Origin of the sequence: Embleya sp. NPDC059213 (assembly GCF_042754445.1) — a bacterium.
In the GTDB taxonomy this organism is placed as follows: Bacteria; Actinomycetota; Actinomycetes; order Streptomycetales; family Streptomycetaceae; genus Embleya.
This window is the reverse complement of the sequence record NZ_JBHZAV010000062.1, coordinates 1-51,931: the sequence shown is the minus strand read 5'-3', so window position 1 is coordinate 51,931 and position 51,931 is coordinate 1. Positions and strand designations below refer to the sequence as shown.

The following is a 51,931-nucleotide window of genomic DNA, read 5'->3' as shown; positions in this document are numbered from 1 at the left end:
GTGGAGGAGCCCGCGACGGAAAAAAAAAGTGGCCCCTCGCGAGCCGGCGCCAAAGGCGCCCAACAAGAAGCAACGCTGCATCGCCGAAAGCCGCCCACTCCGCTCGCTCCGCCCGCGACCCCGGCCCGGGTGTCGGGTTCGGCTCCCGTCTGGGGTCCACTGGCTCGCTGCGCTCGCGATCTCGCCCGGGCGCCAGGCTCGGTTCGCGTCTCGGGCGCAGCCGCTCGCTCCGCCCCGGTCCGGGTCGCGACTCCGCTCCGTCGGCTCGCTCCCCTCACGACCTGGCCAGGCTCATCCGCCCGCCGCCCGCCGCCCGCCGCCCGCCGCCCGCCGCCCGCCGCCCGCCGCCCGCCGCCCGCCGCGACGCAGCTCGGCCTGCTCGCCTCACACAGCGCGTCGGACCCACCAGCTAGCCGCCCTCACAGCCCCCCGGCCTCCTGACCGGCGTGTCCCCGCCCATTCACCACACCCCAACCAACCCCACATCCGTCGTCTCAATCGCTACCCGCCGCTCCCACCCGCGCCAGCCTCACCTGCGCCGACCCCGCCCGCGCCGCTTTCACCCACACCACTCCCACCCGCCCCCAACAACACGCCCAACAGCGCAACCGCCGCCCGCTTGTCCAGTGGGTGGTTGCCGTTTCCGCATTTGGGTGATTGCACGCAACTCGGACAGCCGTGTTCGCATTCGCAGGAGGCGATCGCGTCGCGGGTCGCGGTCAGCCAGGCGGTGGCGGTGATGTAGGCGCGCTCGGCGAAGCCCGCGCCGCCGGGGTGGCCGTCGTAGACGAACACGGTCGGCAGGCCGGTGTCGGGGTGCAGCGACGTGGACACCCCGCCGATGTCCCAGCGGTCGCACGTCGCGAACAGCGGCAGCAGGCCGATCGAGGCGTGTTCGGCCGCGTGTGCCGCGCCCGGCAGGTCGGTCGGCTCGATGCCCGCCGCCGCGACCTGGTCGGGCGTCACCGTCCACCACACCGCGCGGGTGCGCAGGCTGCGCTCGGGCAGGTCGAGTTTGTGCTCGCCCAGCACCTCGCCGGTGACGATCCGTTTGCGTTGGAAGGAGACCACCCGGCTGGTGACCTCGACCGAGCCGAAGTGCAGCCGGGCCGCGCCCCACTCCTGGGTGCGCACCGTCTCCAGGACCCGGATCTCGGTGACCTCACGCGCACTGGTGGTCCAGTCCGGGGCCGCCGCGCGCACCAGCGCCACGCCCTCGCCGAGGTCGAGTTCGCGGACCAGGAAGGTGTCGCCCTGATGCAGGTGCACCGCGCCGGGATGGACCGCGGAGTGCGCCGCGGGCGCGTCGACCGTGCCCAGCAGGCGCCCGGTGTCCTGTTCGACGACCCGCACCGCCGGCCCGCCCGCGCCGCGGATGTCGGTCAGGTCGGTGGCCCGCTCCCGGCTGGTCCAGTACCAGCCGGTGGACCGCCGACGCAGCAACCCGCGCCGTTCCAGACCCGGCAGCAGTTCGGCGGCCACCGGCCCGAACAGCTCCAGGTCCTCCTCGGTGAGCGCGAACTCGGCCGCGGCCGCGCACAGGTGCGGGGCCAGTACGTACGGGTTGTCCGGATCCAGCACGGTCGCCTCGACCGGGCGGTCGAACAGGGCCTCGGGGTGGTGCACCAGGAAGGTGTCCAGCGGATCGTCCCGCGCGATCAGCACGGCCAGCGCCTCCTGCCCGGCCCGCCCCGCGCGGCCGGCCTGCTGCCACAACGACGCCCGGGTGCCGGGATAGCCCGCGATCAGCACCGCGTCCAGGCCGGAGATGTCCACTCCGAGTTCGAGCGCGGTGGTCGCGGCCACCCCGAGCAGGCTGCCGTCGTGCAGCGCGCGCTCGATCGCCCGCCGCTCCTGCGGCAGATAGCCCGCGCGATAGGTGGCCACCCGATCGGCCAACGACTCGTCCACCCGGGCCAGGTGATCGCGCGCGATCACCCGTACCACCTCGGCGCCGCGTCGCGAGCGCACGAAGGCGACCGTGCGTACGCCGTCGAGGACCAGATCGGTGAGCAGATCGGCGGTTTCCGAGGTCGCGGTACGCCGGACGGGCGCTCCGTGTTCACCCTCATGGCCGGTCAGTGGCGGCTCCCACAGGGCGAACACCAGTTCGCCGTGCGGCGAGCCGTCCTCGGTCACCTCGACCACGGGCGTGCCGATCAGCCGTTCGGCGGCAAGCGCCGGATCGGACACGGTGGCCGACGCCAGCACGAACACCGGATCGGATCCGTACCGGCGACACACCCGGCGCAGCCGGCGGATCAACTGGGCCACATGCGAGCCGAAAACGCCGCGATAGGTGTGGCATTCGTCGATCACCACGTAGCGCAGCGAGCGCAGGAACGCCGCCCACGAACGGTGTCCGGGCAGCAACGCGCGGTGCAACATGTCCGGATTCGTCAGGACGTAGGACGCGTGCGAGCGGACCCACTGCCGGACCTCGACGGGGGTGTCGCCGTCGTAGGTGGCGACCCGGACACACCCGAGCGCGGGGCTCGCCGACCGCAACTCCTCGACGGCGCGCGCCTGATCCGAGGCCAGCGCTTTCGTCGGAGAGAGGTAGAGTGCGGTCGCACCGCGCCCGCTGGGCGCGGACGCGCCCTCGACCAGGGTCGTGAGGACCGGCAACAGATAGGCGAGGGACTTGCCCGAGGCGGTGCCGGTGGCGATCACGACCGAGCGGCCCCGTGCCGCAACAGAGGCGGCGCGGGCCTGATGCTCCCACGGCAGTTCGATACCCGCGGTGCGAAACGCGTCGCCGACTTCCGGCCGAACCCAATCGGGCCAGGCCGCGGTAACACCTTCGCGAGCGGGTATGCGCCGGACGTGCGTCACTCGATCGGGTCGATCCCGACCCGCCATAAGGCGGCCGAGAAGACCTTCCGGGGGGCGTGTTCTGGGCTGCATCGGGCACCAGTGTTACATCCAATGTCGCGGGATTCATCGTCCCCTAGTGCCCATAAGTGGTTGAATGCCTTGGCGGCTGCCGATCCATGGGGGGCGACCGCTCAAGAGCAAGGTGCTGGAGGATCCGTGGACTTGTCCCTGTCGACCCGAACCGAGGGCGGTCGTACGATCGTCGAGGTGGGCGGCGAGATCGATGTATACACCGCACCCAAGCTGCGCGAGCAACTGGTGGAACTCGTCAACGAAGGCCAGTTCCACCTGATCGTCGACATGGAAGCCGTCGACTTCCTGGACTCGACCGGGCTCGGCGTGCTGGTGGGTGGCCTGAAGCGGGTGCGTGCCCACGAAGGGTCGCTGCAGTTGGTGTGCACTCAGGAGCGCATCCTGAAGATCTTCCGCATCACCGGCCTGACCAAGGTCTTTCCGATTCATCCGTCGGTGGCCGTGGCCATCGCCTCGTCCGACTGACCGACGTACGTCCTGACCGGACGCACACCGCACCCGCGCCGGCCCGGGCGGGTGCTCGCACGGCTGGGGGAACCATGGCCATCGTCGAGCTGCGCTTCAGCGCGCTGCCCGAACACGTCCGCACGGCGCGGCTCGTCGCCGCCGCCGTGGCGCGGCGAGCGGGGGTTGCTGAGACGGTGCTCGACGAGGTGCGCCTCGCCGTCGGCGAGGCGTGTTCCCGCGCCGTCGGGATGCACCAGGACCGGGTGGACGACGACCGCCCGGTCACGGTCACCCTGGACGACGGCAACGGCCGCTTCAGTATCGAGGTCAACGACGGCGTGCCGCAGCCGACGCTGACCGAGGAGGGCCTCGCGGAGGGCGCCGGGCTGGTGCCGGACCTGTCCGCGAACGGCTCCGGCCTGGACCTGATCGAGAACGAGATGGGCCTCGCCGTGATCCTGGGCCTGGTCGACGATCTCGACGTGCGGGCCGGCGCCGAGGGCGGCGTGATCCGCATGTCGTGGCCCTCCGGCGCGAAGTCCGCCGAGACCGTGGGCTGACCGGCCCCACCCGTACGACCCTCATCGCCCCCGGGATGCCCGGGGGCGATTTCGGCGTTCCCGTGTATCCCATTTTCCGGGTCGTAAAACCTGATTCCGGGTCGATGCGCCGATTTTGGGAATCACGCCCGGATTTCATCGGTAATTTGATCTGATCATGGCGATTCCCATGGTCTGATCTTGATCATTTGCATACACTCCTTTCGCATTGAGAAGTCCCGATCTGAAAGTGCTCCTAGCCAAGGAGGACGAATGTCCGGGATCCACCCCTCCGAACTCACCACCGCCGCGGACGTCTCCGTCTCCGGCGGCAACCTCACCTATGTAGTCATCGTCGCGGTGATCGCCCTCGGTGCCCTGGGCGTCGCCGCCGGACTCGTGCGTCAAGTGCTCGCCGCCGACGAGGGCACCGATTCCATGCGCCGGATCGCCGGTGCGATCCAAGAGGGCGCGGCGGCCTACCTCGCCCGTCAGTTCCGCACCCTCGCGGTGTTCGCGGTGGGCGTCTTCTTCCTGCTCATGTTGTTGCCCGCGGACGACTGGAACGAGCGGATCGGCCGCTCGATCTTCTTCCTGGTGGGCGCGGTCTTCTCGGCCGTCACCGGATACGTGGGCATGTGGCTCGCGGTGCGCAGCAACGTGCGCGTCGCGGCCGCCGCCCGATCCGGCAACGCCGGCCGGGACGCGGCGATGCGGATCGCCTTCCGCACCGGCGGCGTCGCGGGCATGTTCACCGTCGGCCTGGGCCTGTTCGGCGCCGCGCTCGTGGTGATCCTCTACCGCGAGGACGCTCCCAAGGTGCTCGAGGGCTTCGGCTTCGGCGCCGCGCTGCTCGCGATGTTCATGCGCGTGGGCGGCGGCATCTTCACCAAGGCCGCCGACGTCGGCGCCGACCTGGTCGGCAAGGTCGAACAGGGCATCCCCGAGGACGACCCGCGCAACGCCGCGACGATCGCCGACAACGTCGGCGACAACGTGGGCGACTGCGCGGGCATGGCCGCGGACCTGTTCGAGTCGTACGCGGTCACCCTGGTCGCCGCGCTGATCCTGGGCAAGGCCGCCTTCGGTGACGCGGGCCTGGTCTTCCCGCTGATCGTGCCCGCGATCGGCGTGCTGACCGCGATCGTGGGCATCTACACGGTCGCCCCCCGAGCGGGCGACCGCAGCGGCATGACCGCGATCAACCGGGGCTTCTTCGTCTCGGCGGTCATCTCGCTCGTCCTGGTCGCGGGCGCCGCGTTCCTGTACCTGCCGAGCAAGTTCTCGGAGCTGGACGGGCTGGCCGACCAGGAGATCCTCAAGCACGACGCCGACCCGCGGGTGTTCGCGTTGCTGGCGGTGCTGATCGGCATCGTGCTCGCGGCGGTCATCCAACAGTTGACCGGCTACTTCACCGAGACCAGCCGGCGACCGGTGCGCGATGTCACCAAGACCTCGCTGACCGGCCCGGCCACGGTGATCCTGTCCGGCATCGCGCTCGGCCTGGAGTCCGCGGTCTACGCCGCGGTGCTGATCTCGGTGGCGGTGCTGGGCGCGTACCTGCTCGGCGCGGGGATCATCATGCTCGCGCTGTTCGCGGTCGCGCTCGCGGGCACCGGCCTGTTGACCACGGTCGGTGTGATCGTGGCCATGGACACCTTCGGGCCGGTCTCCGACAACGCGCAGGGCATCGCCGAGATGTCCGGCGACGTCGAGGGCGAGGGCGCCCAGGTGCTCACCGAGCTGGACGCGGTGGGCAACACCACCAAGGCGATCACCAAGGGCATCGCCATCGCGACCGCCGTGCTCGCGGCGACCGCGCTGTACGGGTCCTATCGCGACGCGGTGCGTACGGCGGTGGACGAGGCCGGCGGGCTCGCGGACGCCTCCAAGCTCACCTCGTTCGCGTTCGCCACCGACGTCACCCAGCCGAACAACCTGGTCGGGCTGATCCTGGGCGCGGCCGTGGTGTTCCTGTTCAGCGGCCTGGCGATCAACGCGGTCTCCCGGGCGGCGGGCGCGGTGGTGTTCGAGGTGCGCAACCAGTTCCGGACCCGTCCCGGGATCATGGACGGCACCGAACTGCCCGAGTACGGCCGGGTGGTGGACATCTGCACCCGCGACTCGCTGCGTGAGCTGGCCACTCCCGGACTGCTCGCGGTGATGGCCCCGATCGCGGTCGGGTTCACCCTGGGCATCGGCCCGCTCGCGGCGTTCCTCGCCGGTGCGATCGGCACCGGCACGCTGATGGCGGTGTTCCTGGCCAACTCCGGCGGCGCCTGGGACAACGCCAAGAAGATGGTCGAGGACGGCAGCTACGGCGGCAAGGGCTCCGCCGCGCACGAGGCGACCATCATCGGCGACACGGTCGGCGACCCGTTCAAGGACACCGCCGGACCGGCGATCAACCCGCTGCTCAAGGTGATGAACCTGGTGTCGCTGCTGATCGCGCCGGCCGTGGTCAAGCTCAGCATCGGCGCGGACGAGAACGGTGCGCTGCGCGCCCTGGCGGCGGCCTTCTCGGTCGTGGTGATCGTGGGCGCGGTCTGGTACAGCAAGCGCAAGTCGGTGGTCGTCGGCGAGGACGACGGCGACGGCGACCACAAGGAACAGGTGACCAAGGCGGCCGCCTGATTCGATCCGAGGTACGTACGGGCGCGGAACCGGAGAAATCGGTACCGCGCCCGTGCCACGCCCGGGGAGCGTGTTTGGCCGAACACCTTTGCGCTGTGCGAGTCTGCGTCCGGCTCCGAGCAAAGGTGGAAAGCGTGTCGAGGAAGTTCCTGGTGGTCTCCGCGCTGGTCCTGGCATCGGCCTTGACCGCGTGTGGCGGCGGCGACGACAAGAACGACGAGAACAAGAAGAAGCAGGCCGAACTGCGGGCCTGGGCCGCGAAGGTCTGCGCCGTGGAGGTGACGGCGCGGATCGACGAGGCCCGGGCGGCGCTGGCCGACGTGGCCACGGTGATCCCCAACGAGCAGCCCGCGACCCTGCGCACCCGGCTGGCCGCCGACATCTCCCGGCTCGCCGACGCGGACAACGCGCTCGCCGACGCGCTCGACAAGGCGGGCATACCCGCGGTCTCGGACGGCGCCGCGCTGCACACGTCGGTGGTCGCGGAACTGCGCAACACGGCCAAGGGCTGGGCCGGGATCCAGACCAAGGTGGCGGGCCTGGCCACCGAGCAACAGAACGTGTTCGCCGACGGGCTGCGCTCGCTGAACCCGGAGATCGACGGGCTGCGCGCCTCCTCGCACACCGCCCTGGACAAGCTGCACCGCGGCGACGCGGGCAAGGCGCTCGCGGCGGTGCCCGGCTGTGCGGCGGGCAAGCCGGACGCGGTCCCGACCGCGCCGGTCCCCTCGGCGCCGGCGACGGGCGCCACGCCCACCACCGGCGCGTCGGGTGCCACGCCGCGTACGTCCGCCTCGGCGAGTGCCTCCTCGACCGCCTCCTCGACCGCCTCCACCGGGTCGAGCAGCCCGCCGCCGAGCGGCGGCGCGGAGTCCTCCTCGGCGTCGCCGACCGGCACGGCGTCGGCCGGCTGACCGCCGGGTCGGCGCGCACCAGGCAGGATGGTGCGCGTGACCATGAACGACACCTCCCAGGTGGCCCGACTGCGCGAGGCCCTGATCGCGGCCGGCTACACCGTCGACGGCTGCCTCGACGCCCTCGGCCCACAGGCGTACGCGGCGCTGTCGCGCGGCGAGACCGTGCCGGCGCTGCGTGCCCTGCGGGCGGACGCGGCGAGCCCGCTCGCGGTGCTGATCCGACTGTTCCTGCTGCAGACGTCGGCGCCCGAGGCACACGTACGGCGGGCCCTGCCGCTGGCCGAGGCGCTCGCGGGCGGGCTGCTGGTCCGCGACGGCGACCACGTCCGGCCGCTCGTGGACATCCGGCCCTACGGCGAGGCGGACACCGACTGGTGGGTGGTGTCCGACCTCGGCGCGGGCATCGGCGGGGTCAACGGCCCGGTCCGGGCGGACCACGTGCTGGGCATCGGCGGGGCGTCCACCACGCTCGCCGGGATCACCGTGCGCGAGCCGGTGGGTCGGGTGCTGGACCTGGGCACCGGGTGCGGTGTGCAGGCGCTGCACGCGTCGCGACACGCCGACTCGGTGCTGGCCACCGATGTCAACAAGCGGGCGCTCGACCTGACCCGGCTGACCATGGCGCTGTCCGGGGTGGGCAATGTCGGCCTGGCCGAGGGCAGCCTGTTCGAGCCGGTCGAGGGCGAGCGGTTCGACCTGATCGTGTCCAATCCGCCGTTCGTGATCACTCCGGTGGGCGAGCGGTACACCTACCGCGACGCGGGGCTGCCCGGCGACGAGGTGTGTCGGCTGCTGGTGGCGCAGGCGCCGACGTTCCTGGCCGACGGCGGCTACTGCCAACTGCTGGCCAACTGGCAGCACCTGCGCGGCCAGGACTGGCAGGACCGGCTGGCGGCCTGGCTGGCGCCCACCGGCTGTGACGCGTGGGTGGTCCAGCGCGACGTACAGGACCCGGCGCAGTACGCCGAGCTGTGGTTGCGCGATTCGGGTGACCATCACGGCACCGACTACGCCGAACGCTACGACGCGTGGTTGGCGGCGTTCGAGCGGGACGGCGTGGAGGGGATCGGATTCGGCTGGATCACGCTGCGGGCGTCCGGCTCCGACACGCCGAACGTGCGGATCGAGGACTGGCCGCATGCGATCGAACAACCGCTCGGTGCGGAGGTGCACGCCTGGTTCGGTCGGCAGGACCGGTTGGCCGGGACGGACGACGACGGCCTGCTCGACGTCGCCTTCCGGCTCGCCGACCACGTGGTCCAGGAGCAGACCGGCGCACCGGGCGCCGAGGATCCCGAGACGGTCGTGTTGCGCCAGCGCCGCGGCATGTGCCGGGCGGACCGGGTGGACACCGTCGGCGCGGCGCTGGCCGGCGCCAGCGACGGGCAGCTTCCGGCCGGCGTCATCGTGGACGCCATCGCCCAACTGCTCGACGAGGACCCGGCCCGGTTGCGCGATGCCGTACCGGGCGAACTGCGCGGTTTGGTGGCCGACGGATTCCTGCTGTTCCCCGAGGTCGGGGAGCCCGCCGAGGAGCGGTCCGCCGGTACCGACTGAGCGCGGCTTGGGCCGGTGCACCGTGATCCGGGGCGGCACGCCTGTACAGTCGCAGGTGTTGTCCCCACGGAATGCTCCTTGCCGTTGCCAAGAAAATGTGTTGTATGGAGGCGGCGGCTTCCCGCTCGACCGCGAACCAATGGGGTCGGGAGGCGGGAACCGCGATGCGCGCGTTACCGTTCGAGGGGCGTGGGACCCGGCCGTCGGAGCGAATCGCCGGATCCGCGGGCGGTCCGATCGGACGGCGGCCTCGGGACGAGTCCGTGACGCAAGCCGAGCAGAACCGGTTTGACACACGGGGCCGACTTCCGGTCACGCTCCGCCACCCGGCAACCGCAATGTGAATACGAACCCCGGAGTACGGCCTTGCCCAACCGGGCACGGCCGCTGCCGACGACGATGGAGAGAGAAGCGAAGGTGTCCCCGAGCAGCGAGACCGCGCGCGACGGCCTGAGACTCGTCATTGTCGAGTCCCCGGCCAAGGCGAAAACGATCAAGGGCTATCTCGGCCCCGGTTACGTGGTCGAGGCGAGCGTGGGACACATCCGCGACCTGCCCAACGGCGCCGCCGAGGTACCGGCGGAGTACGCCGGCAAGCCGTGGGCCCGACTCGGTGTCGACGTCGACGCCGACTTCGAGCCGATCTACGTGGTCAACGCGGACAAGAAGTCCCAGGTCGCGAAGCTGAAGAAGCTCCTCAAGGACGCCGACGAACTCTTCCTCGCGACCGACGAGGACCGCGAGGGCGAGGCCATCGCGTGGCACCTCCTCGAAGTGCTCAAGCCCAAGGTGCCGGTGCACCGCATGGTGTTCCACGAGATCACCAAGGACGCGATCCGCACCGCGGTGAACAACCCGCGTGAGCTGAACCAGCGACTGGTCGACGCGCAGGAGACCCGCCGCATCCTCGACCGCCTCTACGGCTACGAGGTCTCGCCGGTCCTGTGGAAGAAGGTCGGTCCGCGCCTGTCGGCCGGCCGGGTGCAGTCGGTGGCCACCCGCCTGGTGGTCGAGCGCGAGCGGGAGCGCCGCGCGTTCACCTCCGCCTCGTACTGGGACCTGCTGGGCGTGTTCGGCACCGGCCGGGCGGGCGACCCCACCGACCCGAGCACGATGAACGCGCGCCTGGTCTCGCTGGACGGCAAGCGGGTCGCCTCCGGCCGCGACTTCGGCCCGGACGGCAAGCTCAAGAACGCCGGTGTGCTCCAGTTGGAGGAGGCCGGCGCCCGGGCGCTGAGCGCCGCGCTGGAATCCGCGTCGTTCACCGTGCGCGCCGTCGAGCGCAAGCCCTACCGCCGCTCCCCGTACGCCCCCTTCCGCACGACCACCCTCCAGCAGGAGGCCTCGCGCAAGCTCGGCTACGGCGCCAAGCGCACCATGCAGATCGCCCAGAAGCTGTACGAGAACGGCTTCATCACCTACATGCGTACCGACTCCACCACGCTGTCCGAGACGGCCGTCACGGCCGCCCGGGCGCAGGTGCGGGAGCTGTACGGCGCCGAGTACGTGCCGGACGCGCCACGTGTCTACGCGGGCAAGGTCAAGAACGCCCAGGAGGCGCACGAGGCGATCCGACCCTCGGGCGAGAGCTTCCGCACGCCGGCCGAGACCGGGCTCTCCGGCGACGAGTTCCGGCTGTACGAGCTGATCTGGATGCGCACCGTCGCGTCGCAGATGAAGGACGCGGTCGGCCAGTCGGTGACCGTGCGCATCGGCGGCCTCGCCCAGGGCGCGGACCTGCCCGGGCGCGACGCGGAGTTCACCGCGAGCGGCAAGATCATCACCTTCCACGGCTTCCTCAAGGCCTACGTGGAGGGCTCGGACGACCCGGACGCGGAGCTGGACGACCGCGAGCGGCGGCTGCCGATGGTCACCGAGGGCGACGCCCTCAGCGCCGACGAGCTCACCCCGGAGGGCCACGCGACCAAGCCGCCGGCCCGCTACACCGAGGCGTCGCTGATCAAGGAGCTGGAGGACCGGGAGATCGGTCGCCCGTCGACGTTCGCGTCGATCGTCGGCACCATCCTGGACCGCGGCTACACCTTCAAGAAGGGCACCGCGCTGGTGCCCTCCTTCCTCGCCTTCGCCGTGGTCGGCCTGCTGGAGGGCCACTTCGCCACGCTGGTCGACTACGACTTCACCGCGAAGATGGAGGACGACCTCGACCGGATCGCGCGCGGCGAGACCGAGGCCGTGCCGTGGCTGCGCAGGTTCTACTTCGGCGACGAGAGCCGGCCGGACGAGGACCACCTCGGCGGCCTCAAGGCCCTGGTCACCGACCTCAGCTCGATCGACGCCCGCGAGGTCAACTCGTTCCCGGTCGGCGAGGGCATCGTGTTGCGGGTGGGCCGGTACGGCCCCTACGTCGAGCGCGGCGAGCGGCGCGCGGACGTGCCGGACGACCTGCCGCCGGACGAGCTGACCGTGGCCAAGGCCGAGGAACTGCTCGACAAGCCCAGCGGCGACCACGAGCTGGGCATCGACCCGGTCAGCGGCCACATGATCGTGGCCAAGGACGGGCGCTACGGCCCGTACGTGACCGAGGTGCTGCCCGAGCCCGAGGCGCCCGCCGCGCCGGCGGACGGCGCCAAGCCGGCCAAGAAGACCGCGAAGAAGGCCGCCGCGAAGAACGGCCCCAAGCCGCGCACGGCGTCGCTGTTCAAGTCGATGGCGCTGGACACGGTCACCCTGGAGGACGCGCTCAAGCTGTTCACGCTGCCGCGTGTGGTGGGCAAGCACCCGGAGACGGGCACCGAGATCACCGCGCAGAACGGTCGCTACGGCCCGTACCTCAAGATGGACACCGACTCGCGCTCGCTGGAGACCGAGGACCAGTTGTTCACGGTGACCCTGGACGAGGCGCTGGCCATCTACGCCCAGCCCAAGGCGCGCGGTCGGGCCGCGGCCAAGCCGCCGCTGAAGGAACTGGGCACCGACCCGGTCAGCGGCAAGGCGGTCACGGTCAAGGACGGCCGGTTCGGCCCGTACGTGACCGACGGCGAGACCAACGCGACGCTGCGGGCGGACGACTCGGTGGACACGATCACCCCCGAGCGCGGCTACGAACTGCTGGCGGACAAGCGGGCCAAGGGCCCGGCGAAGAAGACGACCAAGAAGGCGGCGGCCAAGAAGGCCCCGGCGAAGAAGGCGACGGCGACGAAGACCGCCGCGAAGAAGACGGCGGCCAAGAAGACGGCCGCCGACGGCAAGACCACGAAGTCGGCCGCCGCGAAGGCGACGGCGAGTGCCGGCGCGAAGAACGCGGCCGACAAGGCGTGAGGCGACAAGACTGAGGTAGGGATATCTCGGTACGTATCGATCAGGCGGCGCCGGCGGGATCCGGCGCCGCCTCGGTCGGTTCCGGCGACGACATCGGGCCCTGTGCTACGGTCCGCCGCCGGGGGCACGGGGGATCCGGTCGAGGTTGCCGTTTCCCGTCAGGTGACGACGTTAGGGTTCTCCGTATGACGCACGCGGAGCAGCAAGCGCCGGATTCGGCGATACCGCCCCGTCAGGTCGAACCGACAGAGGGCATCGGGGGCGTGCTGAGCATCCGCCCCTTCCGCCGCTTCTGGTTCGCGGTCGCGGCCTCCGCGCTGGGCGATTGGCTCGCGTTGCTGGCGCTGACCTCGGCCGCGCTGTGGACCGTCGAGGGCGACTACCGCAAGCACGCCACCGCCGTCGCGGTGGTGTTCGCGCTGCGGTTGTTGCCGGCGGCCGCGGTCGCCTCGGTGGCGGGCGCGATCGTGGACCACCTCGACCGGCGCTGGACGCTGGTGACGTGCGACGTGATCCGGGCCCTGGTGCTCGTGTCCGTGCCGTTCGTGGACAAGATGTGGTGGGTCTGGGGCGCGACGGCGGCGATCGGTGTGTTCGGCGCACTCGCCGGACCCGCCCGGGACGCCACCGTGCCCAACCTGGTGCCGCGCCAACGGCTGGGCACCGCAAACCAGTTCAACCTGGTCACCTCCTACGGCGCGGCCCCGGCGGCGGCGCTGCTGTTCATCCTCGGCGCGCTGATCGGCACCGCGTTCTCGCACGACGTGTCGATGTTCGTCGAGCACCCCTCGAACCTGGCCTGCTACACCGCGGGCGCGGTGTTCCTGCTCGCCGCGGTGTTCGCCTTCCTGATCCGGATGCCCACGCGTGGGCGCTCGGTCAGCACCCGGCGGCCCAACCCGTTCAAGGTGCTCGCCGACGGGCGCAAGGTGTTCGGGCACGGTCGGACCGCGCGCGGCCTGATCGTCGGGATGATCGCGCTGTTCCTGGCGGGCGGCGCGCTGGTGGCCACCGCGCCGCTCCTGGTGGTCGGCCTGCACGCGGGCAACGCGGCTTACGGCACGGTGTTCCTGATGCTCATCGCGGGCGTCAGCGCGGGCATGTTGTGGGGCCCGCGGGTGGTGCCGGCGTTCAGCCGGCGGCGGCTGTACGGCATGGCGGTGATGTTCGCCGGACTGACCCTGCTGATCCTGGCCGCGGTCGCCAACGTGGTGGTGGCCGCGGTACTGGCCGCCGTGCTCGGGATGTTCGCGGGCGTCGCGTGGGTCACCGGATACACCATGTACGGCCTGGACTTCGGCGAGGACCTGCGGGCCCGGGCGTTCGCGTTCGCCCAACTGATCGTGCGGATCGTGCTGTTCGTGGCGCTGGTCGCCGGGCCGATCGCCGCGGGCTACGTGGGCACGCACTCGTGGGTGATCGCGGACCGGTTCACCTTCGACTACAGCGGGGCCGCGCTGGTGCTGGCCGGCGCCGGCGCGCTCGTGGTGATCCTGGGCTGGGTCGCGCTGTTGAGCGTGGACGACCGGCGCGGGGTGCCGATCCTGCGCGACCTTGCCGCGGCGACCCGCAACGAGGACCACATCACCGGCCGACCGGCCGGGGCCACCGGCTTCTTCATCGCCCTGGAGGGCGGCGAGGGCGCGGGCAAGTCGACCCAGGCCAACGCGATCGCGGCCTGGATCCGGGCCAAGGGGCACGAGGTCGTGGTCACCCGCGAGCCCGGCGCGACCGAGGTCGGCAAGCGGCTGCGCGCGATGTTGCTCGACCTGGACGGCGATCCGGTCGACCCGCGCACCGAGGCGCTGCTGTACGCGGCGGACCGGGCCGAGCACGTGCAGACCGTGATCCTGCCCGCGCTGCGGCGCGGCGCGATCGTGATCAGCGACCGCTACATCGACTCCTCGATCGCCTACCAGGGCGCCGGCCGCGGCCTGGGCGCGCGGGAGATCGGCCGGGTCTCGCGCTGGGCCACCGACGGGCTGCTGCCCGACCTGACCATCCTGCTCGACCTGGACCCGGCGGTGGGCCACAGCCGGTTCACCGAGGCGCCCGACCGGCTGGAGTCCGAGCCGCGCGACTTCCACCTGTTGGTGCGGCACGCGTTCCTGGACCTGGCCGCGCACGACCCCGACCGCTACCTGGTGGTGGACGCCGACCAGGAGCCGGACGCGGTCACCACCCCGATCCGGCACCGGCTCGACCGCGAACTGCCGCTGTCCGAGCAGGAGAAGCGCCAGGCGCTCGAACTGGCCAAGCGCATGCGCGAGGAGGACGCCCGGCGCAAGGCCGAGCAGGCCGCCCGGGACGCGGAGAAGGCCGCGCTGATCGCCCGACTGCGGGCGGAGAGCGAGGAGCGCCAGCGCCAGGCCGAACAGGCCCGGCTGGAGGAGGAGTCCGCGCGGCTGGCCGAGGAGGAGCAGCGGTACGCCGAGGAGCAGGCCCGGCGCACCGCCGCCGAGGCGGACGAGCGGGCCCGGGCCGCGGCCGAGGCGGCCGAGGAGGCCCGGCTGCACGCCGAGGCGGAGCGCCGCCGGCTCGCGCAGGAGGCCGAGCGTCGGGCCGAGGAGCAGCAGCGGGTCGCCGAGGACGCCAAGACCCGGGCCGAGGAGGCCCGGGTGCGCGCCGAGGAGGAGGCCGAGCGTCGCGACGAACAGCGCCGCCGGTTGGAGGAGGCGTCCGCGCTTCAGGCCGAGCAGGCCCGGGCCAGTGCCGAGGAGGAGCGCGAGGCCGAGCTGGAGCGGCAGCGGTTGGCCGAGGAGGAGCGCGACCGGGTGCAGGCCGCGGCGGCGCGCGACGTCGAGCGCATGCGCGCCGAGGAGGCGATCCGGGTCGCCGACGAGCGCCGGGCCGCCGAGGAGCGCCGCCGGGCGGAGGACGCGCTGCGCCGTGCGGAGTCGGACCGTCGCCGGGCCGAGCGGGAGGCGTCGCGGGCGGCCGAGGCCGCGGCGTCGGCCCAGGCCCGCGCCGCGCAGGAGGCCGCCGCGCTGGCCGCGGAGGCGGGCCCGGGCCGGGGCGGCGACCTGACCGAGACGCCGGTGCACGGCGTTCGGCGGCCGGACCCGTCCATGGCGGACACGCCCGTACACGGCATCGCCAAGCCGGCCGCGGACGACGCCGACACCACCGAGTTGCAGCAGATCCGACTGCGCGAGGCGGCCGAGGACACCCGGGAGATCCCGAGGTTGAGCCTGGACGAGACGCACGCGTTGCCCACGCTGGTGCCGCCGCCGGCCGCGCCGAGCGATCACACGCTGGCCGACGATCTGCTCGGGCCGTGGACGGGTGGTCCGGAGGCGTCCGAGGCGGACGAGGCACAGGCGGGTGCGTCCGAGGACGAGCCGGCCGAGCCGGGGCGCAAGCGGCGCTGGCGGCGCAACAAGGACTGACGCCGGCAGGGGACTCCGCCGGTTCGCCCGTCCGCCGGGCGGCCGGGTCCGTCCGGGGGTGACGTGGCCTCGATTGTCACGTCACCCCGGTACGGTCGTACCGGGCACACCGGAACGAGGAGACAAGAGCGCGTGACCGTCTGGGACGACCTCGTCGGGCAGGATCGCGTCGCCGAGCAACTGCGCACCGCGGCGGGCGCCGCGCGTGCGGTGCTCGCGGGCGAGGGCGTCGGCGGGATGACCCACGCGTGGTTGTTCACCGGACCGCCGGGGGTCGGCACGGCGACCGCCGCGCGTGCGTTCGCGGCGGCGTTGCAGTGCGTCAGCCCGGACCTGGCCCTGGGCGCCGAGCCCGGCTGCGGGCACTGCGACGGTTGCCACACCACGCTCACCGGGACCCACGCGGACGTCGACGTGATCGCCACCGAACTGTTGTCGATCGGCGTCAAGGAGACCCGCGACCTGGTCCGGCGCGCGGTCATGACGCCGGCGGGCGGACGCTGGCAGGTGATCATCCTGGAGGACGCGGGCCGGCTCACCGAGGGCGCGGGCAACGTACTGCTCAAGGCGATCGAGGAACCCGCCGACCGCACCGTGTGGTTGTTGTGCGCACCGTCCCTGGAGGACGCGCTGCCGACGATCCGCTCGCGCTGTCGCAATGTGGCCCTGCGCACGCCGCCCGCAGGCGCGGTGGCCGATCTGCTGATGCGGCGGGACGGTATCGACCCGGCGATGGCCGCGTTCGCCGCGGCCGCGTCCGGCGGCGACATCAAGAGCGCACGCCGGTTGGCCCTGGACGAACAGGCCCGCGGGCGCCGCGCCGACGTGTTGCGGATCCCGATGGTGGTCGGTGACATCGGCCTGGCGATGGCCGCCGCACAACGACTGGTGGACGCGGCCGCCGAGGACGCGAAGCAGGTCGCGGCGGACCTGGACGGCCGGGAAACCGAGGACCTGCGGGCCGCGCTGGGCGCGGTCGGCGGCGGCCGGATGCCCAGCGGCACGGCCGGCGTGATGAAGGAACTGGAGAACAAGCAGAAGAAGCGGGCCACCCGCACCCAGCGGGACTGCCTGGACCGGGCGCTGGTGGACCTGACCGCCTTCTACCGGGACGTACTGGCGCTGCAACTGCGCGCCGCCGTGCCCTTGGCCAACGACGTGTTGCGCGCCGACCTGGACACGATCGCCCGCGGCTCCACGCCGGAGGCGACGCTGCGTCGGATCGAGGCGATCCTGGCCTGCCGTCGGGCGATCGACGCGAACGTGGCCCCGCTGCTCGCGGTCGAGGCGATGGTGTTGACCCTGCGCACGGGGTGAGGCCCGGCGGCCCGTTCGCCCGGCCGGGCGCCCGCTCGGTGGGTGGGTCGACGGCATCGTTCGGTTGTTTGTACGTGTGTTCGGTTCGGTCCTTCACTCCTTGGAGCGGAGGTGTCCTTCGGACGGAACCCGGAACCCCCACTCGGACGTCATCGTGGGAGAGTTCGCGGGAACATTGTGGCTGGTGAGGTTCGGAAGGACGGTGCGGGGTTGCGTTCCGTGACCAGGACGCTCAAAGGTCTGCTGATCGCGGTGACCCTCGGGGCGGTTGTCGTTCTCGTGCTGAGGGCGCGCAAGTCGCGTGCGGCGGCCGATCCGGTCGAGAGCCTTTCGCCGGGTGATGCGACGGCCGACGCAAAGGCCGATTCGAAGGCTTACCTGAAGGCCCAACAGCGGCCCCGGGCCGTCGCGTTGCCGCCGGCCGACGGGCGGGGCGGCGAGTCCGGGCAACCGGTGCCGACCGCGCCGACCACCCGGGCAGTGCCGACCGCACGGGTCCGGTCGGCGGAGCCGACGGGCGGGTCCGAGCCGACGAGCGCCGCGGCGCCGGGCCCGGGTCGGGTCGAGGCGCCGCTGCCGTTCGCGCCGGTGGAGCTCACCTCCTCGGCGCCTGCGGCGCTGACTCGACACGAGCCGATGCGGGTCCCCGAGCCCCGGCCGATCGGGGCCGACCCGGCGTCCGTTCGGCGCAGGCGTGGGGTGCGTTCGCCGCTGGGCATCGGACTGCTCGCGCTGGTCGTGGTCGGGGCGGGCGTCGGCGGCACCTTCGCGTACAAGGGGATCGCCGACGACGACAAGCAGAACGTCGCGTCCTCCACCAAGGCCGATCCGTCGGCCGAACCGTCCGGCACCACGTCGGGACGACCCAAGGCCGCGCCGCAGAACTTCACCAAGGTGGGCACCAAGTCCGGTGGCACGCTGAACAGGATGAGTCTGGCGGGCGGCCGGTCCGGGGTCACCGCCGATGTGTGGGTCTGGCTGCCGCCGGGCTACGACACGCCCGCCAACCAGGGCCGCAGCTACCCCGTCCTGGTGGCCCAGTCGGCCCTGCCGGGCATCGAGTCGAACAGCTTCGTGGACGACTCGGTGGCGTTCCTGCCCAAGCTCGTCGCGGGCATCGAGACCGGCACCGTTCCGCCGTACATCGTGGTCGCGCCCGAGCTGATGCCGTACCCGAAGTCGGACGCGGACGCCGGTCGGACGGCGGCCAAGGACACCGAGTGCAGCGACGTGCCGAACCGGCCCAGGATGGCCACCTTCCACAACGAGGACGTGCGCGAGGCGGTGCTGGCGACCTTCCGCGCGAGCGCCGACCGCGCCTCGTGGGCGCTGATCGGCGACGGCTCGGGCGGCCTGTGCGCGGTCAAGTACGCGTTGCAGTACCCGCAGTACTACGCGGCGGCGGTCAGCCTGTCCGGCCGGACCACGCTCAAGTCCCCGCTGTGGGACCTCGATGCGGCGACGAAGGCGGCCAAGGCGGCGAACGAGCCGGTCAAGCTGCTCGACGCGCGGCCCGACGTACAGATCCTGCTCTCCGGTCAGACCGGCGGCAGCGAATTCGCCGCGAAGGCCAAGGCGCCGACCGCGGTCAAGGCGATCACGGGCTCGGGCGGGGCCTCCGGCGACATAGTGCGTCAGCTCCCGGAAGCGCTCACCTTCCTCGGCCGCAACACGCGGACCCCGGCGGCGTGACGCGGCGCGGGACCGGGCCGGGAACCCTGCGGTGCGGGATCGCGGCCCGGGTCCGGCGCGTACCGCTCGTGCGTGACTTTTCGTTCGATGGTAGGCAGTACGCGTGATACGAATATCCCGGGTGGGACTCCTCGGCCGCGCGGTTCCGATCGCGCTCGCCGTCGCGACAGTCGCGAGTTGTACGGTCGCGTCCGATCTCGGTGATGCCGCGGGGGGTGCTCGGCCCAATGCGGTCGGGCCCACCGCGGCCGGCGCCAAGGGGCCGGCCACGCCCGGGGACCCCGATCCCCGACTGGCGCGGTTCTACACCCAGCAGCCGACCTGGAAGGCGTGCGAGAGCGACGACGCCGACCAGCGCAGCCAGGCCAAGGCGTTTCGTTGCACGACGTTCACCGTGCCGCTCGACTACTCCCGGCCGACCGGCAAGACCATCGACATCGCGGTCACCCGCAAGACCGCCGCCAAGCCCGGACAGCGGATCGGTTCGTTGTTGCTCAACCCCGGCGGTCCGGGCGGCTCCGGCGTCGAGGCGGCGTGGTGGATGGCCGACGACACCATCGGCAAGCCGGTCCAGGACGCCTACGACCTGATCGGCTTCGACCCGCGCGGGGTCGACCGCAGCGCGCCGGTGAAGTGCATGACCGACGCCGAGCGGGACGCGTACGTGGCCGAGGACCTGCCCGAGGACCCGGCTCGGGCCGAGGCGCGCTCCAAGGAACGGGACCGGACCTACGCGGCGGAGTGCCAGAGCCGCTCCGGCGAACTGCTGCCCTTCGTCGGCACCGACAACGCCGCCCGCGACATGGACGTGCTGCGCGCGGCCCTGGGCGACGAGAAGCTCAACTACCTCGGCTTCTCCTACGGCACCTACCTGGGCGCCACCTACGCGGAACGTTTCCCGACCCACACCGGTCGACTGGTCCTGGACGGCGCGGTGGACCCGGCCGCGGACAACCTGAGCGCGTCGGTCGAGCAGCAGGTGGGCTTCGACCGGTCGTTGCGTCGATTCGCCGAGGACTGCGCCGGGCGTTCCGGCTGTGCGCTGGGCGGCGATCCCAAGACCGCGCCGACCAGGGCCGCCGACTTCCTCGACGGTCTCCAGGAGAACCCGCTCACCGGCCGGGGCGGCCGCAAGCTCACCTCCAGCATGGGTTGGACCGGGGTGATCAGCCTGCTCTACGGCGACAAGGACACCGCGTGGAAGTACCTGCGCGACGCGCTCGCGGACGCGATCGTGCGCAAGTCGCCGGACGCCCTGCTCTTCTACGCCGACAACTACAACGGGCGGGACGAGGAAGGGCACTACGACAACAGCTCGGACGCGTTCATCGCGATCGGCTGTGCGGACGGGTCCGGGGACGCTCCGACGCCGGCGCAGGTGCAGGCCGCGCTGACCCGACTCAAGGCCGAGGCGCCGCTGCTGTCGCGCGATGTCACCGCCGAGGATCTGACCGGACAGAGCTGCGAGGACTGGCCGTTCAAGTCGCCGACGAAGCCGCACGCGATCCGCGCGCAGGGCAGCGCGCCGATCCTGGTGGTCGGTACGACGGGTGACCCGGCCACGCCGTACGCCTCGGCGGAGAAGCTGGCGGGCCAGCTCGCCGACGCGACGCTGCTGACCTTCGAGGGCGAGGGGCACACCGCGTACGGCGGCAACAGCGCGTGTGTGGACGGGGCGGTGGAGGGGTTCCTGCTGCGGGGGACGATGCCGGCCAAGGGGAAGCGGTGTAGTTGATCGGCGGTCGGGCGTGGCGTGGGTGCTTCGTCGGGGGGGCGAGGCGTCGGGTCGTCGCGTCGTTGGGGTGTATCGCGGGGTTGCGTGGTTACCCTCCCCAGGGGGTGCACGCCGCGCGGTGCGTGGTGCACGGGTTCCACCGGGCTAGTCGAGGAGCGGGTCGCATGATGCGGGGTTCGTGCGCGAGGGTCGTGGCGGCGGCGATCGGCCTGTTCCTGGTGGCGGGATGCGGCTCGGGATCGTCGGCGAAGTCGCCGGACCGGGTCGCGGACACGGCGAAGGCGCCCGCGACCGGCGACCCGGACGGCAAGGCGATCGACCAGGCACCGCCGACCGCGGCGGTCGAGCCGATCGGGTGGACCGCGTGTACCGGCGGCTTCCAGTGCGGCACGCTCCAGGTGCCGCTGGACCACGCCAAGCCGGACGGGCCGAAGATCAAGCTCGCGGTGATCAGGAAGCCCGCCGTCGGCGCGAATCGCATCGGCTCGCTGGTACTCAACCCGGGCGGCCCCGGTGGCTCCGGCCTGGACTTCGCGCAGTACGCGGCCACCAGGTATCCGGCCGAACTGCGCAAGCGGTTCGACATCGTCGGCTTCGACCCGCGCGGCGTCGGTCGCAGTACCGCGATCGGCTGCCTGAGCGACAACGCGATGGACACCTTCACCCAGCTCGACGCGACGCCGGACACTCCCGACGAGGAACAGGCGTGGCTGGACGGCACCGGCGCGTACGGGCGGGCCTGCGAGGCCGCCTCGGGCGACCTCCTGGGCCACGTCAGCACCGTGGACGCGGCACGCGACATGGACCTGCTGCGGGCGGCCCTCGGCGACGCGAAGCTCTACTACCTGGGCGCGTCGTACGGGACCTTCCTCGGGGCGACGTACGCCGAGCTGTACCCCAAGCGGGTCGGCCGGCTGGTCCTGGACGGCGCGATGGATCCGAGCCAGCCGGCGGTGGCCGCCAACAAGGTGCAGGGCGGTGGCTTCGAGACCGCGCTGGCGGCGTTCCTGGACAACTGCGTCGGCGGCGGCTCGTGCTCCCTCGGCGCGACCCGCGAGGCCGGACTGGCCAGGATCCGCGGCCTGCTCCAACAGCTCGACGCCCGCCCGCTGTCCGGCGACGGGACCCGCAGGGTCACCGAGTCGATCGCGACCACGGGCATCCTGTCGCCGCTGTACTCCAAGGACCAGTGGCCGGATCTGCGACAGGCGCTGGAGGCCGCGCTGCGCGGCGACGGGCAGCCGCTGCTCGAACTCAACGACCAGTACTACGAGCGTGGTCCGGACGGAAAGTACAAGAACCTGATGGCCGCCAACGCGGCGGTGAACTGCCTGGACGCGCCGCCGGCCGCGACGTCCCGCGAGGACGTCGAGCGGGAGCTGCCCGGCTACCTGGCCGACTCGCCGACCTTCGGCCGCAACCTCGCCTGGGCGGGCCTGACCTGCGCCTCCTGGCCGACCCCGCCGACCGGCCGGCCGCACCCGATCAGGGCCGAGGGCGCCGCCCCGATCCTGGTCGTCGGCACCACCCGCGACCCGGCCACGCCGTACTCCTGGGCCCAGTCCCTGGCCGGCCAACTGGCCTCCGGCAGCCTCCTGACCTACGACGGCGACGGCCACACCGCCTTCGGCCGAGGCAGCGACTGCGTCGACCGCACGGTGGTCGACTACCTCACCCAGGGCACCGTCCCCACCAAGGGCAAGACCTGCCGCTGACCCCCACCAAAGCCGCGTGTGGACCACCCCGACGGGTGTGTACACTCATTCCCTGTCGCCACCTTCAAGGTGGACCGACAAGCCGCCTTAGCTCAGTCGGCTAGAGCGACGCACTCGTAATGCGTAGGTCAAGGGTTCGACTCCCTTAGGCGGCTCCTCGAAGGCCCAGGTCAGTTGGTTTCTGATCTGGGCCTTTTGCATTTTCGGGGTCGGTCCGGGCGTGATGTGTCGACGAATCGGTGCCCGGACGGGCCGGGGTATGCAAAACCCCGGCCGGGTTTCCGGCCGGGGGCGTCGTGTGTGCGGGGGTTGTTCAGCTGGGGCGAATGGCCGCGTAGAAGGGCATCGAGTCGAGCGGGGCCTTGGTTACGTTCTTGCCCGGTCGCGGGGCGTGCACGATCTGGCCGTTGCCGATGTACATGCCCACGTGCGAGTTGTCCGAGAAGTAGAACACCAGGTCGCCCGGCTGGAGGGCGCTCTTGGCGATCCTGGGACCGTCGTTGACCTGGGTCCAGGTGGTGCGGCTGAGCGAGACGTTCGCCGCCCTCCAGGACGCCTGGGTCAGCCCCGAGCAGTCGTACGAGCCGGGACCCACGCCCCGGGGCGCGTACGGCTTGCCGATCTGCGCCAGCGCGAAGTTGATCGCGGCCTGGGCCCGGCCGGAGGCCGGGATGTTGGTCGCCGGCGGCGGCGAGTCCGGCTTGTCCCGCGAGCTGCGGTCGGCGTCGCTTCGCGCACCGGTGTCGTTCTTGTGCTCGTTCGAGTTGAGGATCTCGTCCTGCTGCTTCTTGTCCAGCGTGTTCAGCAGCCGCTGGGCCTCGGCGAGCTTGGTCTGGATCTCGTTCTTGTGCGTGTTCAGCTCGGTGCGCAGCTTTTCCAGCGCGGAGAGCTGGGCGGTGGCCTCGGTGCGGTCCTGCTGGAGGACGCGGGCCTGCGCCGCGATCTGCTTCAGCTTGGCGGCCTGCTGGCCGTCGAGCTGGGACATCATCTGCGACTTCTGCAGGTAGCCCTCGGGGTCGCCGCTGAGCGCGAGCGAGAGCGACGGGGGCAGGCCGCCGGTGCGGTACTGGTTGGCCGCCAGGACACCGATCTGGTCGCGCAGGGTGTTGAGCGCGGCCTGTTCCTCGGTGATCCGGGCCTGGGTCCGGCTCGCCGTGCCCTGCTGCTTGGTGATCTGCTCGTCGACGCCGTTGGCGGCTTCGGTGGCCTTGATCACTTCGCTGTGCAGTTGGTTGACGCGATCCTTGGTCTGCTGGAACGACTGCGCGGGGTCGGCGCTCGCGGTGCCGGCGAAGGTCATCACGCCGGTCATCGTCGCCGCGGCCGTGACGACGGTCGCTGCGGTACGCACGGCGGTGCGCGGCTTGGGCTTGCGGTGCTGCCCGGATCGACGTTGGGTCGCCACTGGTGGCGGGTCTCCTTCCTCGGCCGCCTACCGGGTTAGCTGACGGGTTCGGGCGGAAGAAGACGCCCTACGGTGCCGAGGCACCGATTCACCCCAGGGACTGCGAGGGTCCCCGGTTCCGGCTTCGCGTCGCAACGACGGCGATCACTCACCGTCACCAAAACTCGTCCCCGAATTCGGCGGAGGCGATCGTGTCGACCGGGATGGCCGACGTCGAACCGATCGCCTTATCGCAGAACGATAGTCACAGGGGTGTCACGGTCGGCACCGGGAGCCTCTGCATTGCCAAAACTTTACCAAGACTTCCGTTTCATTCTCCGCTTATTACGGGAAAAGCGCGTGGATGCCCGAAAATCGATCTTGGACCGATTTGGCAATGATTGGCGGCGTGGATCAGCCGCCGGCCCAACTCCATCGATGTCACCGAACGTGAGAAATTGGTCGTCCGCAGAGCTGTGGGCCGCAGGGGTTGTCGCGTCGGCTTCGGGGCCGCGGCGGTGCGCGATAAAGCCGAAGCCACGCGCCGCGAACGCGGTTCACGGTGTGGGTGTTTCGGAGTCGTCGATCGTCCGATGGGCCTTATGGGGACGGCTGTTCGGGTGACTGGTGCGTCGGACTGCCGGCACTGAATACTTACTGCGGCCGGGGGGCCGAGGTGGGGTGCCTCCTGTGCGTATCCGCTTCGGAGGTACGTCTGCATGCAGAGTTCGCGAACGGCCGGAGTTGCGCAGCCTGGCAGTGGGGACGACGCGGCGCTCGCGCGATTGAGGGGCGTCCTGGGCGGTTGGCGGGACTCGCTGCTCGACCTGGGCGGGCGGAACCGGCTGTTGAACTTCCGGCACACCCGCATCGCCACTCTGGAGGTCGTCGCGCCGGACGCCGCCGCCGTGTTGGCCGGATTCGCTCGCGGCTGGCCGTTCGCTCCCGTCGAGTCCGACGGACGGGTCGAGGCAGGCACGGAGGCGGAGGAGGCCGAACCGGGCACCGAGACCTTCCTCGCGTACGACCTGGGTTCGGAGGCGGGCCGCACCGGTCGTGCCGACGGCCTGGTGACCCGGAAGAACACGCAGGCGGGGCTGGACGCGTCGCTCTACCAACTGCGGCAGAAGTCGGGTCAGATGTACATCGACTACGGCTTGTGGGTGCTCTGGCTGGGCGTCGGCATGTTGGAGTGGCGGGAGGCGGGCGCCGCGGAGACGTGCTTTGCTCCGCTGCTGCTCGTACCTGTGGAGCTTCGTCGGGACGCACGGAGGCAGACGCGACTGCACCTGGCGGAGGACCAGGACCGGATCCACAATCCCGCGCTCGCGGTCAAGTTGGAGCAGTTGGGTGTCGACTGGAGCACGGTGGCCGACTGCGACGTGCTCGATTCCGACGCGGTCCTGTCGGCAGCCCGGGAGGTCGCGGGCACGCAGCAGGGTTGGTCGGTCGAGGACCGCGTGGTGCTCGGCCTCTTCTCGTCGCACAAGGAGGCCATGTACCAGGACCTCCAGCAGAACGAGGAGCGCATCCTGGCCCATCCGCTGGTGCGAGCCGTCGGCCTCGGCCCCGACGCGGGACTGCCCGACGACCTGATCGACTTCGAGCCGCCCGAGATCGACCGCATCGACGAGATCCAACTGCCCGAGCGGACCCCGCTCGTGCTGAACGCGGACTCCTCGCAGCGGCAGTGCATCGCGGCCGCGCTGGACGGGCGTTCCTTCGTGATGAGCGGTCCGCCCGGTACCGGCAAGAGCCAGACGATCACCAACATGATCGCCGCACTCATGCATGCCGGCCGGTCCGTTCTGTTCGTCAGCGAGAAGGCCGCGGCGCTCGACGTCGTCCGTAATCGGCTCCGAGGTGTCGGCCTCGGGGACTTCGTAATGGCCCTGCACAGCGGTGACACCGGCAAGAAGGCGGTGGCGACCGAGCTGGAGCGGGTGCTGACCACCGAGGTACGGATCACCGGGGCGGCCGAGCACGAACTCGATCGGGCCCGTCGCCTGCGCGAGGAGCTGTCCGCCTATGCGGCGGCGATGAACCACACTCGTGAACCGCTCGGCCGTTCCCTGCACGACGTCCTGGGCCGCCTGGTGCTGCTGGAGCAGGCGGACACGCCGCAACTCACCCTCGGCGCGCGGAGCACCGACACGATCCGCCGACTCGAAGCCGGACACCTGGGGTCGATCGTGGCGGCGGCGGGCGCCGTCGGACGGGCCTGGCGGCCGGCGGCGGAACGTGAGGCGTTCGTCTGGCGCGGGTTGAAGAGGGACTCCGCTCCCACCGCTGTGCTCGCCGAGGCCGCCGAGGCACTCGCCGACCTGGGTACGGCTGCCGAGCGTCGTCCGTTCGGGGCCACCATTCCCCAACCGTGCGCCGTGCCCGACCTACGCAGGGTCGTGACCACGTTGGAGGCGGGCCTGCCCGGACGAGACCCGGCCGCGGTCGGCACCGCCGGTGCCGGGCTCTCGGACGATCCCTCCGCCGGGTTTGCGCGGTTGGCCGAGCTGTTCGCACTGCCCGAGCCGCAGAGCATGCAGGCCGCCTTCGGCCTGCTGCAACTCGTCGATCTGACCTCCGCGGCCCGACGGCCGCCCGCACGATGGTTCGACGAGGACGGGCTGCGCGCGGCACATCGAGCGGCCGGGGAGTTGCAGGTCGCGTTTGCCGCCTGCGCGGTCGCGCGTGCGGCAGCGGAGGACGTCTTCGGTGAACAGGTCCTGCAAGCAGAGGAGTTGCCTGCCCTGATCGGGAGGTTCGCCGAGCAGCACCGGGGTGTGTTCGGGCGGCTGTCCTCCCGGTATCGCGAGGATCGCGCGGCGGCGGTCGCGCTCACCCGCGCCGGTTGGCACAAGACCGTGCCCCAACGCCTGACCGACGCCCTGGCCTGGCACGACGCCGCGGCCGAGGTCACTCGGCTGATGACTCTGCATCAGGAGGCGCTGGGCCCCTGCCTTCCGCGCGGCGCGGACGACCTGCCGTCCCTGCGGGCGGTGCTGGACATCGCGGACCGAATCGCCGAACTCACCCGAGGCATCGGTCGGCGGGACATTCTGGTGTCCCGTCTGGCCGACGGCGTCGAGTTCGACCCGGTGCCGGGACTGGTGGCTCGGGACGTCCGTGGCGCGTTGGGACACTGGTGCGACGTCGCGACGCTGCGTATCGCGCGCTGGGCGCAGTCCTCGACAGCGCTGCTCGACCTCTTCGAGGAACCTCGTCGGGTCGGGTTGTCCGCCGCCCTGCTGGGCACCTTCGATCAGGCCCGGCAGGCCGTCGACGAGCTCCGGGACGACCCGCGCGGCCCGGAGGAATGGCAGGCCCACCGCGCCGGACTGGACGTGCTGGCCCGGCACGGTGTCGAGGAACTCGTTCCTCGTGCCGTCGAACGAGGCGTTCTTCCCGAGCAGTTGCCCGACGTCGTCGAACAGGCGGTGCTGAAGTGCTGGGCGGACGATCTGCTCGGTACGGATCCCCGCCTCACCACCACTCGTTCGGCGGACCTGGACGCCCGGGTGGCCGACTTCCGGGAGGCGGATCGTCGGCTCGTCGCCGCCGCGAGCGGAGCCGTGATCGAGGCATGCAACGCGCGCCGCCCACGCCGTTTCAGTGGCGGGCCGGCCCTGGTGATCAAGCAACAGGCGGAGCTGAAGCGTCGTCACATGCCGGTGCGGGAACTGCTCGGTCGCACCCGCGAAGTCGTTCGGCTGATCAAGCCGTGCTTCATGATGAGTCCGTTGACGGTGAGCCAATTCCTGCCCCCGGACTATCACTTCGACGTGGTGATCTTCGACGAGGCGTCACAGGTGCGCCCGGCCGACGCGATCAATTGCGTGTACCGGGCGGGCTCGCTGATCGTGGCGGGCGACGAGAAGCAGTTGCCGCCGACATCCTTCTTCGACTCGTCGGTGGAGGACGATTCCGACCAATACGACGAGGAGGCTCCGCACAGCTTCGAGTCCCTGCTGCACGCCTGCAAGGCGGGTGCACTGCGCGAGTTGTCGCTGCGCTGGCACTACCGAAGCCGGCACGAGGACCTGATCACGTTCAGCAACAGGTCGTTCTACGGCAACTCCATGGTGACGTTTCCCGGGGCGCTGGACCACGGCAACGACATCGGTGTCGAGTACTTCCACGCGCACGGTGTCTACGACCGCGGCGGACGGCGGGACAACCGCCTGGAAGCGGAGATGGTCGCCCGGCGGGTCATCCACCACTTCGACACCCGACCCGGCCGCACGCTGGGCGTCGTCGCCCTGTCCCAGGCTCAGGCCGCGGCCATCGATCAGTCCGTTCAACAGGCCCGGTTGCTGCGTCCCGACCTGGACCACTGCTTCACCGAGGATCGGCTCGACGGGTTCTTCGTCAAGAACCTCGAATCGGTCCAAGGCGACGAGCGGGACGTGATGATCATGTCGATCGGGTACGGCCCTGACGAGAACGCCAAGTTCGGCACGAACTTCGGGCCGATCAACAAGGGTGGTGGTTGGCGCCGCCTCAACGTCGCCGTCACCCGGGCGCGCTTGCGCATGGAGGTCGTCGCCTCCTTCCGCGCCGGCAGCCTGGCCGATGGCACGAACGAGAGTGTTCAGCACCTCAAGCGGTATCTGGACTACGCGGAGAACGGCCCGGCCGTCCTCGCGCAGGATGTGATCCAGGCCGACGCCGAACCGGACAGCCCCTTCGAGGAGTCGGTGCTGCAGGTGCTGCGCGACTGGGGCCATTGCGTGCAGCCGCAGGTCGGGGTCGCCGGATACCGCATCGACATGGGGGTACGGCATCCGGAGTTCCCCGGTTCCTACGCCCTGGGCATCGAGTGCGACGGTGCGATGTACCACTCGTCGAGGACGGCTCGGGATCGCGATCGGCTGCGGGAGGAGGTGCTTGCCGGGTTGGGCTGGCGGCTCCACCGCATCTGGGGCACCGACTGGTATCGCGGGCGGGCCGCCGCCGAGGCGAGATTGCGCGCCGCGGTCGAGGCGGCGATCGAACGGGGACCGATGTCGACGACCACCGCGGCCAGGCCGGCGACGTCCGCTGCCGGGGACGAGCCGGACCGTGTCCCGGACGTGGGGCCGCCGGTCCGGCTCCCCGACACCTCGACCTCCTCCGATGTTCCCGGCCCGCGGAACGGCATGTCGCCGACCGTCCCGGCACCCGTGGAGCATGAGCGGGTCCCGGTCGACACCGAGCCCGACCGGCCGTGGAGTTCCCGGTACGAGGTGTGCGTGTCGATCGCCGGCTCGCCGTACGAACTGCACACCCCGGAGGCCCGCCCCGCGCTGCGCGACATCCTGACCCGGGTCGTCGGGGTCGAGGGGCCCATCCACGAGGAGTTGTTGGTGCAGCGCGCGCGGGAGGCCTGGGGGGTGGCCCGGGCGGGCGCCCGGATCCGTGAAAACGTGCAGGAAGTGGTGCGTGGTCTCGTCCGCACCGGGCGGGTCGGGGTCGACGGCGAGTTCCTGGATGTGACCGACCGGGAGCGGCCGGCCGCCCGGGTACCGGCGGAGGGCGAGGCACCGCGCAAAGCCGCGCACATCGCGCCGGCGGAAAGGCAACTGGCGCTGTACGAACTGGCCGCCGAGTGCCCGGGCATGTCTCGGGAGGAACTGGTCCGGCACGCCTGCGAGTTCTTCGGCTGGCGACGGATGGGTCGGGACATCCGCGGTTTCCTGGACTCCGACATCGACGAATTGCACCGTCGCGGTCGCCTGAAGGAGGCGGACGGATACCTCACCGCGATCGCATGACGCGAGCCGGCGGGCCCGAGGCGTCGATCGGCGCCCGGGCCCGTCGGCCGACCGGGCGACGCGCTCACCGTGGTGTCGGCGGCGAAGCGGGAACGGCCGACCTGCCCGGCGGGGTGGGCCCGTGGTGTCGGCGGATGGTGGTGAGCAGGCGGTACAGGTCGGTACCCGGGAGGGCGCCGAGGGATGGGGCCAGGAGGTAGGGCCACAGGCTGGTGGTGTGGCCGGAGAGTAGCGCCGGGCCGAGTCGGCGAGGTGGGTCAGGCCGCCCGGCGGGCGGCTTCCAGCCAGTTGCGGAATTCGCAGGCGAAGTGCCACTGGTGGCCGACGAAGACGTGCTCGGGGGCGCTCGTCGGGAACTGGATGGTCAGCCGGATCCGCAGGCCGTTCGCGCCGTCGCCGAACTCGTGCATGACGCGGGCGATTTCGGTGCCGTCGGCGAGTCGGCCGGTGCCGCCGATGCGTACCGGGTAGGTCTCGTGGCCCGGGTCGGCGATCGCGACGCCGTCGTGGAAGGTGAGGAAGAAGCGCAGCGGCCCGGAGCCGATCGTCTCGATGATCTCGACCACGCCGTCGGCGGAGTTCGCGAGGTAGTGCTCGGGGTTGGCCGCGAGCAGCGCGACCCGGTCGGCGCTGCCGAGCCGGCCCTGCCACCAGGTCAGGAAGGTGTGCGCGTCGATGCCCTCGACCTCCATCTCGGTGACCGCGGACCGCCACTCGCCGTGCGCGGTACCGGGCAACGGGGCCATTGCCTCGTCCGCGGCGAGCAGGTCGGGGGCGAGCAGTTCGCGCGTGCGCTCGTCGCCGATTCGTGCCTTGAGCAGGGCGAGCGCGGTCCGGGCGCGGTTCAGTTCCCAGTCGAGGACGTCCTGCTCCGGGTGCTCGATGCCGTCGATCACGGTGCGGATGGTGAGGGGTTCGGTGCGGGTGCCGGGGGTGCCCATAATCTGCTCCTTCCAAATCAAGCGGAGAACTTCTCTCCGGTTTGAGAACGGTAGCATAGGCGGAGAGAAACTCTCCGATTAACTCTCGGGTGTGGTCGACCCTTCCCGTACACCCCGACCAGCGAAGGACGGTGCACCATGCGCGCGGACGCGGCACGCAGCAGACGGCGGATCCTCGACGCGGCCCGGGACGTCTTCCTCGAACGCGGTCTGGAGGCGCCTTTGGACCTGATCGTGCGCCGGGCCGGCATCGGGCCCGCCACGCTGTACCGGCGCTATCCCGACCGGGAGTCGCTGGTCCGCGACCTCACCGGGGATCTGCTGGGCCGATTGGAGCTGGCCGCCGAGGAGGCGGCGACGGTGGACGACGACGCGTTCGCGGCGGTTCGGCGTTTCGTGCATGCCGCGGCCGATCTGCGGATGGGGGCGGTCATCCTGGTACTCCTCGAAGGACTGGTCGTGGACGCCGAGTTGGTTCGGATCCGGACCGCGACCGCGAGTACCGTCGAGGCGCTGATCGAGGCCGCGCACGCGGCGGGCACGCTGCGCCCCGACGTCGGCATGGGCGACCTGGTCCTGCTCTCGATCCGGCTGTCCCGCCCGCTCCCCGGCGGCCTGGACCGGCTCGACCCGGACGGCGCGGTGCTGCACCACCATCTCGATCTGGCCCTGGACGGCCTGACCACGCGCGCGGCCGGGGACGCCGCCCCGACGCCCCGCACCCCGCTGTCCTTCGAGGACCTGATCACCGCCGCCGACCGCCCGACGGTCCCCGACCGCTGAGCGGCCCGGCCACGCCTCAGCCCTGCGCCATCGCCACCGGCCCGGTCCGCAACGCCCGCCACGTGGGCAGCAACGTCGCCGCGAAGGTGAGCGCCGCCGCCGTACCGACCACCGCCGCGTAGATGCCGATCGGCCCCGTCGGCAACCACGAGTCGGTGAGCGACAGGCTGAACGGGACCACCGCCGCGGCCGCCGCGACGGTGCCCAGGATCACGCCGATCAACGTGGTGAGCGCCGCCTCGACCGCGGACATGTGCATGATCTGGGCCCGGGTCGCGCCGTTGAGGCGTTGCAGGGCGAACTCGCGGCGCCGGTTGTGCGTGGCCAGGATCAGCGAGTTGACCAGGGACAGCGCGCTGTACAGGGTCAACATGCCGATGATCAGGTAGTTGGCCCACGCCTGGGTCTTGGATTCCTCGGCGTGCGTCTCCAGCAGCGCGTCCCGGGAGGCGGCACGAACTCCCGGATGTTCCTTGGCCCATGCCCCCAGCGAGGCGACCAGACGGTCGGCGTCGGTGCCCTGTGCCGCGCGGATCAGGATCTGCGCGGGCAGCCCATCGGTGGTGTGCGGCGCGAGCAGCGACACCGGCAGCAGCAACGAGTCGTAGCCCGGCCGGCTCCCGAACAGCGCGACCACCCGAACGTCGGCCGAACTCCCGTCGCCCAGCCGCAGCCGGATCGTGTCGCCGAGCCCGCGGTGGATCGAGCGGGCCAGGCTCTCGGGCAGCGCCACGGTATTGCCGCGCAGCTCGGTCAGCGACCCGGAGGTGGCGCTCACCCCGGTGGTGGCGAGACCGAACTCGGCGTCGATGCCCTGGAGTCGCAGGCCGTGTCGACCGTCCGGCGCGGTCCGCGGCTGCTCGATGAAGCCGGCACTCGCGGTGTACGCACTCGCACTCGCGACGCCGGGAATCGTGCGCACCCGGTCGACCAGGGCCGGGTCGAGGCCGCCGCCCGCACCGGTCAACACCGCGTCGGCCCGCAGGGTTTCCGTGTACACGCGTTCGGCGTGCGTGGTCGTGGTGGTCTGCAGGTACAACTCGCCGGTGCTGATCGCCACCGCGAGCATGATCGGCGTCACCACGGCGGCCGTCCGTACCGAGGTGACCCGCGAGCCGAGCATCGCGATCCGGCCGGACTCGCCGGTCAGCGCGCCCAGCGGGCCGGACAACATCCGGGTCAGCAGCTTGGTCAGGCCGGGGGCGAGCAGGGCCAGGCCGATCGCGGCGCAGATCACCGCCGGGCCCGCGGTGCTCGCGGCCACCGGACCCTCCAGGACGTACACCGTGACCAGACTCAGAGCGGTGGCGCCGGCCAGCGCGAGCAGCGCGAACGCGAGCCGGAACCAGTTGAACCAGCGCGGCTGGAAGGCGGATTCGGCGAGTGCCTCGGTCGGCTTGGCGGTCACCGCGCGCCGCGCGCCGACGAAGCCGCCGACCAGCGCGGTCAGCAGCACCGCGCCCGCCGCGGCCACCGCCGGGATCCAGCCCTGCTCGAACTCCACGGTCTCGGCGACCATGTCCGAGGCGACCAGCCGGTCGAAGAGCACCCGGCCGGCCGCCGGCCCGGTGAACCAGGCCACGCCCGCCGCCAGGACGGTCACCAGGAACGTCTCGCCGAGCAACATCCGGCGCAACTGGCGGGGCGTGGCGCCGATCGCGCGCATCAGCGCGAACTCGCGCCGGCGCTGCTGCACGGACAGCCCGATGGTGCCGGCCACCACGAACACCGCGACCGAGACCGCCAGGCCGCCGAAGACGCCGGCGAGGGAGATCAGGTCCGACTTGTTCGCCAGGATCTCGGGGTGCTCGACCGCGCCGCGATCGTCACCGGCCAGGATCCGGACGTGATGGTCGTGCAGTGCCCCGGCGACCCGCTTGCGCAGCGCGCCGAGATCGCTACCCGGGGCGGCCACGATCGCGATGTCGGCGACGGTGCCGGCGGGCGTCGCGAGCCGGTCCGCCTGCGCCGCCGCGAAGAACACGCCGGCCTGCGAGACGGTACGCGCGGCCCGGGCGATGCCGCTGACCCGGTACGCGCTCGCGCCGCCGTGCGCGGCGATCTCGACCCGATCGCCCACGGCCACCCCGGCGCGGCGCGCGAGCGTACTGTCCAGCACCACCTCGTCGGCCCCGACCGGCGCGGCGCCCTGCGCGAGCAGGTACGGCGTCAGGGCTGCGGAATCCCACGCGTGGCCCTGCGCCCCGTGGTTGCCGGCGGGGCCGATCAGCGCGGTCTCGAAGGTCTGTTCGCCGACCGCCGCCCGCACCCCCTCCAACGCCCGCACCCGAGCCACGAGCCCCACGGGCAACGGGGTGCGCTCGGCCAGTGCGAAGTCCCGCTCGCGGTCGCCGGAACCGTCGCGCGGACCGGTGAAGGTGGGATCGCCGATCACCAACAGCGAAGCCTGCGCCAGGCGTTGCGGCGGCGCGTTGTTGCGGACCCCGGTTTCGAGCAGCCCGCCACAGGCCATCACCACGGTCGCGCCGAAGCACAGCGCGATGAAGGTGGCCACGAAGCCACCGGCCCGAAAGCGCAGCGTGCGCAGGGCGAGCCCCCACATCAGCGGACCCTGCCGATCGGCCCGGGTCGGCCCGGCCCCGGCACGTCCGCGAACGCGCCCAGGTGGGTCATCCGCTCGGCGATGGTGTCCGCCGTCGGCGCGCTCACCCGGTCCGCGATCCGGCCGTCGGCCAGGAAGACCACGTGGTCGGCATAGGAGGCGGCGACCGGGTCGTGCGTGACCATCACGACGGTTTGGCCGTCGATCCGTACGGATTCCCGGAGCAGGCCGAGCACCTCGGCCGCGGTCCGGGTGTCCAGCGCACCGGTCGGCTCGTCCGCGAACAGCACGGCGGGCCTCACGACGAGCGCGCGAGCGATCGCGACCCGCTGCTGCTGGCCGCCGGACAACTCGTGCGGTCGGTGTCGGGCCCGGTCGGTAAGGCCCACGTGCGCGATCACCTCGGCGACACGCCGGCGGTCGGCGCGTTTGCCCGCGAACCGCATCGGCAGCGTGATGTTCTGTTCCACGGTGAGCGTGGGCAGCAGGTTGAACGCCTGGAAGACGAAGCCGATGCGTTCCCGGCGGAGCTTGGTCAGCGCGTTCTCGTTCAACTCGGCGAGGTCCTGGCCGGCCACCGTGACCGTGCCCGACGTGGGTCGGTCCAGACCGGCCGCGCAGTGCAGGAAGGTGCTCTTGCCGGAGCCGGACGGGCCCATCACGGCGGTGAACGAGCCCTGCCCGAACGTGATGTCGACCCCGTCGAGGGCGGCCACCGACGCGGAGCCCCGGCCGTGGACCTTGCGCACCGCGTCGAGCCGGACGGCTGGCGGGCCGGCGCCCTCCCACTCGGCCGGCGCCGTGTACCACTCGTGTGTCGGTTGCCCGCCCACGTCGATTCTCCCGCCGATCCGGCCGCCACCCCGTGTACGGCACCGGGTCCAACGCTAGGAGCGCGAATCGCCCCTGCCCATGGGGTCGGCCACCGTCCGAGGGTGGGGCCGGCCCCACCTGTGCCCTCGGCGGGCCGGGTCCGCCGAAGCCGCTCGCGGGCCGGAAATCGGGCCCCGCCTGGGCCGAAGTGTGTACGCCGGGTCGTCCTCGCGGAGGGCGTGCCGCCCCCGGCCCCGGACCTAGCCTCGTGGGCATGTCCGCAGGTCGAGTGGAGGAGGGAAGAACATGACGAAGGCACGCGGTTCGTTGACGGCCGGCCTGGCGAGCGCGCTGGTGGGCGCGGCCCTGAAGCTGTTCGCGGACGACGTCGACACACCCGTGATCGCGCTCGGGAAGATCGGCGTCGTGCTGCTGATCGTCGGCATCGCCGAAGTGCTGTACGGGCTCTACCGGTTGACCCGCGAGGCCGGGGAGGCCCGGGAGGCCCGAAAGCCCTGACCGGGTGCGCCGAGCGCGGCGAACGGCCCGGTGATCGCGTCCCGACTGCTTTCCGGTCGCTTCCCGATCGCTTCGGTGATCGGTTCGGTGACCGGCCCGGCGATCGGCCCGCCGATCACCCCGTTCAGCGCACCTGCCGCCGCCCCGGCCGACGGTGCGCCACCCAACCCAGGATGCCCGCGCCGAGCAACGCCGAGCCCAGGAAGGCCGACAGCAACAGCCCGCCGCCCGAATCGTGCCCGCCCTGCCGCGTCACGGCCGCCGGCGCCCGCAGTTCGTCGACGCCGCGAGGCACGCCGAGCCGGCCCGTCCTCGGCTCGACCGCCCGTTCCGCCGCTCCCGGATCGGCCGCCACGTCGATCCGCACGGTCGCGGTGGCCTGGCGGCCGAGCCGGTCGACGATCGTGTAATGGAAGCCGTCGCGCCCGGCGAAGCCCGGCCCCGGCGTGTAGCGCAACACGGCCTCCGTCGTGCCCTCGTCCGGAGCGCCCTCGACGTCGAGGACCAGACCGTGCTCGGGATTGGTGTGCGACACCAGGGCCAGCCCCTCACCGGTGTCGCCGGCCAGCACCGGGACGTCCACCGACTGCCCGGCGCGAGTGCCGACCCGATCCGTGACGGCCCGCGGCGCGGCCGGCATCGGCGCTGCGAACCCGCCGTTCGGCCGTACCCGGTCGACACGCGAGCCCGGAGCGGAGTCGCCGGCCGGGCCGGCGACCACGGGCGGCAGCGACGGGATGGGCACCACGGCAACGGCGGGGCACCCGGCGCCCACACCGAACAACACCGCGCACCACACGAGCACCACACCGACTCGACGCATCCGGACGGCCGGTTCGGGTGTTCCGGAAACCGTGGCCACACAATCCTCCGGCACTCTGGTCCGGACACGGCCGGATCTGGGATGGGTCGGCCGGCGCCCGCCGGATCCGATGCCGGCCGAGGGAGCCGCTCTCGAACCCCGATCCTGTGCGCAGTGCCCACCGGTTCGCGACGCGGCACGCGGAGCGGCGGCGAGCTTCACCCACAAGCGTGGACCGACCGGGCCCGACAGTGGACCCGGCCCGGCGCGCGTGTCATGGTGGGAGGCGCTATGCGACGGCGGTACGAGGAAGTCGGTGTGAATCCGACGCGGTCCCGCCACTGTGATCGGGGAGCGACTCCCACACCGGCCACGACCCCGCGACGGGGTGGGAAGGCCGGGAGGAGCGAAGAGCCGAGAGCCAGGAGACTCACGTCGTCGCCACCTCACCAACCGGGGCGGATTTCCCCGAGAGAGGCCGGTGCTGCGCCATGTCCTTGGTACTGAGCCGGATCTACACCCGTACCGGCGATGCCGGTACCACCGCGCTGGGCGACAACTCCCGGACGCGCAAGACCGATCCGAGGTTGGCGGCCTACGCCGACACGGACGAGACCAACGCGGCGATCGGGGTCGTGCTCGCGCTCGGCGACCCGGAGCCGCAGACCCGTGCGGTGTTGGCCCAACTGCAACACGACCTGTTCGACGTCGGCGCGGACCTGTGCGCGCCGATCGCCGAAGGCGACACCCGGCTGCGGATCACCGAGGCCGACGTGGCCCGGCTGGAGGAGCACTGCGACGCGTTCAACGCGGAACTCCCCACGCTGCGCTCGTTCGTCCTGCCCGGCGGCAGCCCCGCCGCGGCCCTGCTGCACGTGGCCCGCACCGCGGCCCGGCGCGCCGAACGTTCGACCTGGGCGCTGATCGAGGCGGACGAACCGGCGGCGGGTGGGTCCGCGACGGTGAACCCGCTCACCGCGCGCTACCTCAACCGGCTGTCCGACCTGCTGTTCGTGCTCGCCCGACGGGCCGACGCGGGTGGCGCGGGTGATCTGCTGTGGCGTCCGGGCGACAACCGCTGAGCGGTTCGGCGGCACGGCCCGAGGTCGGCGACGCGATGGCCCGAGTCGCCGAGGTGGGGCCCTACTTCGTGCTGCGGACCGGAGCGATCGCCGACGGCGCGGGCTTTCGGCCGTTGGTCGAGTTGTACGACCGCGCCGCGCCCGACGCGTGGGCGGCCCGGGTGGAGTACGTGCGGGGCCGGTTGCGCACCGACGAGCCGCGGGTCGCCGCGTCGATCCTGTACCTGGGCGTGGCCTCGCGGTTGTGGTCGGTGGCGCTCGGCGCGGCGGTGCTCGGTCGGGTCGTGCCGGACCTGGACCCGGTCCGGACGCACTGGCGCTTCCCGGCGAGCGGTGCGATCGAACTGTGGGCGCCGGATCCGATCCCGACGCCGGTGCTCGCGGACCGGGCCGGGATCGACCGGGTGTACGCCGCGGTGATGACCGCGCACCTGGTGCCGCTGGCCCGGGCCACTCGGGCGGTGGTGCCGATCGCGGAGCGCCTGCTGGCCGGCAACGCCGCGTCGGCGCTGGTGGGTGCGGCCCGGGTGCTGCACCGGCACCCGGCGCCGGACGAGCCGGAACTCGTGACGACGACCCGGTCGTTCGCCGACGGTCTGTTGGCCACGGGCCTGCTGCGAGGGAGTGGGCTGCACGGCGCCCTGGGCGCGTTCCGGCGCACCACGTGCTGCCTGTACTACCGGATTCCCGGCGGCGGTACGTGCGGCGACTGCGTCTTCCACGACAAGCCGCCGCAACCGACCCGGGTCCGGATCGGGTCGTCGGCGCGCGGGCGTGACGGCGCACACTGACCGCGTACGATCGCCCGCTCGGCCCCCGGGGCGCGCTCCGGATCCGGCCGAGCGGGTGATCCATCGGACACGCCGCCGCGCATCCGGGTGACATTCCCGGATCTGCGGCGCGGACTTTCCTAGCCTCGTCCCGGAGACACCGATTCCGGCATCGACGCACCGAACGCCGGGACCGTGTCCTCGGTCCTGCCGGGTCTGCGCCCCCGGCAGGATCGGGGAGACGGCCCCGGCCGTCGAAGGGCCGCCGAGGACGAATGACCGGCCGCTCGCCGGGCAGACGCAGGGCGCGCGGTCCTCGGCGATGACGCGAGGACATCGAGACCGTGAAGAGGAGTACGCACCGATGAGTACCCCAGGCCGAGAGCCCGGCGGCAGGTCCGCGTCGCGCGAGCCCGACGAGATCGCCGTCGACCCGACCGTGCCACCGCCCGCCGATTCCGTCGTCGAACCCCGCGTGCCGTCCGAGCTTCCCCGGCAGGAGCGCACACCCGGCCACAAACAGGAGCAAGTGGACCACGCCGTGGAGGAGTTGACCCAGGCCGAGCCGCCCGAGGCGATCCACCGCAAGGTCGGCGAGGCGGCCGAGCGGATCGACCGCGCCGCGCCGCGCACCCGGCGCCGGGCGCAACGGATCGCGGCCGCCGTGGCCGACCGGGCCGAGTCGGCCGAGGACGCGGTCCGCGACCGGGCCGACCAGGCCAAGGAGACCACCCGACACAGGACCGCGCAGGCCAAGGAGGCCGCCGTGCACCGCGCCGAACAGGCCAAGGAGACCGCCGGACATCGCGCCGAACAGGCCAAGGAGACCGCCGGACATCGCGCCGAACAGGCCAAGGAGGCCGTCGAGCGCCGGGCCGAGCAGGTCAAGGAGGCCGCCGGTCACCGGGCCGAACAGGCCAAGGAAGCCGCCGGCCACCGCGCCGAGCAGGTCAAGGAAGCCGCCGGCCACGGCGCCGCCCGGGCCCGCGAGGTGGCGGGAAACCGGGTCGGCCACGCCAAGGACCGCACCGTCGAGGTCGGCCACGCGGCCGGCAACCAGCTCTTCGACCACACCCCCGACCCGCTCCGGCACGCGAGCCTGGCCGGCGCGGCGGAGGTCCGCAGCCGTCCGATCCCCGCTGCCATCGCTGCTGCGACGACCGTCCTGGTCCTGATCTGGGCGCTCCGCAGGTCGCGCCGATAGGGACGAGGGCGCGACGACCCGCCGGCACCCGGCTCCCGGGCGCTCAGCCGGCCGACGCCTCCCGCGTCCACATCCGCAACACCCGTCGGGTCGCCTCGTCCGCGCCGGGCCCGTACCTCGCGGGCGCCGTCGCGGCGATCGCGACCCGTACGTCCGCCTCCGACCGCCCCGCGCCCCGCGCGTACTCGGCCGGCAACGCGGCATTGAGCTCCGAGGCCGACTCCGGCTCGGCCGCGTGGGCCAGGATCAACCCGGTCAGGTCCTCGCCCGGCAGCCCGTAGCCCACATGCGACCAGTCCAACAGCACGAAGTCCTCCTCCCGCGCGATCAGATTCACCGGACGCAGATCCAGGTGGCACGGTACGTACGGCAGTTCGGCGGCGCGTTCCGCCAGCGGTCCGGCCGGGGACGGGGGTTCGAACAACCAGAGCGGCGCGTCCGGGCGCGGCGCGGCCTGCGCGGCGCCGAGTCGGCGGGCGAAATCGATCCATCGGGGCAGGTCCCACGTGGTCCCGGACCGCCCTCGCACGTAGTCGAGCCACAGCGCCACCGACCCGTCCGGTCGCCGGTCGGCCCGCAACGCCCGGGGCGCGGTCAGCCCGAAGGCGGCGTACACGGTGGGCGCGAAGCCGCTCTCGTACGCCTCGACCTCACGGGCCCAGTAGCGCGGATTGGCGGACGCCGTACCGTCCGGCGTCGCGAGTTTGAGCACCGCGTCGGCGCCACTGCCGCGCACATGCCAGACGTCGGAGTGCGCGGACAGCGGCGCGGCGCCCAGCGGGGAGCCCAGTTCGGGCGGTACGGATTCGATACGCACCGGCGGCGGCGCGGGGGGCTCGCTCAGGGTCGCCTCCGGGACGGTGCGCCTGTGGTCAACGAAGGACCGGGGCTCGGGGCGGGCGTCGGCGACCGATGTGGTGCCGGTAGGCGATCGGCGAATCGGGGCGGCGGGCGTGCCGGGCCCGTCCCGATCGCGCGGTGTGTCCGGTCGGCCGAGGCACGGCGGGCAGCGCGGCTGCGGCCGGCGCGGCGGTCGCGGTGGCGGGTTCGACCGCCGGTCGTGTGGTCGGCGGTACGGGTGTCGGATTCGGCAGGGCCTGGGGCCCCAACATGTGGTCCTCCAGCCAGGCCAGCCCGGGTATCAGCAGGAACATCACAATCAGTGCAAGCAGGGCGAGAACCAAGTACATGACGTCCGCCTGGGGGTGAGCGTGTCCGGGCCGTAGTGAGCCCCTAGCCGGTTGGGGTTGGCGCAAACGTGACGGTTAGGCAACGGGCCCGTCGTCCCAGGTCCGGAGATGATCGCTTCTGATAAACGGCTGAGCCGTGTGGGTGACGCCTCAAGGCGCCCTTCAGGGTGTCGTTCCAGGTGTCGTTCCAAGTGTCGTTCCAGGCGCGGTGATCACCCGACCGAAGTCCTCGACGCCGCCCCGCCGCTCCTGACAGCCTGGCCGCATGGCGAACGACGGCACCACGCTCGACTGCGACGCGATCCTGTTCGATCTCGACGGCGTGCTGGTGGACTCCCATCCCCTGATCGAACGCATCCTGCGCGCCTGGGCGCGCGACCGCGGCGTCGACCCGGACGTGGCCGTCGCGGCCTCCTACGGGCGGCGGGACATCGACCTGGTCCGCGTGGTCGCCCCCACGCTGGACGCCGAGGTCGAGGCGGCCTGGATCGTCGAGCGCGAGGAGCGGGACTTCACCGGCATCCGCCCGATGCCCGGCGCGGTCGGTCTGCTCGCCGCGCTGCCCGCGGCGCGCTGGGCCATCGTCACGTCCGGCACCCGCCGGGTGGCCCGCGGCCGACTGCGTGCGGCGGAACTGCCCGAACCGGTGTACATGGTCACCGCGGAGGACGTCCGCGAGGGCAAGCCGGCACCCGAGGGCTACCTGCGCGCGGCCGAACTGCTGGGCGTGCGGCCGGATCGTTGCCTGGTCGTGGAGGACGCGGAGAGCGGTGTGCGGGCCGCGGAGGCGGCCGGCATGCGGTGTCTGGGCATCGGCGCGGCCCTGGCCGAGGGCGAGATCGGCGCCGCGCTGGACGCGTGGGCTTCGGATCTGCGTCCGGTCGATCCCGAACTGGTCACGGCGGGACATGTCCGGCTGAACATTCACACGAATGGGTCAAACTAGGAACGCAACCTCTCGGGTCCCATTGGCGTCTACAAGGGTGCACGACTCGGGGAACATCCACATTTGGGTTTGGGTCGGAGAGGCACCACTCGATGAAGAAGACGCGTATATCCCTCGCGGTCACCGTGACCGCGATCCTGGCCTTGTCGGCCTGCAACTCCGGTTCGTCGAGTGACTCGAGCGCCAAAGCCGGAGCGCAGTCGCCGCTGCCCGCCACCTCCTCGTCCGCACCGGTGACGCCGGCGCCCGAGAGCACCGCGCCGCCGACCTCCGCCGCGCCCACGACCGGCGCGCCCACCAGCGCCGCGCCCAGCTCCGCCAAGCCCGGCACGAGCAAGCCGGCCACCACCGCGACGAGCAAGCCGCCGACGAGCAAGCCGCCGACCACCAAGCCCGCCTCGCCCAAGCCGCCGGCCGCACAGGCCGGGCTGGACGAGCGGTGCCTGACCGGCCGGGCGATCTGCATCGACAAGCGCACCGACCGGCTCACCTGGGTGATCGACGGCCAGACCCAGTACTCCACGGCCGTGCGCTTCGGCTCGGCCGAGACGCCCACCCGTGAGGGCGCGTTCAGCATCAACTTCAAGAGCCGCGACCACGTGTCGACGCTCTACCACACGCCGATGCCGTTCGCGATGTTCTTCTCCGGCGGCCAAGCCGTGCACTACTCGGCCGACTTCGCCGCCAACGGCTACAACGGTGCCTCGCACGGATGTGTCAACGTCCGGGACAAGGGCCTGGTGCAGCGGCTCTTCAACGAGACCCGGGTCGGCGACAAGGTGATCGTCTACCGCTCGGTCAAGAAGTAACCGCGACGACTCGACGATCGGCCACCGCCCGGCTCCGACGACCGAGCGGTGGCGACCCGATCAGCGCTCGCGCGGCGAGCGCACCGTCTTGAACTCCGCCGGTCCGGCGCCCATCTCGAACGTGCCGTCCGGGTGCAGCATCGGGCGGCGCTCCTGCATCAGCTTCGAGTACTTCTCCACGTGCTGGATCGAGACGCCGTCGGGGTCGGTGAAGTCGACCAGGGCGATGGCCACCCAGAACACCGCGCGCTTGTTGTTGAACAGCGGCACGTTCACGGTGGAGCCCTGGCCGTCGGTGACCTCGGCGTGCGCGCCGTAGGACTTGAAGCTGCCGAAGCCGTTCTCGACCGCGCTGTAGGCGCAGATCAGCACGTAACCCTGCTCGTCGGGCCGGGTGATTCGGACCGTCTCCCGGCCGGGGACCCGCGAGTCGCCGTCCAGTTGGATGTAGGGCGCGGCGGTGAGGCTGCCGAGTTCGCGGTAGTAGATCACCCCGTCCTTGTCGCCCTTCTTCGCGCCCACCTTGGACCTGGGCACGAACAGCGCGTAGAGGTCCAGGTCGGCGCCGGTCTTGCGGCGCGCGTCGTCGCCGCCGTCCCAGACCAGGGACGCGGTGACGGTGATCGAGCGATCGCCCTTGTCCATGTTGATCGTCGCTCGGCCGCCCTTGGCCAGGTCGACCCGGCCGAGCGGCTCCTTGGCCATCGAGATCGGCGCGGGCGCGGCCGGCGCGGGGGGCGCGGCGGGCTCCTTGACCATCACGTGCGCGGGCGCGACGGGCGCGGGGGTCGGCTCCGGTTCCGGCTCGTCCTCGACCGAGATGCCGAAGTCGGTGGCCAGCCCGGCCAGCCCGCTCGCGTAACCCTGACCGACCGCGCGCACCTTCCACGCGTCGCCGCGGCGGTACAGCTCGACCAGGACCGCGACCGTCTCGCCGCCCGCGAACGCGTCCGGCGTGTAGCCGATCCGCGCGTCGCCGGACACGGTGACCGCACCCAGGCCCGGCACCTGGCCCAGGGTCATCTCCGGGCGATCCGCGTCCGAGCTCACCACGACCACCACGCGGGCGATGTCGGCGGGCAGCTTGGCCAGTTCGACACTGACGTGGGTGGTTCCCGAGGGGCCGGCCGCCGTGCGCACCGCGCCGTCGCCGCCGACGGGATTGTTGAAGAAGACCAGATCCTCGTCGGTGCGCACCTTGTGCGCGTCGGTCAGCAGCACGGCGGACACGTCCACGACGTCGGTCGAGCCCCACCCGATGGAGACCTCGGCGCGGTCGCCGGTCAGGGGCGCGTTGGCGCCGGTGGGCAGCGTGACGTCGGACATGGAGGGCCCTCCCGCGTTGGACAAAGGCGCCGTTTCGCGCCCTGATCAGGGGAACGACCCTCCCGCCGACGACGTTCCGCAAACCGGGAACTTTCCCCAAGCAGAGGTAAAGCCCCAGCCGGCGGCGTCCCTCGGGGGCGACTCAGCCCCCGGACACCACCCGGTCGAACAACTTCCTGGCTTCGGCGAAGAACGCGGGCGCCTGCTCCGGGCCGGTACAGAACACCTGGATCGGCAGGTGCACGGCGGTCGCACCGGCGGCGATCACCTCGGGCGCGCCGGCCATCGTGGCGGCCAGGTCGAACCGCCCGGCGTCGTCCTTGACCATCGGCAGCGGGCCCTGCACACGCAGCGCCTTCGGGTCGCGACCGGCCGCGGCGAGCGCCTCGCGGATGCGGAGCACGTCCCGGGCCATGTCGGCGGTGGACAGGCCCATGATCGGAATCCAGCCGTCGCCGCTGTGCACGATCCGGTCCAGATTGCGCTTGTTGAGGGTGCCGCCGATCCACAGCGGCACGCCGCCCGCCTGTACCGGCTGCGGCGCGCAGTAGACGTCGGTGAAGTTCACCGTCTCGGAGGCGAAGGACGCGGGCAGGTCGGTCCACAGCGCCTTGCACGCGGCCAGCGTGTCGGTCAGCAGTCGTCCCCGGGCGTCCCAGTCCAGGCCGGCCGCGTCGTACTCCTCGCGCTGCCACCCGGTGGCCACGCCCAACTCCAGGCGTCCGCGCGAGATCCGGTCCAGCGTCGCGGCGGTCTTGGCGAGCAGGGTGGCGCTGCGCAGCGGGGCGACCAGGATGCCGGTGGCCAGGCGCACGTGGGAGGTGACGGCGGCGATCGCGGCGAGCAGGGTGAGCGGCTCGGGCCAGGCGGCCTCGGGCGGCGTGGGGAAGCGGCCCCACGTGTAGTTGTGCGTGTTGGGGCCCATCACCACGTGGTCGACCAGGACGATGCGGTCGATTCCCGCGTCGTCGGCGGCTCGGCCGACGTCCACGAAGCCGGGCCAGTCGTCGGCGGGCCAGGTGCCGAAGTTCGGCAGGCCGATGGAAAGTTGCACGTCGGTGGTCATGCGGATGCTCCGTCGGGTCGAGGTCGAGGTCGAGGTCGGTGCGGCCGAGGTGCGGCCGGGGCGTGGCCGAGGCGGGGCGGGGATTCCGGGGCCCGGGTGGCGGTTCAGCGCGATCCGGCGTACGGATCGCGGCCGGCCACCGCCGCGTCGATCACCGCGTCGCCGAACGCGGCCCGGGCGTACTTCTCGAAGGACGGCGCCCGGCGCAGCTCGTTGCCGCCGTCCACGGCCAGACTCTGGCCGGTGGTCCACGAGGATTCGGGGCCGGCCAGGTGGCGGACCGCTTCGGCGATGTCCTCGGGCAGGCCGGTGCGGCCCAGCGGCTTGTTCGCCACGAAGCGCGCGATCATCTCGGCGTCGCCGAAGATCCGGGCCTCCTCGTGCGAGCGCACCAGGCCGGGACGGACCGCGTTGACCCGGACGCCGGCCGCGCCCAACTCGTCCGCGGCGGCCCGGACCAGTGCCTCCAGGCCCGCCTTCCCGGCCGCGTAGCCGCTCAGGAACGGCATGGTGAGTTTGGCCGCGGTCGAGGACACGCACACGATCGCGCCGCCGCCGCGTGCGGCGATCACGGGCGCGGCGTACTTGATCGCCAGGAACGCGCTGTGCGTGTTGCGCCGCAGGTCGGCCAGGAACGCGTCGTCGTCCATGGCCAGGATCGGCGCGGTGCCGCCGCCGCCCACGGTGGCCACGCAGACGGCGAGTTCGGGGCCCGCCGCCCGGACCGCGGCGCGGATCCCGTCGGTGGTGCAGGCGTCCGCCGCGACGACGCGCACCTGGGTGTCGGCCGGAGCCGAGGCGCGCAGTCGGTCGGCCGTCGTGGCGAGCACGTCGGGGCGCCGCGCGGTGAGCGTGACCGAGCAGCCGTCGCGCAGCAGCCGGGCCGCGCACGCGGAGCCGATGCCGCCACTGCCACCGGTGACCAGGGCCATCCGACCGGCCAGGATTGCGGGCATGGGCGGGTTCCTCCCGGGGTGAGCAGGGGAACTGACGACATGTCAGTTCCGCGTCGACGTTACACCTCGAATCATTCGAGCTGTAACGAAGTTCGGCTAGAGTGTGGCCATGACCACGGGGGAAGGCGAGCTGCCGGGACTGACCGCGCTGCTCTACGCGGCCACCGCACGGCTGGACGCGCACTTCGCCGCGTGCGCCGGCGCGGTCGGCCTGACCGCGTCCCAGGCGAACGCCGTGCACGAACTCGCCGAGCCGCTGGGCATGCGCGAGCTGGGTCGGCGGATGTGCTGCGAGCCACCCAACGTGACGTTCGTGGTGGACCGCCTGGAGGAGCGCGGCCTGGTCGAACGCCGGCCGCACCCGGGGGACCGCCGGGCCAAGCTGATCGCGCTCACCGCCACCGGCGCCGAGCTGCGCGAGCGCCTGTTCGCCGCGCTGGCCTGCGATCCGCCGCTGACCGGCCTGCCGGACGCCGACCGGCGCGCCCTGCGGGTGCTGCTCGACCGGGCGTTGCACACGTGACGAGGCCCGCCCTGGTTCTCGGCGACCCGCGCGACTAACCTGACGCCCCATCAGAGAGTGCGGCGCCGCTCATCCCGGCGACGCCGGGGACAGGAGTACGGCATGGCTGTGTTCGCGCTGCGTTTCGACTTCCGCAATCCGGCTTTCGCCGGGACGAGCATGGGGGAGCGCTACGCGGCGGCACTCGACATGGTCGAATGGGCCGATCAGCGCGGGTTCTTCATGGTCACGCTGTCCGAGCACCACGGCTTCGCCGACGGCTACCTGCCCGCCCCGCTCCAGTTCGCCGCCGCGATCACCGCGCGCAGCCGGAACATGGGCGTGACCATCGCGGCGATACCCGCGCCGCTGCACGACCCGCTGCACCTGGCCGAGGAACTCGCGGTGCTCGACCTGCTCAGCCAGGGCCGGGTCAACGTGGTGCTCACCAACGGCTACGTCGACACCGAGTTCGCGATGTACGACGTGCCGATGCGCGAGCGGGCCAAGCGCACGGTGGAGACCGTCGAGACGCTGCGCAAGGCGTGGACGGGCGAGGAGTTCGAATTCCGCGGCCGGACCGTGCGGGTGACCCCCGAGCCGTTCCAAAAGGGTGGCCCGCCGATCATCCTGGGCGGCAGCGTCGAGGCCGCCGCCCGCCGCGCCGCGCGCATCGCCGACGGGTTCATGCCGTCCAACCCGGCGATCTGGGAGTTCTACCGGGACGAGAAGGTCAAGCTCGGCGAGGAGGACCCGGGTCCGTACTTCGGCGGCGACACCAGCTTCTTCCATCTCTCGAACGAGCCGGACCGGGACTGGGACAGGATCGCGCCGCACGCGCTGCACGAGGTCAACGCCTACGGCGAGACGATGGCCGCGGCGGGCACCGCGGGCGTGGGCGGCTATGCGAGCGTCACCGACGCCGACGCGCTGCGCGCGGGTGGGCAGTACCGGGTGATCACCCCGGAGACCCTGGTGGCCGAGCTCAAGGCGCAGGGCGACGCGGCGTTCGCGATCCTGCACCCGATGATGGGCGGCATCCCGCCGGAGCTCGCGTGGGAGAGCCTGCGCCTGTTCGAGAACGAGGTGCTCCCGAACCTGTAGGCACCGCGGCCGTGCCGCGCACCCCGACACCGCGGTCGGGGCGCGCGTCGCGGCCGAATCGTGCGCGCGTCAGTGGTGCGGTGCGCCCGCGACGAAGTCCTTGGTGTGGTCCCACCACGTGCGCCGGTCGGGCGGGAAGCGGCGCAGCGAGCGAGCCAGCTTGGTGTCCGCGTGCGGCGAGGTCCGCCCCGGGCCCTCCTTGTACCGCCAACGCGCCCAGGGCGACTCCGGCTTGGCGATGCGCAGCGCCGACACCATCGCGACGAACGGTACGAAGACCCCGATCAGCCCGGTGGCGACCTTGCCCTTGGCCAGCGCGCACAGGGCGAAGGCCAGATTGAACACGACCACCGTCGCGGCCACCGGCTTGCTGTCGCCGTCGCCGAGGCCGAGCGGGTTGGCGCCGACGAACAACAACAGGCCCATCGCGGCGGTGATCAACACCGCGTCCACCGACTTGCGGCCGTCCGCCGCCCAGTACACGTCGTCCAGGTGCACGAGCAGCGCGAACTCGTCCAGCGTCAGCGCGGCGCCCATCCCGAAGCGCCCGGCGAGCACCTGTCGCAGCGCGCCGCCCGGTTCGTAGGCGAACTCCAGCGCGCCCGCGATCAGCATCAGGAAGATCCCGTACACCTGATGGTGCACGTGCACCTTGCCCACCATCATGTTTCGGAACGGGCCCTTGCCCGCACGGATCAACCGGGTGATCAGGCGGGTCACCGCGAACGTGAAGATGAACGCGACGAGCATCCAGCCGACGCCGTGTGGCCCGGCCTCGGCGTCGCCGGCCAGTCGCGCCGTGGTCGAGATCCAGCCTTGGTGGTGCACAAACCGTCCCTGCTCGCGATTCCCGTGTGAGGAGGATTGTCCATGATCGAATGGACCGAATGGCGCCACTGCCGCACCGGCACGATGGCGACCGGATCGAATCGAGGTTAGGACGCACATGGCCCTCCCCACGACCTCCACCGAGGTGACCTTCCCGGCGGGCGCGATCACCGGCGACGCGCCGATCCTGGCCGCGCCCGTGTTGCCGGACGGGCGGACCGCCCTGGTGGTCGCCAGGACGCCGTTCCACCCGCTGGACCACACCTGGCCGGACCAGCCCGCCGACACCGGAGTGATCCGGGTGGCGGGCGCGGAGCTGACCGTGTCGGACTGTGTCACCGGCGCCCTCGGCCCGGCCGGCGAGTTCGCGGTGGGCGAGGCGATTCCGGTCCGGCGCGGCGACGAGGACTGGTCCTGGCTCGTGCTGCACGTCCTGGACCGGGCCCCGGGCGATCCGGGCGAGCTGGTCGGGGCGCGTGCCGAGTTGGCCGTGGACGCCGACCGTCGGGCCGCGCTGAGCGCCGCGCACACCTCGTGCCATCTGCTGGCGTTCGCGCTCAACGCGGTGCTCGCGCCGCGCTGGCGCAAGGAGGTGCGTACCGACAGTCTCGGCCGCCCCGACTTCGACAACCTGGCGATCACCTCGTCCCGGATGGACGAGGGCGGCAGCCGCGACGACTACCGGATCGGCAAGTCGCTGCGCAAGAAGGGCTTCACCGCGGACGGCCTGGCCGCGGAACTGCCCGGCATTCGCGACGAGGTCGAGGCGCTGTTGGCGCAATGGCTGAAAACCGATGCCGAGGTGCGGATCGAGGTGCCCGGCCCGGCGCTCACCGCCCGTCGGGAGTGGCACTGCGGCCTGCCGGACGGCGACGCGCACATCGCGTGCGGCGGTTCGCACCTGGGTCGGCTCGGCGAGCTGCGCTCCCTGGGCATCGACCTGAGCATGGACGAGGACGGCGCACTCGTCGCGCTGACCCGGCCCGAGCGCGGCTGATCCCGTCCCGAGGAGCGTCGCCTCGGCCGGTCGGGAACCGGTCCCACGATGCGGACGTTACCTTCGGAAGGAATTCTCTTTGCCTAACCATGACCTGGTCGGGGGACTTCCGACGTCCGCCATCACCCGTTCCAGGAGGCTCGCGCCGTGAACACCATCGCCCTGGGTCCATCGTTTCTGGACCCCGACAAACTGATCTCGACGTTCGGTTTGATCGGCATCCTGGTGATCGTCTTCGCCGAGTCGGGGCTGTTGATCGGCTTCTTCCTGCCGGGCGACTCGCTGTTGTTCACCACCGGACTGCTGGTCTCGGACGGCAAGTTCTCCCAGCCGCTGTGGCTGGTGTGCCTGCTGCTGTGGGCCGCGGCGGTGGCGGGCGACCAGGTCGGCTTCCTGTTCGGCCGCAAGGTGGGGCCGTCCCTGTTCAACCGGCCCGATTCGCGGTTGTTCAAGCGCGAGAACGTGGCGAAGGCGCACGAGTTCTTCGAGAAGTACGGGCCGCGCTCGATCGTGCTGGCCCGGTTCGTGCCGATCGTGCGCACCTTCACCCCGATCGTCGCGGGTGTGGCCGCGATGAAGTACCGCACGTTCGTGGTCTACAACGTGATCGGCGGCCTGCTGTGGGCGGTCGGGGTCACCCTGCTCGGCCACTCGCTGGGTCAGGTGGGCTTCGTCCGGGACAACATCGAGTTCATCCTGATCGCGATCGTGCTGATCTCGGTGGTCCCGGTCGCGATCGAACTCCTGCGCGCCCGTTCGGCGTCGCGCAAGCGGACCGCGGCGGACCGGCCGGAGTCGGCCCCGGGTCGCGGTCGGCACCGCGCGAGCGACGACCGGCCGGACGCGGAATCGGGTCCGCGGCGCTGAGCCGTACGGGTCGGTCCCGGCCGCCAATAGAGTTCACGCCATGCGCGCTCAACTTCTGGCCCGGGCAACCCTGCCGTCCCTGTGGAGTCTCGACCGCATCCCCGGTGCGGCGGCCTGGCTCGCGCACGGGGTGGACGGTTCGCTCGTCGTGCTCGACGACTCGCTGAGCACCGTGTGCGAGGTGCGATTGCCCGAGGATTGGCGGGGTGGCCACTCGGTCACCCCCGACCTCGGGTACTTCGTCGCCTCGGCACCCGATCGAGTGGTGGTGTTGGACGGACAGGGGCGCGAGGTGTGGGCCCATCCGCACACGCCGTGGGAGCCCGAGGAGGCCGGCTCCTGCGCGGTCACCGCGGCCGGGATCTGGGCGGTGGTGCGCACCGCCGAGGGTGACCGATGCGTGCTGCTGGACGGCGCGGACGGCAGTGCGCTCGCGGCCTGGCCGCTGGATCCGGCCACCGTCGGCTCCGAACTGATTCCGCATCCCGACGGTGTACACGTGGGCCTGGCCGCGTCGCACGCCGACGACGCGTACCGGGTCTTCGTGCTCGGCACGGACGCCCCGGACCGGGTGGCCGAGGTGCCGCCGGGGGAGAGCCGGGTGCTCACCGACGTGCACGGCTCCGGTCGGATGATGCTCACCACGCCGATCGAGGCGGGCCCGCTCGCGCTGGTGCGCTACCCGGACGGCGCGGTGATAGCGGCCCGGCCGGGGGAGCAGGTCTTCCCGGACCCGGACGAGGTGTTCGACATCTACGCCGGCTTCGTGCGCCGCGACCTGGTGCTCGCGGCCTCCTCGGGCGAGCGGCACGTGTTGTTCTCGGTGCCGGACCTGCGGGCGATCGCCGAGGTCGAGTATCCCGAGGACGCGCCGCGCGAATGGCTCGTGGTGCGCTCGGACGGCGTCTGGCTGACCGCCGACGCGGAGTCGGGCGCGGTGTGCATGTGGTCGCTGGAGCAGTCGGCGGCGGTCGGCTGAACGCACGACCGGGCGTGATCGGGGCGCGTTTTCGGCCGGCCGGGTCGCCGCGCTGCCGAGACCCGGGTGCGGGACTGATGTTCGAGTGACTCCCGAGGGATAAGCCCATTAGCGGGAAATATGTCGCTTATGGTGCGATTGTGAACGCCGGTCGTTAGGTTGGGAGATCTGCCCGGAACCGGGATCCCCGGTTCTCTTCGGTGCCCGCCGCTTGGAGGGAGACCGCATGCCTGGACCGTTCATCCGCGCCGCAGTCCCTGCCGGACTCGCCGCCGTTCTCGTTTTCACGATCACCCCCGCCGCCCTCGCCGACGACCCCGCAGGCTCCGCCTACCCCGGTGCCGACCAGGTCCGCCAGGCCCGGGACGCGGCCACCGGCAAGGTCGACGACATCGGTCGGATCGAGGCCGAACTCGACCGCGAGACAACCGAACTCGGGCGCCTGGACGTCCGCGCCGAGGCCGCCGTCGAGGCGTACGACGGGGCCGTGGTGCTGCGCGGGCAGGCCCGCGATCGGGCCGTGGTCGCCGACGGATACCTGCGTACGGCGGACGCCCGGCTGACCCGCTCCCGGGACGAACTCGGCCGGCTCGCAGCACAGACCTACCGGATGGGCGGCGGCGCGCGACTGGGCACCTTCCAGGCGGTGTTGGGCGCCGACTCGCCCGCCGACCTGCTCTCCCGCATGGAGGGCATCCGGCGGATCTCGCAGGACGGCGAGGACACCCTGCACCGCGCCACCATCGCCGTCCGGGACGCGGCGAGTGCCAGGACCGATGCCGAACACACCGCGGAGACGGCCACCCGAGCCGCCGAGGCGGTCCTCGCGGCCAAGGAGCGGGTCGAGGCCGAACTCGCCGAGCAGCAGCACCGCGTCGGCGAGGTCGCCGCCCGGCGCACCGAGTTGCTGAGCGAACTGGCCACGCTGAAGCAGACCTCGGTCGACCTGGAGACGCAGCGCCGGGACGGCCTGGCGGCCGAGGCCCGGCGTCGCGCCGAGGAGGAGGCCCGGGCCCGGGCCGAGGCCGACGCGGCCCGCGAGGAGGCCGACCGACAGGCCGAGCAGGCGCGGGTGGTGCGCGAGGCCCGGGAGCGGGAGGCGGGCAAACCCACGAGGACGAACGCGCCGGCCAAGCCCGCCGATGGCCCCGACCCGGTGACCGCGACCCGACCCGACCCGCCCGCCGAGGCCCCCGCGGCCGACGGCGCCGGCGCGGCCACCGCGATCGCCTACGCGAAGGCGCAACTGGGCAAGCCCTACGTCTGGGGCGGCGAGGGCCCACGCGGCTACGACTGCTCGGGCCTGGTCATGCAGGCGTGGCGCAAGGCGGGCGTGACGATGACCCACTTCGCCGCCACGCAGTACTTCGAGAGCACTCCGGTGTCGTACCGGAACCTGCGCCCGGGCGACCTGATCTTCTGGACCGAGACCAAGAGCGCCTCCGACATCCACCACGTCGCGATGTACCTGGGCGGCGGCCGGATGATCCACGCGCCGCGCACCGGCGACGTGATCAAGATCAGCAACATGTTCTACATGGGCACCCCGGACTACTACGCCCGCCCGTCCTGACCCTGTCCCCGACCGCCGCAGTGCTCGACCGCTCGACCGTTACGAC

Annotated in this window: 37 protein-coding genes, 1 tRNA gene and 2 riboswitches; of the genes, 26 read left to right on the top strand and 12 right to left on the bottom strand. The window is 72.1% G+C overall.

Annotation, left to right across the window (positions count from 1 at the left end; genetic code table 11):
- Nucleotides 1–501: 501 nt before the first annotated feature.
- Entirely contained in the window at nt 502–2,907 is a 2,406-nt protein-coding gene (locus tag ACFXMF_RS23135; protein ID WP_379989375.1) for a DEAD/DEAH box helicase, read from the bottom strand.
- Nucleotides 2,908–3,033: 126 nt separating this feature from the next.
- Here ACFXMF_RS23135 and ACFXMF_RS23130 point away from each other — a divergent pair, with 126 nt between their 5' ends.
- The 12 genes from ACFXMF_RS23130 (at nt 3,034) to ACFXMF_RS23075 (ending at nt 22,286) form a co-directional block, all read left to right on the top strand.
- Complete coding sequence (locus ACFXMF_RS23130) at nt 3,034–3,375, top strand: STAS domain-containing protein (RefSeq protein ID WP_020549531.1); 342 nt, start codon at nt 3,034–3,036, stop codon at nt 3,373–3,375.
- A 74-nt stretch (nt 3,376–3,449) separates the two neighbouring features.
- A complete protein-coding gene (locus ACFXMF_RS23125; RefSeq protein ID WP_360324129.1) occupies nt 3,450–3,917 on the top strand; it encodes an ATP-binding protein in 468 nt (155 codons plus the stop codon).
- Between the two features lie 252 nt (nt 3,918–4,169).
- Entirely contained in the window at nt 4,170–6,530 is a 2,361-nt protein-coding gene (locus ACFXMF_RS23120; RefSeq protein WP_360324131.1) for a sodium-translocating pyrophosphatase, read from the top strand.
- A 134-nt stretch (nt 6,531–6,664) separates the two neighbouring features.
- Complete coding sequence (locus tag ACFXMF_RS23115) at nt 6,665–7,444, top strand: hypothetical protein (protein WP_379989373.1); 780 nt, start codon at nt 6,665–6,667, stop codon at nt 7,442–7,444.
- Nucleotides 7,445–7,471: 27 nt separating this feature from the next.
- Nucleotides 7,472–9,004 carry a class I SAM-dependent methyltransferase gene (locus tag ACFXMF_RS23110; protein ID WP_360324135.1) on the top strand — a complete coding sequence of 511 codons (1,533 nt, stop codon included), beginning with the start codon at nt 7,472–7,474 and terminating at the stop codon, nt 9,002–9,004.
- A gap of 417 nt (nt 9,005–9,421) precedes the next feature.
- Complete coding sequence (topA, locus tag ACFXMF_RS23105) at nt 9,422–12,283, top strand: type I DNA topoisomerase (RefSeq protein ID WP_379989372.1); 2,862 nt, start codon at nt 9,422–9,424, stop codon at nt 12,281–12,283.
- A 185-nt stretch (nt 12,284–12,468) separates the two neighbouring features.
- The gene (tmk, locus tag ACFXMF_RS23100) at nt 12,469–15,672 is read left to right on the top strand and encodes a dTMP kinase (RefSeq protein ID WP_360324139.1); all 3,204 of its coding nucleotides are present in this window, start codon (nt 12,469–12,471) and stop codon (nt 15,670–15,672) included.
- A gap of 132 nt (nt 15,673–15,804) precedes the next feature.
- Nucleotides 15,805–16,989, top strand: a complete 1,185-nt coding sequence (locus ACFXMF_RS23095; protein WP_360324141.1) for a DNA polymerase III subunit delta' — start codon at nt 15,805–15,807, stop codon at nt 16,987–16,989.
- A 219-nt stretch (nt 16,990–17,208) separates the two neighbouring features.
- Nucleotides 17,209–18,681 (top strand): alpha/beta hydrolase-fold protein, encoded by a 1,473-nt coding sequence (locus ACFXMF_RS23090; RefSeq protein WP_379989371.1) that lies wholly within the window; start codon nt 17,209–17,211, stop codon nt 18,679–18,681.
- Between the two features lie 103 nt (nt 18,682–18,784).
- Complete coding sequence (locus ACFXMF_RS23085; protein WP_379989369.1) at nt 18,785–20,416, top strand: alpha/beta hydrolase; 1,632 nt, start codon at nt 18,785–18,787, stop codon at nt 20,414–20,416.
- Between the two features lie 164 nt (nt 20,417–20,580).
- Complete coding sequence (locus ACFXMF_RS23080; protein WP_360324147.1) at nt 20,581–22,131, top strand: alpha/beta hydrolase; 1,551 nt, start codon at nt 20,581–20,583, stop codon at nt 22,129–22,131.
- Between the two features lie 81 nt (nt 22,132–22,212).
- Nucleotides 22,213–22,286, top strand: a tRNA-Thr gene (locus tag ACFXMF_RS23075).
- Nucleotides 22,287–22,444: 158 nt separating this feature from the next.
- On the opposite strand, the gene ACFXMF_RS23070 is transcribed toward ACFXMF_RS23075, so the two are convergent.
- Nucleotides 22,445–23,536 (bottom strand): NlpC/P60 family protein, encoded by a 1,092-nt coding sequence (locus tag ACFXMF_RS23070; protein ID WP_379989367.1) that lies wholly within the window; start codon nt 23,534–23,536, stop codon nt 22,445–22,447.
- Nucleotides 23,537–23,545: 9 nt separating this feature from the next.
- Nucleotides 23,546–23,689: riboswitch (cyclic di-AMP (ydaO/yuaA leader) on the bottom strand.
- Nucleotides 23,690–24,234: 545 nt separating this feature from the next.
- Between ACFXMF_RS23070 and ACFXMF_RS23065 the strand changes: the two genes are divergently transcribed.
- Nucleotides 24,235–29,265 carry a DUF3320 domain-containing protein gene (locus ACFXMF_RS23065; protein ID WP_379989366.1) on the top strand — a complete coding sequence of 1,677 codons (5,031 nt, stop codon included), beginning with the start codon at nt 24,235–24,237 and terminating at the stop codon, nt 29,263–29,265.
- Between the two features lie 257 nt (nt 29,266–29,522).
- Here ACFXMF_RS23065 and ACFXMF_RS23060 read toward each other — a convergent pair whose 3' ends face one another.
- Entirely contained in the window at nt 29,523–30,206 is a 684-nt protein-coding gene (locus ACFXMF_RS23060) for a hypothetical protein (RefSeq protein ID WP_379990129.1), read from the bottom strand.
- Between the two features lie 138 nt (nt 30,207–30,344).
- Here ACFXMF_RS23060 and ACFXMF_RS23055 point away from each other — a divergent pair, with 138 nt between their 5' ends.
- Nucleotides 30,345–30,989, top strand: coding sequence for a helix-turn-helix domain-containing protein (locus ACFXMF_RS23055; protein WP_360312971.1), 645 nt, complete (start codon nt 30,345–30,347; stop codon nt 30,987–30,989).
- A gap of 16 nt (nt 30,990–31,005) precedes the next feature.
- On the opposite strand, the gene ACFXMF_RS23050 is transcribed toward ACFXMF_RS23055, so the two are convergent.
- The gene (locus tag ACFXMF_RS23050) at nt 31,006–33,552 is read right to left on the bottom strand and encodes an ABC transporter permease (RefSeq protein ID WP_379990128.1); all 2,547 of its coding nucleotides are present in this window, start codon (nt 33,550–33,552) and stop codon (nt 31,006–31,008) included.
- Nucleotides 33,552–34,385 (bottom strand): ABC transporter ATP-binding protein, encoded by an 834-nt coding sequence (locus ACFXMF_RS23045; protein WP_379990126.1) that lies wholly within the window; start codon nt 34,383–34,385, stop codon nt 33,552–33,554. Before ACFXMF_RS23045 ends, ACFXMF_RS23050 begins: the two co-directional genes overlap by 1 nt.
- 286 nt (nt 34,386–34,671) lie before the next feature.
- Here ACFXMF_RS23045 and ACFXMF_RS23040 point away from each other — a divergent pair, with 286 nt between their 5' ends.
- Nucleotides 34,672–34,884, top strand: coding sequence for a DUF5708 family protein (locus tag ACFXMF_RS23040; protein WP_379990125.1), 213 nt, complete (start codon nt 34,672–34,674; stop codon nt 34,882–34,884).
- Between the two features lie 124 nt (nt 34,885–35,008).
- Here the strand turns inward: ACFXMF_RS23040 and ACFXMF_RS23035 are convergent, their stop codons facing one another.
- Nucleotides 35,009–35,746, bottom strand: coding sequence for an Ig-like domain-containing protein (locus ACFXMF_RS23035; protein ID WP_379990124.1), 738 nt, complete (start codon nt 35,744–35,746; stop codon nt 35,009–35,011).
- A gap of 244 nt (nt 35,747–35,990) precedes the next feature.
- A riboswitch (cobalamin riboswitch) is annotated at nt 35,991–36,118 on the top strand.
- Between the two features lie 59 nt (nt 36,119–36,177).
- Here ACFXMF_RS23035 and ACFXMF_RS23030 point away from each other — a divergent pair.
- The 3 genes from ACFXMF_RS23030 (at nt 36,178) to ACFXMF_RS23020 (ending at nt 38,742) form a co-directional block, all read left to right on the top strand.
- Nucleotides 36,178–36,768 (top strand): cob(I)yrinic acid a,c-diamide adenosyltransferase, encoded by a 591-nt coding sequence (locus tag ACFXMF_RS23030; protein WP_360312979.1) that lies wholly within the window; start codon nt 36,178–36,180, stop codon nt 36,766–36,768.
- The gene (locus ACFXMF_RS23025; protein WP_360312981.1) at nt 36,744–37,559 is read left to right on the top strand and encodes a (2Fe-2S)-binding protein; all 816 of its coding nucleotides are present in this window, start codon (nt 36,744–36,746) and stop codon (nt 37,557–37,559) included. The genes ACFXMF_RS23030 and ACFXMF_RS23025 overlap by 25 nt, the downstream gene beginning before the upstream one ends.
- A 343-nt stretch (nt 37,560–37,902) precedes the next feature.
- Complete coding sequence (locus ACFXMF_RS23020; protein WP_379990123.1) at nt 37,903–38,742, top strand: hypothetical protein; 840 nt, start codon at nt 37,903–37,905, stop codon at nt 38,740–38,742.
- Between the two features lie 43 nt (nt 38,743–38,785).
- On the opposite strand, the gene ACFXMF_RS23015 is transcribed toward ACFXMF_RS23020, so the two are convergent.
- Nucleotides 38,786–39,559 carry a phosphotransferase gene (locus ACFXMF_RS23015; protein WP_379990122.1) on the bottom strand — a complete coding sequence of 258 codons (774 nt, stop codon included), beginning with the start codon at nt 39,557–39,559 and terminating at the stop codon, nt 38,786–38,788.
- A 55-nt stretch (nt 39,560–39,614) separates the two neighbouring features.
- Complete coding sequence (locus tag ACFXMF_RS23010; protein WP_360312987.1) at nt 39,615–39,932, bottom strand: hypothetical protein; 318 nt, start codon at nt 39,930–39,932, stop codon at nt 39,615–39,617.
- A 265-nt stretch (nt 39,933–40,197) separates the two neighbouring features.
- Between ACFXMF_RS23010 and ACFXMF_RS23005 the strand changes: the two genes are divergently transcribed.
- Entirely contained in the window at nt 40,198–40,878 is a 681-nt protein-coding gene (locus tag ACFXMF_RS23005) for an HAD-IA family hydrolase (protein ID WP_360312989.1), read from the top strand.
- 92 nt (nt 40,879–40,970) lie between these two features.
- On the top strand, nt 40,971–41,687 hold the full coding sequence (locus ACFXMF_RS23000) for a L,D-transpeptidase family protein (protein ID WP_360312991.1): 717 nt from the start codon (nt 40,971–40,973) through the stop codon (nt 41,685–41,687).
- Nucleotides 41,688–41,747: 60 nt separating this feature from the next.
- On the opposite strand, the gene ACFXMF_RS22995 is transcribed toward ACFXMF_RS23000, so the two are convergent.
- The 3 genes from ACFXMF_RS22995 to ACFXMF_RS22985 all read right to left on the bottom strand — a co-directional run bounded on the left by ACFXMF_RS22995 (nt 41,748) and on the right by ACFXMF_RS22985 (nt 45,035).
- Nucleotides 41,748–43,013: a TerD family protein gene (locus ACFXMF_RS22995; RefSeq protein WP_360312993.1), complete on the bottom strand. Its 1,266-nt coding sequence runs from the start codon at nt 43,011–43,013 to the stop codon at nt 41,748–41,750.
- Between the two features lie 142 nt (nt 43,014–43,155).
- Nucleotides 43,156–44,079 (bottom strand): TIGR03619 family F420-dependent LLM class oxidoreductase, encoded by a 924-nt coding sequence (locus ACFXMF_RS22990; RefSeq protein ID WP_360312995.1) that lies wholly within the window; start codon nt 44,077–44,079, stop codon nt 43,156–43,158.
- Nucleotides 44,080–44,183: 104 nt separating this feature from the next.
- Entirely contained in the window at nt 44,184–45,035 is an 852-nt protein-coding gene (locus ACFXMF_RS22985) for an SDR family oxidoreductase (protein WP_360312997.1), read from the bottom strand.
- A 109-nt stretch (nt 45,036–45,144) separates the two neighbouring features.
- Here ACFXMF_RS22985 and ACFXMF_RS22980 point away from each other — a divergent pair, with 109 nt between their 5' ends.
- Both ACFXMF_RS22980 and ACFXMF_RS22975 read left to right on the top strand, forming a co-directional pair.
- Nucleotides 45,145–45,558: a MarR family transcriptional regulator gene (locus ACFXMF_RS22980; protein WP_360312999.1), complete on the top strand. Its 414-nt coding sequence runs from the start codon at nt 45,145–45,147 to the stop codon at nt 45,556–45,558.
- A 102-nt stretch (nt 45,559–45,660) separates the two neighbouring features.
- Nucleotides 45,661–46,641 carry an LLM class flavin-dependent oxidoreductase gene (locus tag ACFXMF_RS22975; RefSeq protein WP_360313001.1) on the top strand — a complete coding sequence of 327 codons (981 nt, stop codon included), beginning with the start codon at nt 45,661–45,663 and terminating at the stop codon, nt 46,639–46,641.
- Between the two features lie 69 nt (nt 46,642–46,710).
- Here the strand turns inward: ACFXMF_RS22975 and ACFXMF_RS22970 are convergent, their stop codons facing one another.
- Nucleotides 46,711–47,469 (bottom strand): hypothetical protein, encoded by a 759-nt coding sequence (locus ACFXMF_RS22970; RefSeq protein WP_379990121.1) that lies wholly within the window; start codon nt 47,467–47,469, stop codon nt 46,711–46,713.
- Nucleotides 47,470–47,587: 118 nt separating this feature from the next.
- Between ACFXMF_RS22970 and ACFXMF_RS22965 the strand changes: the two genes are divergently transcribed.
- From ACFXMF_RS22965 to ACFXMF_RS22950, 4 genes are all read left to right on the top strand, one after another.
- Nucleotides 47,588–48,466 (top strand): metal-dependent hydrolase, encoded by an 879-nt coding sequence (locus tag ACFXMF_RS22965; RefSeq protein WP_360313005.1) that lies wholly within the window; start codon nt 47,588–47,590, stop codon nt 48,464–48,466.
- 147 nt (nt 48,467–48,613) lie between these two features.
- The gene (locus ACFXMF_RS22960; protein ID WP_360313007.1) at nt 48,614–49,333 is read left to right on the top strand and encodes a VTT domain-containing protein; all 720 of its coding nucleotides are present in this window, start codon (nt 48,614–48,616) and stop codon (nt 49,331–49,333) included.
- A 40-nt stretch (nt 49,334–49,373) separates the two neighbouring features.
- A complete protein-coding gene (locus ACFXMF_RS22955) occupies nt 49,374–50,312 on the top strand; it encodes a hypothetical protein (RefSeq protein WP_360313009.1) in 939 nt (312 codons plus the stop codon).
- Between the two features lie 226 nt (nt 50,313–50,538).
- Complete coding sequence (locus tag ACFXMF_RS22950) at nt 50,539–51,885, top strand: NlpC/P60 family protein (RefSeq protein ID WP_379990120.1); 1,347 nt, start codon at nt 50,539–50,541, stop codon at nt 51,883–51,885.
- The last annotated feature ends 46 nt before the right edge of the window (nt 51,886–51,931 follow it).

What these genes read in the sequence shown, in the direction of transcription:
- ACFXMF_RS23110 (WP_360324135.1), top strand. Translation starts at nt 7,472, where the DNA reads ATGGTGCGCGTGACCATGAACGACACCTCCCAGGTGGCCCGACTGCGC.
- ACFXMF_RS23005 (WP_360312989.1), top strand. Translation starts at nt 40,198, where the DNA reads ATGGCGAACGACGGCACCACGCTCGACTGCGACGCGATCCTGTTCGAT.
- tmk (WP_360324139.1), top strand. Translation starts at nt 12,469, where the DNA reads ATGACGCACGCGGAGCAGCAAGCGCCGGATTCGGCGATACCGCCCCGT.
- ACFXMF_RS23135 (WP_379989375.1), bottom strand. Translation starts at nt 2,907, where the DNA reads ATGCAGCCCAGAACACGCCCCCCGGAAGGTCTTCTCGGCCGCCTTATG.
- ACFXMF_RS23010 (WP_360312987.1), bottom strand. Translation starts at nt 39,932, where the DNA reads ATGTACTTGGTTCTCGCCCTGCTTGCACTGATTGTGATGTTCCTGCTG.
- ACFXMF_RS22975 (WP_360313001.1), top strand. Translation starts at nt 45,661, where the DNA reads ATGGCTGTGTTCGCGCTGCGTTTCGACTTCCGCAATCCGGCTTTCGCC.
- ACFXMF_RS23125 (WP_360324129.1), top strand. Translation starts at nt 3,450, where the DNA reads ATGGCCATCGTCGAGCTGCGCTTCAGCGCGCTGCCCGAACACGTCCGC.
- ACFXMF_RS23080 (WP_360324147.1), top strand. Translation starts at nt 20,581, where the DNA reads ATGATGCGGGGTTCGTGCGCGAGGGTCGTGGCGGCGGCGATCGGCCTG.
- ACFXMF_RS23055 (WP_360312971.1), top strand. Translation starts at nt 30,345, where the DNA reads ATGCGCGCGGACGCGGCACGCAGCAGACGGCGGATCCTCGACGCGGCC.
- ACFXMF_RS23030 (WP_360312979.1), top strand. Translation starts at nt 36,178, where the DNA reads ATGTCCTTGGTACTGAGCCGGATCTACACCCGTACCGGCGATGCCGGT.
- ACFXMF_RS22965 (WP_360313005.1), top strand. Translation starts at nt 47,588, where the DNA reads ATGGCCCTCCCCACGACCTCCACCGAGGTGACCTTCCCGGCGGGCGCG.
- ACFXMF_RS22955 (WP_360313009.1), top strand. Translation starts at nt 49,374, where the DNA reads ATGCGCGCTCAACTTCTGGCCCGGGCAACCCTGCCGTCCCTGTGGAGT.
- ACFXMF_RS22980 (WP_360312999.1), top strand. Translation starts at nt 45,145, where the DNA reads ATGACCACGGGGGAAGGCGAGCTGCCGGGACTGACCGCGCTGCTCTAC.
- ACFXMF_RS23120 (WP_360324131.1), top strand. Translation starts at nt 4,170, where the DNA reads ATGTCCGGGATCCACCCCTCCGAACTCACCACCGCCGCGGACGTCTCC.
- ACFXMF_RS22985 (WP_360312997.1), bottom strand. Translation starts at nt 45,035, where the DNA reads ATGCCCGCAATCCTGGCCGGTCGGATGGCCCTGGTCACCGGTGGCAGT.
- ACFXMF_RS23000 (WP_360312991.1), top strand. Translation starts at nt 40,971, where the DNA reads ATGAAGAAGACGCGTATATCCCTCGCGGTCACCGTGACCGCGATCCTG.
- ACFXMF_RS23065 (WP_379989366.1), top strand. Translation starts at nt 24,235, where the DNA reads ATGCAGAGTTCGCGAACGGCCGGAGTTGCGCAGCCTGGCAGTGGGGAC.
- ACFXMF_RS23050 (WP_379990128.1), bottom strand. Translation starts at nt 33,552, where the DNA reads ATGTGGGGGCTCGCCCTGCGCACGCTGCGCTTTCGGGCCGGTGGCTTC.
- ACFXMF_RS22995 (WP_360312993.1), bottom strand. Translation starts at nt 43,013, where the DNA reads ATGTCCGACGTCACGCTGCCCACCGGCGCCAACGCGCCCCTGACCGGC.
- ACFXMF_RS23060 (WP_379990129.1), bottom strand. Translation starts at nt 30,206, where the DNA reads ATGGGCACCCCCGGCACCCGCACCGAACCCCTCACCATCCGCACCGTG.
- ACFXMF_RS22990 (WP_360312995.1), bottom strand. Translation starts at nt 44,079, where the DNA reads ATGACCACCGACGTGCAACTTTCCATCGGCCTGCCGAACTTCGGCACC.
- ACFXMF_RS22950 (WP_379990120.1), top strand. Translation starts at nt 50,539, where the DNA reads ATGCCTGGACCGTTCATCCGCGCCGCAGTCCCTGCCGGACTCGCCGCC.
- ACFXMF_RS23040 (WP_379990125.1), top strand. Translation starts at nt 34,672, where the DNA reads ATGACGAAGGCACGCGGTTCGTTGACGGCCGGCCTGGCGAGCGCGCTG.
- ACFXMF_RS23020 (WP_379990123.1), top strand. Translation starts at nt 37,903, where the DNA reads ATGAGTACCCCAGGCCGAGAGCCCGGCGGCAGGTCCGCGTCGCGCGAG.